Source organism: Primorskyibacter sedentarius (genome assembly GCF_004342065.1).
Lineage (GTDB): Bacteria > Pseudomonadota > Alphaproteobacteria > Rhodobacterales > Rhodobacteraceae > Primorskyibacter > Primorskyibacter sedentarius.
Genome location: NZ_SLZU01000002.1, coordinates 113,921 through 171,591 on the forward strand (window position 1 = coordinate 113,921; position 57,671 = coordinate 171,591).

The 57,671-nt window shown below is 61.7% G+C and carries 48 protein-coding genes (2 of these 48 running past the window's edge); 21 read left to right on the top strand and 27 right to left on the bottom strand.

Annotated features, from left to right (window positions below; genetic code table 11):
* The 3 genes from EDD52_RS04390 to hemN form a co-directional block, all read left to right on the top strand.
* A protein-coding gene (locus EDD52_RS04390; RefSeq protein WP_132242247.1) for a methyltransferase domain-containing protein crosses the window boundary here: on the top strand, window positions 1-419 show its 3' portion. Its footprint begins 271 nt before the window's first position; 419 of the gene's 690 nt are visible here — the last part of the coding sequence; the start codon falls outside the window, past its left edge; it ends in the stop codon at window positions 417-419.
* Between the two features lie 165 nt (window positions 420-584).
* The gene (locus EDD52_RS04395; RefSeq protein WP_132242249.1) at window positions 585-1,754 is read left to right on the top strand and encodes a WD40/YVTN/BNR-like repeat-containing protein; all 1,170 of its coding nucleotides are present in this window, start codon (window positions 585-587) and stop codon (window positions 1,752-1,754) included.
* Between the two features lie 91 nt (window positions 1,755-1,845).
* Window positions 1,846-3,201 (top strand): oxygen-independent coproporphyrinogen III oxidase, encoded by a 1,356-nt coding sequence (gene hemN / locus EDD52_RS04400; RefSeq protein ID WP_132242251.1) that lies wholly within the window; start codon window positions 1,846-1,848, stop codon window positions 3,199-3,201.
* 49 nt (window positions 3,202-3,250) lie between these two features.
* Here hemN and cls read toward each other — a convergent pair whose 3' ends face one another.
* The 7 genes from cls to urtA form a co-directional block, all read right to left on the bottom strand.
* Window positions 3,251-4,681 (bottom strand): cardiolipin synthase, encoded by a 1,431-nt coding sequence (gene cls / locus EDD52_RS04405; RefSeq protein WP_132242253.1) that lies wholly within the window; start codon window positions 4,679-4,681, stop codon window positions 3,251-3,253.
* Window positions 4,678-5,442 (bottom strand): endonuclease/exonuclease/phosphatase family protein, encoded by a 765-nt coding sequence (locus EDD52_RS04410; protein WP_132242255.1) that lies wholly within the window; start codon window positions 5,440-5,442, stop codon window positions 4,678-4,680. The genes cls and EDD52_RS04410 overlap by 4 nt, the downstream gene beginning before the upstream one ends.
* Before the next feature lie 75 nt (window positions 5,443-5,517).
* Window positions 5,518-6,213 carry an urea ABC transporter ATP-binding subunit UrtE gene (gene urtE / locus EDD52_RS04415; protein ID WP_132242257.1) on the bottom strand — a complete coding sequence of 232 codons (696 nt, stop codon included), beginning with the start codon at window positions 6,211-6,213 and terminating at the stop codon, window positions 5,518-5,520.
* Between the two features lie 3 nt (window positions 6,214-6,216).
* Window positions 6,217-6,957: an urea ABC transporter ATP-binding protein UrtD gene (gene urtD / locus EDD52_RS04420; RefSeq protein WP_132242259.1), complete on the bottom strand. Its 741-nt coding sequence runs from the start codon at window positions 6,955-6,957 to the stop codon at window positions 6,217-6,219.
* A complete protein-coding gene (urtC, locus tag EDD52_RS04425; RefSeq protein WP_132242261.1) occupies window positions 6,954-8,183 on the bottom strand; it encodes an urea ABC transporter permease subunit UrtC in 1,230 nt (409 codons plus the stop codon). The genes urtD and urtC overlap by 4 nt, the downstream gene beginning before the upstream one ends.
* A gap of 3 nt (window positions 8,184-8,186) precedes the next feature.
* Entirely contained in the window at window positions 8,187-10,142 is a 1,956-nt protein-coding gene (gene urtB / locus EDD52_RS04430) for an urea ABC transporter permease subunit UrtB (protein ID WP_132242263.1), read from the bottom strand.
* Window positions 10,143-10,205: 63 nt separating this feature from the next.
* Window positions 10,206-11,486 carry an urea ABC transporter substrate-binding protein gene (urtA, locus tag EDD52_RS04435; RefSeq protein WP_132242265.1) on the bottom strand — a complete coding sequence of 427 codons (1,281 nt, stop codon included), beginning with the start codon at window positions 11,484-11,486 and terminating at the stop codon, window positions 10,206-10,208.
* 428 nt (window positions 11,487-11,914) lie between these two features.
* Between urtA and EDD52_RS04440 the strand changes: the two genes are divergently transcribed.
* The 9 genes from EDD52_RS04440 to ureG are packed head-to-tail and all read left to right on the top strand — an operon-like array spanning window position 11,915 to window position 17,638.
* On the top strand, window positions 11,915-12,712 hold the full coding sequence (locus EDD52_RS04440; RefSeq protein ID WP_341539832.1) for an urease accessory protein UreD: 798 nt from the start codon (window positions 11,915-11,917) through the stop codon (window positions 12,710-12,712).
* A gap of 1 nt (window position 12,713) precedes the next feature.
* Window positions 12,714-13,016 carry an urease subunit gamma gene (locus EDD52_RS04445; protein WP_132242267.1) on the top strand — a complete coding sequence of 101 codons (303 nt, stop codon included), beginning with the start codon at window positions 12,714-12,716 and terminating at the stop codon, window positions 13,014-13,016.
* Between the two features lie 10 nt (window positions 13,017-13,026).
* Window positions 13,027-13,332, top strand: coding sequence for an urease subunit beta (locus tag EDD52_RS04450; RefSeq protein ID WP_132242269.1), 306 nt, complete (start codon window positions 13,027-13,029; stop codon window positions 13,330-13,332).
* Window positions 13,332-13,646: an antifreeze protein gene (locus EDD52_RS04455; protein ID WP_165907456.1), complete on the top strand. Its 315-nt coding sequence runs from the start codon at window positions 13,332-13,334 to the stop codon at window positions 13,644-13,646. Before EDD52_RS04450 ends, EDD52_RS04455 begins: the two co-directional genes overlap by 1 nt.
* A complete protein-coding gene (locus EDD52_RS04460; protein WP_243651835.1) occupies window positions 13,639-14,115 on the top strand; it encodes a lysozyme inhibitor LprI family protein in 477 nt (158 codons plus the stop codon). Before EDD52_RS04455 ends, EDD52_RS04460 begins: the two co-directional genes overlap by 8 nt.
* Window positions 14,116-14,130: 15 nt before the next feature.
* Window positions 14,131-15,876, top strand: a complete 1,746-nt coding sequence (gene ureC, locus EDD52_RS04465) for an urease subunit alpha (protein ID WP_132242271.1) — start codon at window positions 14,131-14,133, stop codon at window positions 15,874-15,876.
* Window positions 15,877-15,916: 40 nt separating this feature from the next.
* Complete coding sequence (ureE, locus tag EDD52_RS04470) at window positions 15,917-16,357, top strand: urease accessory protein UreE (RefSeq protein ID WP_132242948.1); 441 nt, start codon at window positions 15,917-15,919, stop codon at window positions 16,355-16,357.
* Entirely contained in the window at window positions 16,347-16,994 is a 648-nt protein-coding gene (locus EDD52_RS04475; protein WP_132242273.1) for an urease accessory protein UreF, read from the top strand. Before ureE ends, EDD52_RS04475 begins: the two co-directional genes overlap by 11 nt.
* Window positions 16,991-17,638, top strand: coding sequence for an urease accessory protein UreG (gene ureG, locus EDD52_RS04480; protein WP_132242275.1), 648 nt, complete (start codon window positions 16,991-16,993; stop codon window positions 17,636-17,638). Before EDD52_RS04475 ends, ureG begins: the two co-directional genes overlap by 4 nt.
* A 30-nt stretch (window positions 17,639-17,668) precedes the next feature.
* On the opposite strand, the gene arsH is transcribed toward ureG, so the two are convergent.
* From arsH to amrB, 4 genes are all read right to left on the bottom strand, one after another.
* Window positions 17,669-18,379 (bottom strand): arsenical resistance protein ArsH, encoded by a 711-nt coding sequence (gene arsH, locus EDD52_RS04485; RefSeq protein ID WP_132242277.1) that lies wholly within the window; start codon window positions 18,377-18,379, stop codon window positions 17,669-17,671.
* A 56-nt stretch (window positions 18,380-18,435) separates the two neighbouring features.
* Window positions 18,436-19,503, bottom strand: coding sequence for an ACR3 family arsenite efflux transporter (gene arsB / locus EDD52_RS04490; protein ID WP_132242279.1), 1,068 nt, complete (start codon window positions 19,501-19,503; stop codon window positions 18,436-18,438).
* A 63-nt stretch (window positions 19,504-19,566) separates the two neighbouring features.
* Window positions 19,567-19,920 carry an ArsR/SmtB family transcription factor gene (locus EDD52_RS04495; protein ID WP_132242281.1) on the bottom strand — a complete coding sequence of 118 codons (354 nt, stop codon included), beginning with the start codon at window positions 19,918-19,920 and terminating at the stop codon, window positions 19,567-19,569.
* A 102-nt stretch (window positions 19,921-20,022) separates the two neighbouring features.
* A complete protein-coding gene (gene amrB / locus EDD52_RS04500; RefSeq protein WP_132242283.1) occupies window positions 20,023-21,681 on the bottom strand; it encodes an AmmeMemoRadiSam system protein B in 1,659 nt (552 codons plus the stop codon).
* 49 nt (window positions 21,682-21,730) lie between these two features.
* On the opposite strand from amrB, the gene EDD52_RS04505 reads away from it, so the two are divergent.
* From EDD52_RS04505 to EDD52_RS04530, 6 genes are all read left to right on the top strand, one after another.
* On the top strand, window positions 21,731-23,467 hold the full coding sequence (locus tag EDD52_RS04505; RefSeq protein ID WP_132242285.1) for an MORN repeat-containing protein: 1,737 nt from the start codon (window positions 21,731-21,733) through the stop codon (window positions 23,465-23,467).
* Window positions 23,468-23,484: 17 nt separating this feature from the next.
* The gene (locus tag EDD52_RS04510; RefSeq protein WP_165907457.1) at window positions 23,485-24,597 is read left to right on the top strand and encodes a WG repeat-containing protein; all 1,113 of its coding nucleotides are present in this window, start codon (window positions 23,485-23,487) and stop codon (window positions 24,595-24,597) included.
* A gap of 3 nt (window positions 24,598-24,600) precedes the next feature.
* Complete coding sequence (locus tag EDD52_RS04515; RefSeq protein ID WP_132242289.1) at window positions 24,601-28,809, top strand: nSTAND1 domain-containing NTPase; 4,209 nt, start codon at window positions 24,601-24,603, stop codon at window positions 28,807-28,809.
* Window positions 28,810-28,998: 189 nt separating this feature from the next.
* Window positions 28,999-30,519: a trimethylamine methyltransferase family protein gene (locus EDD52_RS04520; protein WP_132242291.1), complete on the top strand. Its 1,521-nt coding sequence runs from the start codon at window positions 28,999-29,001 to the stop codon at window positions 30,517-30,519.
* A gap of 161 nt (window positions 30,520-30,680) precedes the next feature.
* Window positions 30,681-31,487: an HAD-IIB family hydrolase gene (locus EDD52_RS04525; protein ID WP_132242293.1), complete on the top strand. Its 807-nt coding sequence runs from the start codon at window positions 30,681-30,683 to the stop codon at window positions 31,485-31,487.
* Window positions 31,480-32,700: a glycosyltransferase family protein gene (locus tag EDD52_RS04530; RefSeq protein ID WP_132242295.1), complete on the top strand. Its 1,221-nt coding sequence runs from the start codon at window positions 31,480-31,482 to the stop codon at window positions 32,698-32,700. Before EDD52_RS04525 ends, EDD52_RS04530 begins: the two co-directional genes overlap by 8 nt.
* On the opposite strand, the gene EDD52_RS04535 is transcribed toward EDD52_RS04530, so the two are convergent.
* The 11 genes from EDD52_RS04535 to EDD52_RS04585 form a co-directional block, all read right to left on the bottom strand.
* Window positions 32,697-34,439, bottom strand: coding sequence for an alpha-amylase family glycosyl hydrolase (locus tag EDD52_RS04535; RefSeq protein ID WP_132242297.1), 1,743 nt, complete (start codon window positions 34,437-34,439; stop codon window positions 32,697-32,699). The genes EDD52_RS04530 and EDD52_RS04535 overlap by 4 nt on opposite strands.
* Window positions 34,440-34,621: 182 nt before the next feature.
* The gene (gene cobA / locus EDD52_RS04540) at window positions 34,622-35,671 is read right to left on the bottom strand and encodes a uroporphyrinogen-III C-methyltransferase (protein ID WP_132242299.1); all 1,050 of its coding nucleotides are present in this window, start codon (window positions 35,669-35,671) and stop codon (window positions 34,622-34,624) included.
* Entirely contained in the window at window positions 35,668-38,250 is a 2,583-nt protein-coding gene (locus EDD52_RS04545; protein WP_132242301.1) for a nitrate reductase, read from the bottom strand. Before EDD52_RS04545 ends, cobA begins: the two co-directional genes overlap by 4 nt.
* Complete coding sequence (gene nirD / locus EDD52_RS04550; RefSeq protein WP_132242303.1) at window positions 38,247-38,582, bottom strand: nitrite reductase small subunit NirD; 336 nt, start codon at window positions 38,580-38,582, stop codon at window positions 38,247-38,249. Before nirD ends, EDD52_RS04545 begins: the two co-directional genes overlap by 4 nt.
* Window positions 38,579-41,014 carry a nitrite reductase large subunit NirB gene (gene nirB / locus EDD52_RS04555; RefSeq protein ID WP_132242305.1) on the bottom strand — a complete coding sequence of 812 codons (2,436 nt, stop codon included), beginning with the start codon at window positions 41,012-41,014 and terminating at the stop codon, window positions 38,579-38,581. Before nirB ends, nirD begins: the two co-directional genes overlap by 4 nt.
* 11 nt (window positions 41,015-41,025) lie before the next feature.
* The gene (locus tag EDD52_RS04560; RefSeq protein ID WP_243651836.1) at window positions 41,026-41,961 is read right to left on the bottom strand and encodes a GAF domain-containing protein; all 936 of its coding nucleotides are present in this window, start codon (window positions 41,959-41,961) and stop codon (window positions 41,026-41,028) included.
* Window positions 41,958-43,652, bottom strand: a complete 1,695-nt coding sequence (locus EDD52_RS04565) for an ABC transporter ATP-binding protein (protein ID WP_132242307.1) — start codon at window positions 43,650-43,652, stop codon at window positions 41,958-41,960. The genes EDD52_RS04560 and EDD52_RS04565 overlap by 4 nt, the downstream gene beginning before the upstream one ends.
* 5 nt (window positions 43,653-43,657) lie before the next feature.
* Window positions 43,658-44,731, bottom strand: a complete 1,074-nt coding sequence (locus EDD52_RS04570; protein WP_132242309.1) for an ABC transporter permease — start codon at window positions 44,729-44,731, stop codon at window positions 43,658-43,660.
* Between the two features lie 70 nt (window positions 44,732-44,801).
* Window positions 44,802-46,172 carry a CmpA/NrtA family ABC transporter substrate-binding protein gene (locus tag EDD52_RS04575; protein ID WP_424449796.1) on the bottom strand — a complete coding sequence of 457 codons (1,371 nt, stop codon included), beginning with the start codon at window positions 46,170-46,172 and terminating at the stop codon, window positions 44,802-44,804.
* Between the two features lie 236 nt (window positions 46,173-46,408).
* Window positions 46,409-47,599, bottom strand: a complete 1,191-nt coding sequence (locus EDD52_RS04580; RefSeq protein ID WP_132242311.1) for a CmpA/NrtA family ABC transporter substrate-binding protein — start codon at window positions 47,597-47,599, stop codon at window positions 46,409-46,411.
* Window positions 47,596-48,180 (bottom strand): ANTAR domain-containing response regulator, encoded by a 585-nt coding sequence (locus tag EDD52_RS04585; protein ID WP_132242313.1) that lies wholly within the window; start codon window positions 48,178-48,180, stop codon window positions 47,596-47,598. The genes EDD52_RS04580 and EDD52_RS04585 overlap by 4 nt, the downstream gene beginning before the upstream one ends.
* A 320-nt stretch (window positions 48,181-48,500) precedes the next feature.
* On the opposite strand from EDD52_RS04585, the gene EDD52_RS04590 reads away from it, so the two are divergent.
* The gene (locus EDD52_RS04590; RefSeq protein WP_132242315.1) at window positions 48,501-50,627 is read left to right on the top strand and encodes a DEAD/DEAH box helicase; all 2,127 of its coding nucleotides are present in this window, start codon (window positions 48,501-48,503) and stop codon (window positions 50,625-50,627) included.
* A gap of 45 nt (window positions 50,628-50,672) precedes the next feature.
* Here the strand turns inward: EDD52_RS04590 and EDD52_RS04595 are convergent, their stop codons facing one another.
* From EDD52_RS04595 to EDD52_RS04610, 4 genes are all read right to left on the bottom strand, one after another.
* Window positions 50,673-51,353, bottom strand: coding sequence for a GntR family transcriptional regulator (locus EDD52_RS04595; RefSeq protein ID WP_132242317.1), 681 nt, complete (start codon window positions 51,351-51,353; stop codon window positions 50,673-50,675).
* 85 nt (window positions 51,354-51,438) lie between these two features.
* A complete protein-coding gene (locus EDD52_RS04600) occupies window positions 51,439-52,719 on the bottom strand; it encodes a TRAP transporter large permease (protein ID WP_132242319.1) in 1,281 nt (426 codons plus the stop codon).
* Between the two features lie 2 nt (window positions 52,720-52,721).
* A complete protein-coding gene (locus EDD52_RS04605) occupies window positions 52,722-53,249 on the bottom strand; it encodes a TRAP transporter small permease (RefSeq protein ID WP_132242321.1) in 528 nt (175 codons plus the stop codon).
* An 84-nt stretch (window positions 53,250-53,333) separates the two neighbouring features.
* Window positions 53,334-54,329, bottom strand: coding sequence for a TRAP transporter substrate-binding protein (locus EDD52_RS04610; protein WP_132242323.1), 996 nt, complete (start codon window positions 54,327-54,329; stop codon window positions 53,334-53,336).
* 276 nt (window positions 54,330-54,605) lie between these two features.
* On the opposite strand from EDD52_RS04610, the gene EDD52_RS04615 reads away from it, so the two are divergent.
* Entirely contained in the window at window positions 54,606-55,820 is a 1,215-nt protein-coding gene (locus EDD52_RS04615; RefSeq protein WP_132242325.1) for a multidrug effflux MFS transporter, read from the top strand.
* Window positions 55,821-56,161: 341 nt separating this feature from the next.
* Entirely contained in the window at window positions 56,162-57,343 is a 1,182-nt protein-coding gene (locus tag EDD52_RS04620; protein ID WP_132242327.1) for a GAK system CofD-like protein, read from the top strand.
* Between the two features lie 39 nt (window positions 57,344-57,382).
* Here EDD52_RS04620 and EDD52_RS04625 read toward each other — a convergent pair whose 3' ends face one another.
* On the bottom strand, window positions 57,383-57,671 hold the 3' portion of the coding sequence (locus tag EDD52_RS04625) for a MarR family winged helix-turn-helix transcriptional regulator (RefSeq protein ID WP_132242329.1). 155 nt of this gene lie beyond the right edge of the window; the window shows 289 of its 444 coding nt (coding positions 156-444); its start codon lies beyond the right edge, outside the window; the stop codon is at window positions 57,383-57,385.

Sequence of the window (57,671 nt, forward strand, 5' to 3'; positions counted from 1 at the left end):
TCTGGCTGACCTTCATGGAGATGTCCCGCGTTCTGCGTATGGGGGGCATCATGGTGCATATTGCACCGTCACGGGGACCCGAGCACCGCGCGCCGCAGGATTGCTGGCGGTTTTACCGCGACGGAATGCACGCGCTGGCGGAGTGGTGCGGCATGGAGATCCTACAAGCCTCGACCGACTGGTCACGCGCGGATTTAGACCGCAAGTCGCAACACCGCCCCCGCACGGCGCGGAGGATGGAAAGGGACGCGCGTTTTCTGGATTCCGACTGGGGCGATACAATCGGCGTGTTCCGCAAGACTGTGGAGACGAAGCAAAGCAAGGGTGCGGACTATATCCGCCAGTTCGCCGCGCTTTACGAAGAAAAGCCAGCACCCCGCAAGCGCACGACGAAGGCCAAGGCGAAAACATCCGCCTGAGCACGCCTGCAAAACCCGGTTGCCAGGTCCTTCGGCAAGCAAAGCTGCCGTCGCGGTTCGGGGTCGCACAGCTTTTGAAAGGGCCGCGCGAAGCATAGAGCATTTCCATATCCGTTTGGGCGGGGCCTGTGTTATCCAAGGGCTGTTCTTGCTGTGGAGAGCGTTATGTCCAGCCAGGTCACTTTGCTCGTCGGCACCACCAAAGGCGCCTTTCTTCTGACATCAGCTCACGACCGTGAAAGCTGGTCTCTTACCGGCCCGCATTGCGAGGGCTGGCCCATCAACCATGCGATCGGCTGCCCCGATACCGGGTCCATCTGGGCGGCCGGTGGCGGCGAATGGAACGGTGCCGGGGTCTGGCACACGCAGGATCGAAAGACCTGGAGCTTGTCAAAGCTCGCGAACGGCCAGGTTGACGGGTTCATCGAGGAAAACCCCGAGATCGCGGACCATCTGGGCATCACACCGACGGCCTCCGGCCCCTTTTCCGGCCAGATCGATGCGCTTTGGTCACTCGCCCTGTCCGGCGACGCGCTCTATGCCGGGGCAAGGCCCGCGTCGCTGTTCAAGAGTGTCGACCGAGGCACAACTTGGGAAAAGGTGGACGCGCTGACCAGTCACCCCTCCGCGAAGGAGTGGAACCCCGGGGCGGCCGGATTGACACTGCACACGATCGTGCCGCATCCCACGCAGCCCCAGAAGCTGTGGGTCGGGATCTCTGCCGCTGGGGTATTCGCCACGGAGGATGGCGGCGCCAGTTGGGACCGCCGCAATCGCCGGTCAAACGCCGCTGCGCCCGAAACCTTGGGCCACCCGGCGGCTGGCGACGGTCAGGAAATCGGCCAATGCGTCCACAACATGGTGCGTGCGCGGGATACCGACACTGGCGGCACGGATGTTCTTTACCAGCAGAACCACCATGGCGTTTATCGCAGCAGTGATGGCGGGCGCAGCTGGCACGACATCACCGGCGGCCTTCCGTCGACTTTTGGATTTCCTGTCGCCGTCCATCCCCACGATCCGCTGACCATCTGGACGTTTCCGCTCAACGGTGATTCCGCCGGGCGTTATCCGCCGGATGCCTCTGCGGCTGTCTGGAAATCGGACGATGGCGGCGAAAGCTGGTCTGCCAAGCAAGACGGCCTTCCAACCAGCAACTGCTTTTTCACCGTCCTACGGCAGGCGATGGCCACGGATCGCTGTGGCCCTGCTGGTGTGTATTTCGGCACCAACAGCGGGTCGGTTTTCGCCAGCGATGATGAAGGCGAAAGCTGGTCCGAGATCGCCCGCCATCTTCCGACGGTTCTATGCGTCGAAACCGTGCAAACCACCTGAACCGCCGCAACTGCCGTCCGGCCCGGCATTTTGTCCGGCCGATTTGATCCTGCTCAAAGTCTGGGCGCCGGAATTCGGGCAAATCGGCCGCATGACACAGCTCGACCGCCTCAGATCCCTTGGCCTGTTCAACTCCAGGGTGCCCCGCTACACGTCCTATCCGACCGCTCCGGTCTTTTCCCGCGATGTCGGGGCGGCCCAGCAGGCCGACGCGCTTGCGGCACTTGATCCGGCCGTTCCGGTTTCGCTCTATCTGCATATTCCGTTCTGCGAACGGCTTTGCTGGTTCTGCGCTTGCCGCACGCAGGGCACGAGCACGCTCAGCCCTGTAGAGAGCTACGTGGGCACGTTGGAGCAGGAACTGGCGCTTCTGCAAGACCTGCTGCCCAAAGGGTTGCGGATGGGCCGGATGCATTGGGGAGGAGGGACGCCCACGATTCTGCCCCCCGCCCTGATCCACCGCCTTGCACAGGCCGTGCGCGCGGTCATTCCGCCAACAGATGATTGCGAATTCTCGGTCGAGATTGACCCGACGATGGTGGACCGCGCGAAGATCGCAGCATTGGCAGAGGAAGGCATGAACCGCGCCAGCATCGGCATTCAGGATTTCGATCCGCAGGTCCAGAACGCCATCGGCCGCCTGCAACCCTTCGATGTGACCCGCTCCTGTGTGGAGGGTTTGCGGGCGGCGGGGATCACCTCGCTCAACGCTGACCTTGTCTATGGGTTGCCGCATCAGGATAGCGCGCGGATTGACGACACGGTATCGAAGGTGCTGGATTTGGCGCCCGACCGCGTGGCGCTGTTTGGCTATGCGCATGTCCCCTGGGTATCCAAACGCCAGCAACTGATCGACGAAATCGCCCTGCCGGGCGAGACCGCGCGGCATCATCTGGCAGAACTGGCAGCAAAGCGGTTCCGCGAGGCCGGGTTCGCACCAATCGGGATCGACCATTTCGCACGTCAGGAGGACGGGCTGGCAAGGGCCGCGAAAACCGGCCACCTGCGGCGGAATTTCCAGGGCTATACCGATGACACATGCGCGACGCTGATCGGGCTGGGTGCGTCTTCCATTTCTCGCCTGCCCACGGGCTACGTGCAGAATGCCGCGATGACACCCGCCTATGTGCAGAAGATCGAAGCAGGCGAACTGGCCGGGGTGAGGGGGCATGTGATGACCCCAGACGATCTGCTTCGCGCACGCACAATCGAAATGCTGATGTGTGATTTCGCGCTGGATCGCGCAGCCCTGCGGGCAGAGTTCGGATCGCTGGCTGACACGTTGGACGGGCCGGTCGCGCTGGTGGCTTCGCGGTTCAAAGACTTGGTGGACGTCGACACAGATGCGCTTGTGATCCATCCGCAAGGCCGGGCGCTGACCCGCATCATCGCCAATGTCTTTGACGCCCACGAACCGGAAGGGGTGCGCTACAGCCAGGCATCGTGACCCGGTCCGCCCTGCGCGGGTTAGGGGGCATTGGGCTGATCCCCGCCGATCACAGGATCGGACCCGCCGTCGCAACAACATTGTGCCAGATCCGCTTGTAGAAAGGCCATGCCAGGACGTCGGACAAAAGAACCGTATCGGATTGCGTCATGTATTCAGCCTGCCTGCGGGCGATATTGCAGGTAAGCTCCTGATCCTGAACAAGGATGTTGTTTTCGTAATTCAGCGCGAAACTGCGCAGGTCAAGGTTGGAAGACCCGATCAGGCAAAGCCCATCATCGATTGTCAGCGTCTTGGCATGCAGCAAGCCGCCGGTGAATTCGTAGATGATGCACCCGGCCTCAAGAAGCCTGCGATAATAGCTGCGGCTCGCAGCGGCGACGAAAGAGCTGTCATTCATCTTGGGAAAGATCAGCGTGACCGACACACCCCTGTGGCCGGCCGAGATGAGCGCATCCAGAACGGTGGTATCCGGCACGAAATAGGGCGTCGACAGCGTCAGCTTCTGGTGGGCGCAGGCAATGGCGGTTGCAAAGAATTGCGACGTCGCGCCATGCCGCTCTGTCGGGCCATCGCCAAAGACCTGCGCGGCAAATCCAGGCCTGTCAGGGCCATGCAGGGGCTGAAAAGGCCCCAGGACTTCACCGGTCGCGCGGCGCCAGTCCGACGCAAAGAGCAGTTGGTTCTGCGCAACCACCGGGCCTTCGAACCGCACCATGATATCGACCCAAGGGGCGAATTTCGCCTTTGGTCGAAACTCCGGGTCGGCCACATTGCGGCTTCCGCAATAGGTCACCCGCCCGTCGATGACTGTGATCTTGCGATGATTGCGCACGTCGATCCGGCTGGTCAGGATCGTGCGCAACGGCCGGTTCAGCGGCAGTGCTACGGCCAGTCTGACGCCCGCCTCCTGCATGCGCCGCCACAGGGCAGAGCCGATAAGCGCGCGTGAACCCAGCCCATCCGCGATGGCGCGACAGACCACGCCGCGCTGCGTGGCGCGGATCAACGCCTCTGCAATGGCGGTGCCGGTGCGATCCTCCAGCCAGATATAGTTGAGAACATGCACATGATCGGTGGCTTCATCTATGTCGGCGACCATGCTCTCGCAGGTGGCCTCCCCGTCCGGCAACAGGGTCGCACGGTTGCCCTGTGTTGGCGGGAACCCGTTGATCGATGCTGCATACGAAAACGCGGGCAGCCATAGCGCATCGATCATGCTGCGGATCGGGGCGGTCTCGCGAAAGACAAACTCCGCGCGTTGTCGCAGGCTTTCGTGGATTTCGGCGCTGGCCTGCCGGGCTTTGCGACCCAGATCAGCTTCGCCGAACAGAAAATACCCCACGGCCCCGACATAGGGGACAGCGATCAGGACAATGAACCATGCAAGCCGCGCGGGCGGCGACAGGTATTCGCGCAGAAGGATCCGCAGACTGAACCCCGTGACGATCAAGACGTGCAGGACGAGGGCCCAACTCATTGCGGATCGCCGGACAGGTCAAGATCTATGACGATCGGCAGATGATCAGAGGCCCGAGAGGCCAGCGCAGAGACATGCACATGGCTTGCCGCATGCATGACCGCGCCCTTAAGCACGAACCGGTCCAGCGCCGCGACGGGGCGGGAGGCGTGAAAGCTGTTGCCGGGCAGGATCATCTCGCATCCCTTGCCCAAGGCGGCACGATGACCCTCTTTCGCCCAGGCGTTGAAGTCGCCTGCGACAATGATCGGATGGCTGGCCGTTGCGAGGTATTGCCCCAATCGCTGCATCTGCCTGGCCCTTACGCTGCGCATCAGCGCAAGATGCACGCCGATCACCTCCAACCCCGGCGCCGCGAAAACGGCCGCCACGGCGCCACGCGGTTCCACCGTCGGCAGATCGATGCGTTTTGCCTTGTCGAGGCTCAGACGGTTGGGGCGGTAGAGGATCGCATTGCCGTGCCAGCCGTGGCTGTGGGGCCGCGTTGAAACGTCCACCAGACGGTAACCAAGTTCGTGCTGCAAACGCTCTTCCGGCAGGACGCCTGATCGTTTTCCGACCCGCTTGTCGGATTCCTGCAAAACCACAACGTCGGCGTCAATCTCTGCCAGAACATCGACGATGCGGCCGCTGTCGCGCCGCCAATCCAACCCCACCGCCTTGCGGATGTTGTAGCTGGTAACGCGTACGAGGCTTTGCCCGCAAAGGATCGGCCCCTGCGTTTCTGTGCGCCCGTTCGTTCTGAGGTCTGCCTGTACCATACCCCTAATGTAGGGGCGCATGGCCCAAGGCGCAAAGTGCCCGACGCACAAACATCGCGGTCAGGGGGTGTGCCCTCAGACAGAAACGCCCTTCAGCAGCTCTGCTTTCGACACGTCCTGTTTTCCACCGGCCAGGGTGACCGCACCACGTCGCAGGACAACGAACTGGTCAGCAAGATCATAGGCGAATTCAAAATACTGCTCGACCAGCACGATGGCCATCTCGCCCTGATCGCGCAGCAGTTTTATGACCTCGCCAATCTGCTGGATGATGTTGGGCTGAATGCCTTCGGTGGGTTCGTCCAGCAGCAAGAGCTTCGGCTTGGTGATCAATGCGCGCGCGATCGCAAGTTGCTGTTGCTGCCCCCCCGACAGATCGCCGCCGCGCCGGGCCTGCATTTCCTTGAGCACCGGGAACAGCTCGAAAATCTGATCGGGAATGAAATGCGCATCCGGGGGCAGGCAGGCAAACCCCGTCTCCAGATTTTCGCGCACGGTCATCAGCGGGAAAACCTCTCGGCCTTGCGGGACGTATCCCACGCCCAGATGTGCCAGCTTATGCGCAGGCAGCACGCCAATCTCTGTCCCGTCCAGCCGCACCGTCCCGGCAGAGCGCGGATGCGTGCCCGAGATCGCCTTTATCAGGCTTGTCTTGCCCACGCCATTGGTGCCCATGACGCAAGTGACTTCGCCTTGCGCGGCCTCCATCGAGATCCCGTTGAGGATTTGCGAATGCCCATAATGCAGGGTCAGATCTTCGAGTTGCAGCATCTGTCAGCGCCCCAGATAGACGTCGATCACGTCTTGGTTGGATGTCACATGGTCCAGGCTGCCCTCGGCAAGCACCGCTCCCTCGTGCAGGACGGTAACCCGGCAATTCAGGCGACGAACGAATTCCATATCATGTTCGACGACCACCACCGCGCGGGTCTTGGCGGCCTCAAGCAGAATGTCCGTGGTGTGTTCACGCTCTTCCGGGGTCATGCCGGCGGCAGGTTCATCCACCAGCAACAGGCGGGGTTCCTGCGCCAGAAGCATGCCGATCTCCAGCCATTGCTTCTGACCGTGGCTCAACTCGCCCGATTTGCGCTCCAGCGCGTCGGTCAGACCAATCTGCTTTGCAAGATCGACAACCTTGGCCCGGTCCGAAGCGGTGGGTTTATAGGTCAGCACCGCCATCCACCCCCGCGGCTTTTTCAACGCCATGGTCAGGTTTTCCTCTACGGTCTGATCCTCGAACACCGTGGGTTTCTGGAACTTGCGCCCCACCCCGGCCTGGGCAATCTTTGCCTCGCTCAGTTTCAGAAGAGAGATTGATTTCTCACCCCAGATGACGCGGCCCTCGTCTGGTTTGGTCTTGCCGGTGACGATGTCCATGAAGGTGGTCTTGCCCGCACCGTTCGGGCCAATGACGGCGCGCAGCTCTGCATCGCCGATGCTGAAGGACAGGTTGTTGATCGCGCGGAACCCGTCAAACGTGACCGATACGCCCGATACTTCCAGAAGTGTGCTCATTGCTCTGCCTCCTGTTCACGCAGCGCCCCGGCATCGGGCCCAAGGTCCGCGCCATGCCGGTCAGGGGATCGCCGATCTGTCCAGAGATCGATCAGCCCGCCCATGCCCTTGGGCGCGAACAGCGTCACAAGGACGAAGGACAGCCCCAGCAGGACAAGCCACCAGTCGACCCATTTGATGGTGTAGACGCCCAGTGGAATATCAGGTGCCTGCCCGCCGGTGAACCAGCTGGACAGCAAGCTGACAAGCGCCGCACCGATCACCGCGCCATATAGACGCCCGCGCCCGCCGATGGCGACCCAGACAGCAAGGTAGATTGACGCGATGGGCGCAATCTCTGCCGGGTTGATGATACCTGCCTGAGGGTAATACAGCGCCCCGGCAATGGCCGCGATGCAGGCCGTCAGGGTGAAGACCGTCAGCTTGTAAGCCTCGACCGAATAACCAAGGAAGCGAACGCGTGCTTCGTTATCGCGAATGCCCTTGATGACCGACCCGAACTTGCCCGACACGACCCATGCCGCCAGCAGGTAACCCGCCCCCAGGGCAAAGGCAGACGCCCAGAGAAACCACATCGACACGGCATCCTGCGACGCGGTGACACCGGGCAGGTTCTGCAAGCCAGACAAGCCATTGTTGCCGCGCAACCCGCTGTCGTTCTGGAAGAGGTAAAGCGCAAGCGCAAGCGTCATGGCTTGCGTCAGGATCGACAGGTACACACCCGTGACCCGGCTGCGGAATGCCAGCCAGCCAAAGACAAGCGCCAGCAAGCCGGGCACCAGAACGACCATCAGCAATTGCAGAAACAGGCTGTCGGCGAAGATCCAGATCAGGGGAAACTCGCTGGACCCGACCACGCCGAAGATCTGGTTGCCAATCGCATCGACAATCTCGGACTGGGTTGCGGGGATCTCTGACTGGGACAGGGAATCCACCACGATCATGCGGGTGCGTTCATACATCAGCCACATGCCGATCATGTAGCCGCCAAGGCCGAAAAAGGCGAAATGGCCAAGGCTCAGGATACCTGTGAAGCCCCAGATCAGGTCCATCGCGACGGCGATCAGGCACAGACACAGCGTCTTGCCCAATGTCTTGACGAAACTGGTGGAGATCACGCCGATGCCGAACCCCTCTGACAGGACGGTGACGCCCAGCGTGAAGAGGGCAAGAAGCGCCAGAAAGATCAGGATGGAGGGGTTTTTCGCGATGAAGCTGCGTTGCATGGCTCAGTCCCCCGCGGCCCGGCCCTTGAGGGCAATGATGCCCCTTGGCCGGAACTGGATGAAAATGATGATGAAGACGATCATGTAGGTCTGCGCGGCGAGCGTATTCGACGGGTTCAGCCACTCGATGCCCTTTTGCAGGAAGCCGATCATCGTGGCACCCAGAAGCGTGCCCCAGATATTGCCGACACCGCCGACGACCACGGTCATGAAGCTTTGAACGATATAGTCGGATCCAAGCTCTGACGTGACCTTTGCGTAAAGCCCGATGGCGACACCCGCGACCCCGGCGATACCGGAGCCCAGCCCGAAGGTCAGCATGTTCACCCGGCCCGGATTGATGCCCATAGAGGCCGCCATGCGCGGGTTTTGCGTGACGGCGCGGGTTTCCAGACCCAGCCGGGTACGCTTCATGATGAAGAGGAACACGCCCAGGAAAATCAGTGCCAGAACGAAGATCGCGATGCGGATATAGCTGATCGATACCACGTCATTCATCACCAGCGCACCGTCCAGCCAACCGGGCGAGGTCAGCGGGCGCGCCTGCGTGCCAAAGATGTTTTTCGCCAGCTGCTGCAACGCGATAGAAATCCCGAAGGTCGCCAGAAGCGTCTCCAGCGGGCGGGAGTAAAGCCAGCGAATGACCAGACGTTCCATCGCCACACCGGCGGCAAAGGTGACCGCAAAGGCCAGCGGGATCGCCACGATGATTGAAATCGTGTGATCCGGGATGATCTGCTGCACGACATATCCGGTATAGGCGCCCATCATGATGAATTCGCCATGCGCCATGTTGATCACGCCCATGACGCCGAACGTGATGGCCAACCCGATCGCCGCAAGAAAATAGATCGACGCGAGCGACAGGGCATCGAGTACCAAATCAAGGCTCTGGTTCAGGCCGACCTTGGTGTCGATCTTCCGCAGCGCCGCCACGGCCGCTTCGGTCACTTCGGGTGAACGATCCGCATAGCTGTCGAAAAAGACGTGCTGGCCAAGCGATGCCTGGATCTGCTCTTCGGTAACGAAGGGCGGTGCCAGACCCTCTTCGGCCAGCCGGATATAGGCCGCACGCCGGTTTTCGTCATTGTCGAGGATCGCCAGCGGAAATCCCGCAACCCGTCCGCCACTGATATTGTCGGCAAGCGCGTTGCGGATGGCATCGTCGGGGATGCGCGGCGGGGCCAGACCTTTGGCGACAAGCATGTCATAGGCCTGCGCCTCGGTGAAATCATCCTCCCCCGGAGACAGGATTTTGGCGACGTTGATCCCTTCGGGCACGGCCTCTGGCGCAACTGCGCGCGTCGTTGCCACCAGCGGGTTGAGCGTGGCGCGCAGATCCACGCCCAGATCACCGGACATATCGTCAATTGCGGTGATCCGTGCGCTCGTGTCGGTGTCGTAGCCGATGGTCAGCAACCGCTCCAACCGCTGCTTTTGCGCAAGAAGCACCGGGTCCGTCTCGCTTTCGAAAGAGGCGCGAAGTGGCTCGAGCAAAGACGCTTCGGGATCACGCTGGATCGAGGTCAGCGCATCCTGACGCTTGGCGGGGTCCGGGTCCATCAATTGAAACCGGACAAGTGCCGTACTGATCATCGCGCGAATGCCGCTATTGGGTTTTAGCTGTTTGAGGTCGGATTTCGCGATGGCGCCAACCACGTCGCCCGTATCAAAATCGATCAGACGGACCTGTTTGTCCTCTGCCTCTTCGCCCTTGAAAAACTGCCCATCGGACTCGCGCGACCACATTTCCTTGTTCGCCCAGGCCTCCAGCACGGCTTGCGCCTGGGGCAGCCCGCTCGCGGCGATGGCATCAATGGCCGGACCAATAGTCTTGCGAGAGCTTTTCAGGATCGTCTCCTGATGTTCCTGCAGAACCGGCTGTATGGACGTTTCCTGAGCAGTGGCTGAAAAGCACACCAAAAGAACTGCGAGAGCCGCAAGCAAAAGCTGTTTCATGTCAGGAAAATCCGTGCGCCGTGGGGAGAGGGCCAAAGGCGGCCCCCTCCGATTGATTTGAGATCAGTAGTTCGACAGTGTCTGAACGCAGGTCTCTGTCTCGGTGTTGTACATGCCGCAGCCAAGCTCTTTCCAGTCAGACTTCAGAACCGCAGATTCCGGCAGGAAGTCGGTCCAGGCGTCGCCCGGCACTTCTACGGTCTGGCTGATGATGTCGAACTGGCCATCTTCCTGAATCTCGCCGATCAGAACCGGCTTTGCCAGATGGTGGTTCGGCAGCATCACGGCCGTGCCACCCGTCAGGTTGGCGTATTCCTGACCGTACATCGCGTCGCGCACGGCATCCACATCGGTGGTGCCCGCTTCGGTCGCCGCGTTCACCCACATGTTGAAGCCGATGAAATGCGCCTCCATCGGGTCATTCGTGACGCGGTCTTCACCCATCTTGGCTTTCCACGTCTCGATGAATTCGTCGTTCAGATCGGATTCAGCGGATTGGAAGTAGTTCCAAGCGGCGAGGTGGCCGACAAGGTTCGCGGTGTCCAGGCCGGACAGCTCTTCTTCGCCCACCGAGAAGGCCACGACAGGGATGTCATCGGCGGAGACGCCAGCAGCGGCCAGTTCCTTGTAGAAACCGATATTGGCGTCACCGTTGATGGTCGAAATCACGCCGACTTTCTTGCCGTCCGCGCCCAATGCGACAACATCCGCCACGATCTTGGACCAGTCGGAATGTCCAAAGGGGGTGTAGTTGACGAAGATATCCTCGTCCGCGATGCCCTTACCCTTGAGGTAGCTTTCCAGGATATTGTTCGTGGTCCGCGGGTAGACATAATCGGTGCCCAGCAGCGCGAATTTTTCGACGCCCAGTTCATCAAGGAAGTAATCGGTGGCCGGGATCGCCTGCTGGTTCGGCGCAGCACCGGTGTAAAAGACGTTTTTCGACGATTCTTCGCCCTCATACTGGACCGGGTAGAACAGCAGGCCGTTCAGCTCTTCGATGACCGGCAGAACCGATTTGCGGCTGACGCTGGTCCAGTTGCCGAAAATCACGTCGACATCATGCACGGTCAGCAGTTCGCGCGCCTTTTCGGCGAAAAGCGGCCAGTCCGACGCAGGGTCTACGACGACAGCCTCAAGCTGCTTGCCCAGCAAACCACCCTTGGCGTTCTGCTGCTCGATCAGCATCAGCATCGTGTCTTTCAGGGTCGTTTCGGAAATGGCCATCGTACCCGACAAGGAATGCAGGACGCCGACCTTGATTGTGTCTTCTGCGGATAGTGCGGATGTGGCCAAGCTGGCAAAGACCATCGATCCGGCAAGTGTGGATTTCAGAAAGTTCATACTGTTCTCCTGGCGGGGTTGTCGGGGGTACAGCTTGCGTGCAAGCGCGCCCATTCATCGACTGTCCCTGCATCTTCATGTTGCGCTCCGCGTGGCTGCTGCGTTTGTAGACTCTGACGCGTTGCTGCCACCCACCCCCGATCCCAGACATCGTGTCCCCCGGCGGATGGCCTTTACGAATTTGCAAAGGGGGGTAGTTTGGCAAACGCAAGCGCAGTGCATTTCCTCGCACCGGCTTTGATTGCCCGCTTTTTAATCACATTTCGCGGGCGTTGACTAATTTATTGGCAATACTGCGGAAGCGAAACCCAAACCCGCCCTATTCGGTGGCGTTTGATTAGCAAAAAGGCAAAAACGTAAACGAATCTGGCTCCGAGGACATTCTGATCACACAGCAGGCCGCCATAATTCCCAACCGGGCCAGAGCGTTGCAGCCCCGTGCAAACGGGAAGCTGCATCTAAGCACCAAGCGTGCGGGCAACCGGAGCGTTCTTGACGCGCTGCACCAATCGGGATCTTCGAAATGTCTGTTTCCGCGGTCGGCGAGGCAAGGCCTTGAGGCCGTCATTCTGAATACGGCGGGTGGGGTGACAGGGGGCGATGCCTTTTCGTTTTCCGCCCATGCGGCCGCAGACACTGAACTGACGATGACAACGCAGGCCTGTGAACGCGCCTACAAGGCGCAGCCCGGCCAGACGGGACGCATCAGGAACCGCTTGCAGATCGCGGCAGGGGCCCGTGTCAACTGGCTGCCGCAGGAAACCATCCTGTTTGATGGCTGCGCGCTGGAACGGCGCCTGTCGGTCGACATGGACAAGGACGCCAGCCTGCTGATGGTAGAGCCGATGGTCTTTGGCCGCCATGCGATGGGCGAAACCCTGACGGATGTACATCTGTCTGACCGGATCGAAATCAGGCGCGCCGACCAGATGCTCTATCTTGATGCTGTGCGGCTTAATGGGAATGCTCAGGCGCATCTTGCACAAGCTTTCATCGCTGGCGGTGCCGGGGCGATGGCATCCGTTGTCTATATTGCCGACGACGCCGAGGCGCGCTTAGATGGGATCCGCACGGCCCTGCCCGAAACGGCCGGTGCAAGCCTGATCAAGAAGGATGTGCTGGTGCTTCGTATCCTTGCGCAAGATAGCTTTGTCCTGCGGCTTTCGCTGCTTCCAATTCTTCGCCGCCTCAATGGCAGCGATCTACCCCGATGCTGGATGACCTGACATGAACCTGACCCCCAGAGAAAAAGACAAGCTGTTGGTGGCCCTTGCCGCCGAAGTGGCACGCAAGAGACTGGCGCGCGGCGTCAAGCTGAACCACCCCGAGGCGATCGCCCTGATCACCGATGCCGTGGTCGAAGGCGCGCGCGACGGGCGGTCCGTGGCCGAGATGATGGAGGCAGGTGCAAAAGTTTTAACACGCGATCAGTGCATGGAAGGGATCCCGGAGATGATCCATGACGTTCAGGTAGAGGCCACCTTTCCAGATGGCACCAAACTCGTCACTGTCCACAACCCCATTCGCTGAAGGAATACCCATGATCCCCGGAGAGCTTTTCCCCGCAAGCGGAGACCTGACCCTGAACGCAGGTCGCCCCGTCACAGTCCTTATGGTGGCCAATACCGGCGACCGGCCCGTACAGGTGGGCAGCCATTTTCATTTCGCCGAAACAAACCCGGCGCTTGATTTCGACAGGGCCGCCGCACGCGGTCAACGGCTCGACATCGCCTCTGGCACCGCGGTGCGTTTCGAACCCGGACAGCGCCGGGAGGTCGCGCTTATCCCGCTATCGGGTGATCGGCGCGTCTATGGGTTCAACCAGCAAGTCATGGGGGATCTGTGATGTTTCGCGCACCCTCACCTTTTGATCTGTTGTCGAATGTCTACGAAGTCGGCATGCTGCTGGCCGAAGCCAATGCCGTCATCACCATGCGGATGTTGGGCATGGCCGGGCTGTGGTCTGTCACACCGGGTGAAAACAACCGGATGGTTTCCGAAAAGATCGAAGCGCTCAATCGTTCTGTCACAGCGGCGAACCGAGCTGCCATGACGGGCCAGAGGCCCGACCAGATTGCAGCGGCCGCCCTGAAGCCCATGCGCCAGAAAACCCGCGCCAACAGCAAGCGACTGGCCAAGCGGGGTCCGAAAATTGGCTGAGCAGAGCCTGTTTTCCCACCGGCTGTCTGACCCTGCCTGCCCGTCGCGCCGGATGCGCGGGCGGCGGGCAGGTGCGTTTTGGCTGATTTGCGCAGGGTTGGCCCTGTGTTTTGGCGTCGCTGCGGAGGCGCAGACGCTGGACTGCCAGAACCCGACCACGCAAATCGAGATGACCGGCTGTGCGGCGAAAGCGTACGAGGCTGCCGATGGTGACTTGAACCTTGCCTATAAGATTGCCGTCGAACGGGCCAAGCAGATGGACACCTATCTGCCCGAAGGCGACGTGCCTGCCCGGATCATCCTGCGCGATGCTCAACGCGCGTGGCTGCCGTTCCGCGACAAAGCCTGCGAGGCCGAGAGCCTGCTTGCGCGTGGCGGGTCGATGCAAAACCAGATCTTCTACATTTGCCTCGAGCGTCTGACCCGTCAGCGCACCGAGGATTTGCGTCTTTTCGGCGAAGTATACTGAACGAGGGAGCCTACGATGCCAGCCAGAATTTCCCGCGCGGATTATGCCGCGATGTTTGGCCCGACCACCGGCGACAAGCTGCGACTGGCCGATACCGACCTGATTATCGAGGTCGAGCGTGACCTGACCGCCGAAGCCGCAGGCGGCGCTGGTGCGAATGCCGCGGTCTACGGCGAGGAGGTCAAGTTCGGCGGCGGCAAGGTGATCCGCGACGGCATGGGCCAAAGCCAAATCACACGGGCCGATGGCGCTGTCGATACCGTCATCACCAATGCGCTGATCGTGGATCATTCTGGCATCTTCAAGGCCGATGTGGGGCTGAAAGACGGGCGCATCGCCAAGATCGGCAAGGCCGGCAACCCCGACACGCAGCCGGGCGTCGACATCATCGTCGGCCCCGGGACCGAGGTCATCGCGGGCGAGGGCCGCATCCTGACCGCAGGCGGGTTCGACAGCCACATCCATTTCATCTGTCCGCAGCAGATCGAGGATGCGCTGCATTCCGGGCTGACCACCATGCTGGGCGGCGGCACCGGCCCCGCGCATGGCACGCTCGCCACAACCTGCACCCCCGGCCCTTGGCATATCGGGCGGATGTTGCAGGCGGCGGACGCGTTTCCGATGAACCTTGCATTTGCGGGCAAGGGCAATGCCTCGCTTCCCGCAGCGCTGGAGGAACAGGTGCTGGGAGGCGCCTGCGCGTTGAAACTGCACGAAGACTGGGGCACCACCCCTGCAGCGATTGACTGCTGCCTGTCGGTCGCCGATGCGCTGGACGTGCAGGTCATGATCCACACCGATACGCTGAACGAAAGCGGTTTTGTCGAGAATACTGTGGCGGCCATGAAAGGTCGCACGATCCATGCCTTCCACACCGAAGGTGCGGGCGGCGGGCACGCCCCCGACATCATCAAGATCTGCGGCGAAGAGCATGTCCTGCCATCTTCGACCAACCCGACACGGCCCTTCACCGTCAACACGCTGGAAGAGCATCTCGACATGCTGATGGTGTGTCACCACCTTGATAAGTCGATCCCCGAGGACGTGGCCTTTGCCGAAAGCCGCATCCGGCGAGAGACCATCGCCGCCGAGGATATCCTGCACGACATGGGCGCCTTCAGCATCATCGCCTCGGACAGTCAGGCGATGGGCCGTGTGGGCGAGGTTCTGATCCGCACTTGGCAGACCGCCGACAAGATGAAGAAACAGCGCGGGCGCCTTTCCGAAGAAACCGGCGACAACGACAATTTCCGCGTCCGCCGCTATATCGCGAAATACACGATCAACCCGGCCATCGCCCACGGGATCAGCCATGAGATCGGATCAATCGCCGAAGGCAAACGCGCTGACCTTGTTCTGTGGAACCCCGCCTTCTTTGGCGTGAAGCCCGAAATGGTGCTGATGAGCGGCACGATCGTCATGGCCCAGATGGGCGATCCGAATGCGTCGATCCCGACGCCGCAGCCGGTCTATTCCCGGCCGATGTTCGGGGCATTCGGGCGGTCTGTTGAAAACTCTGCCGTCACCTTTGTCAGTGCCGCCGCACAGGATGCCGGGATCGGCGCACGGCTCGGCCTTGCCAAGCAGACGGTCGCTGTCAACAACACCCGCAATGTCGGCAAGTCCGACCTTCTGCTGAACGTTGCAACGCCAGAGATCGAGGTGAACCCCGAAACCTACGAGGTGCGTGCGAATGGCGAGTTGCTGACCTGCGAACCGGCCGAGGTTCTGCCGATGGCGCAGCGCTATTTTATGTTCTGATCGAAACAGCCTACCGGAAAGACCCTTCATGACCACTTTGATGCTGACTGCGCGCACTTATCACGACCACGCCCACGGGCCTGAATTCGCGCAGGTGTCGCTCGATTACGAAGGCCGGTTCCTGCGCCGCAAGGTTCTGGCCACTGATGATGGCCAGCAATTCCTCGTCGATCTGCCCAGCACCACCTCGCTGGACCATGGCGGCGTCCTTTTGCTGGAAGACGGCCGCGAAATCCGCATCGTTGCCGCGCCCGAAGAATTGCTGGAAGTCACCGGCGACGACATGCCCCGCATCGCCTGGCATATCGGCAACCGCCACACGCCATGCCAGATCGAAGCCGGGCGCCTGCTGATCCAGCGTGACCACGTGATCCGCGACATGCTGGGCAAGATCGGCGCGACGGTGCGCGAGGTTGTCGAACCTTTCAAGCCAGAGGGCGGCGCCTATGGTCACGGACGCACCCATAGCCATGCCCACTGACAAGCACATACTGACGTTGGCGCAGATGTTCTCTCCGGCGTTTCCGGTGGGGGCGTTTGCCTATTCGCACGGGCTTGAATGGGCCATTGACTGCGGCGATGTCACCGACACGACGACCACAAAGCATTGGATTGAAAGCGTTCTTCAACATGGCTCGGGCCGCAATGACTGCATCTTTCTGGGGGCGGCATTACGGGCGGATACGCCCGAAGAGGTCGCAGAGCTCGACGCGCTGTGCCGTGCCTTTGCCCCCTCTCGCGAGCGTTTGTCAGAGACGGAGCTGCAAGGCGCCGCGTTCTGCGATACAACCAAGGCCGTGTGGCAGGCTGAATTCGGCTCGCTGTGCTATCCCGTCGCCGTTGGCCGCGCTGCGCGCGCATTGGACTTGCCGCTGGAGCTGACCGGGCAGATGTATCTTCAGGCCTTCATGAGCAACCTTGCCGCCGCCGCCATGCGGCTTGTCCCCCTCGGCCAGACCGATGGGCAACGCCTGATACAAGAGCTGACACAGCTGACCTCCGCCATAGCACCCGAAGCCGTGCAGGCCGATCTTGATGCCATCGGCTCCACCGCATTTCTGTCCGACATCGCGTCGATGAAGCACGAAACCCAGTATTCAAGGATATTCCGCACATGACCCAGATGAACGGCCCGCTTCGCGTTGGTATCGGCGGCCCTGTCGGCGCTGGCAAGACCACCCTGACAGCCGCCCTGTGCGAGGCTTTGCGTGACACCCATTCCGTGGGCGTCGTTACCAATGACATCTACACGCAAGAGGACGCCGAAGCGCTGATGCGGTTGCAGGTTCTTCCGCAGGACCGCATCATCGGGGTAGAGACCGGCGGCTGTCCGCATACCGCGATCCGCGAGGATGCCTCGATCAACCTGGCCGCCGTCGCTGAGATGACAAAGCGCCATCCGGAGGTCGAGATCGTGCTGATCGAAAGCGGTGGCGACAACCTGTCGGCGACCTTCAGCCCGGAACTGGCGGATGTGACGCTCTACGTGATCGACGTGGCCGCAGGCGAGGAAATCCCGCGCAAGGGTGGCCCCGCGATTACGAAGTCGGACATTCTGGTAATCAACAAGACCGACCTTGCCCCGCATGTGGGCGCATCGCTGGAGGTCATGGACCGTGACGCCACGCGGATGCGGGCCGGGCGGCCATTCGTCTTTGCCTCGCTGCGCCACCGCAAAGGCGTGTCGCAGATCGTTTCGCTTCTGGGCGAAATCGGCGGGTTCTCGACCGCCAAGGCCGACGCCATGGCCACCGGGGGCTAGACCCGGTCTACGGCGCCGTGGCCCGCGGGATCAGATGGCCCGTTGGTTCACCCGCCGGGACAGCTCGGCCGCGCTCTCCTTGCGTTCGCTATAGCGGTCCAGAAGGTAGCCGGTCTGATCGCGGGTCAGCAGGGTGAATTTCATCAACTCCTCCATCACATCGACCACCCGGTCGTAAAACGGCGATGGCTTCATCCGGCCTGCATCATCGAACTCCAGATACGCCTTGGGCGTGGAGGATTGGTTGGGGATCGTCAGCAGGCGCATCCAGCGGCCCAGGATGCGCAACTGGTTCACCGCGTTAAAGCTTTGCGACCCGCCACTGACCTGCATGACCGCAAGCGTCTTGCCTTGCGTGGGCCGCACGGCGCCTACCGACAGGGGGATCCAGTCGATCTGGGTTTTCATGATGCCGGTCATTGCCCCGTGCCGTTCGGGCGAACACCAGACCATCCCCTCGGACCAGGTCACAAGCTCGCGCAGCTCCTGCACCTTGGGGTGAGAATCGTCGGCATCATCCGGCAGCGGCAGGCCTGCGGGGTTGAATGTCCGCGTCTCGGCGCCCAGCCGTGTCAGGATACGCGCCGCCTCTTCCGTCATCAGGCGGCTATAGGACCGATCCCGCAAAGACCCGTAGAGCAACAGGATGCGGGCAGGATGAGCAGAGCGGGCAGGGCTTAGCAGCGCGTCCGTATCAATCTCGTGAAAGAGGTCGTCATCAATGTTGGGGGTATCGGTCATGTCTGTGTCCAGTTACGCCAGTTTCTTGTTGCGCCACACTTGGGGGCGCGCGTCCGTCATGTCCGGGTCTTCTCAGCCGGAAACCAGTGCTTTGTGCGGTTGGCGAAGGCGACAAGCGACAGCATTACGGGCACCTCCACCAGCACTCCGACGACCGTTGCCAGTGCCGCGCCAGAGCCCAGCCCGAACAGGCTGATCGCGACGGCAACGGCAAGTTCAAAGAAGTTCGACGTGCCGATCAGCGCGCAGGGTGCAGCCACATTGAAAGGGATGCCCCAGGCCCGCGCGGCGCCATAAGCGATCATGAAAATCCCGTAGGACTGGATCAGCAGCGGCACGGCGATCAGGGCGATCACCAGCGGACGGTCGAGGATGACCTCTCCCTGAAAGCCGAACAGCAGAACGACGGTCACAAGAAGCCCGATGATCGAGAAGGGCTGCACCCGTGTCTTGAAGGCGTCAACCGCAGCCTCCCCCCCTTGTCGGACCAGCCTCTTGCGGGTGAAGAAACCCGCTGTCAGGGGCAGCAGCACGTAGAGGCACACCGACAGCAGAAGCGTGTCCCACGGCACAACAATGTCGGTGACCCCCAGCAGGAAGGCCACGATAGGCGCGAAGGCGAAGATCATGACGACGTCATTCACGCTGACCTGCACCAGCGTATATGTGGGGTCGCCGCGCGTGAGGTTCGACCAGACGAAAACCATCGCGGTGCAGGGCGCGGCCCCCAGCAGAATGACCCCCGCCAGATAGGCCTGCGCATCCTCGGGCGGGATCAGGCCCGCAAAGACGTAGTTGAAAAACACAACGCCCAGCGCGGCCATGGTGAAGGGTTTGATCAGCCAGTTGACCACCAGCGTCACAACGAGGCCCTTGGGCTTGTCCCCGACATGGGACAACGCCCCGAAATCCACGCCCACCATCATCGGGTAGACCATCGCCCAGATCAGCACGGCAACCGGCAGGTTGACCGAAGCGACCTCCAACGAGGCCAGAAGCGCAAAGACGCCCGGAAACAGGTTGCCAAGCAACAGACCGGCGCCAATGGCCAGCGCCACCCAGACCGAGAGCCAGCGTTCAAACGTACCAAGGCCGGCCGTTGCGGGATGAAGTGTATCGGACATGTGAGGAATCTCTGGGTTGGGGAACGGTGCGGTAGGGCTTCGGTCGGGGGGCGCCGCCCGTAATCAGGGGCCGTGGGCCTTGCCCATGCAGCTGCAGGCAATGTCGTCAAGGAAGGGGCGACACATCTCAGGGTTGCCGCCGCAGCAATCCTCCAGCAGGAACGACAAGAGCCCGCCCATTCCCCGCATATCGGCAAAATAGCGGATACCCCGGCCCTGTCTTTCGTTCCGGACAAGGCCCGCGCGCGCAAGGATTGACAGGTTTGCGGACATGGTGTTCTGGCGCACGTCGAGCTGCGCGCTGATTTCGCCGGCCATCATGCCTGCATCACCAACCTTGATCAGCAGGCGGATAACGTCCAGCCGGGTGGGTTGACTGAGCGCGGCAAAGGCTTCGAGGGCGTCTTTCTTTTCCATATATCATGATTTATTGAATTGATTGAGCCGAGTCAATCTGCGACTTGCTCTTCCGGTACAAGTATTCGGCGCCTCTTTGGCTGTGCGTAACCGGACCGGTTACTACTGCCCTGCCCGCAGCATTTCGAAGTAGTTCGACACCGGGATAAGCCGCAGCGCAACCGTGCCCTTGGCGAAACGTCGCAGTTCGACCAGCGCGCCCGAGACTTCTCCGGTCTGATCGAAGAACAGGTTCCCCATCGAAAACGCCGCCTGAAGCCGCCCCCCGCCATGCACCGTCACCGTGGCAGAGGCTTGATGCGTATGCGCCCCGATCACCGCCATCACCCCGCAATCTGCAAGCCTTTCCATTGCGGCGCTCTCGTCCGGGCCGGGACTGTTCGTGTAATCGGCGCCCCAGTGGGTCAGGATGACAATCGGAAGCTCCGTTTGCAGGTCGCAGACCAGATCGAGTTGGTCAGGGTGGCGAATGACCGGGTGATCGTAAAAGAACCCTCGCTTGAAGCTGAGAGGCAGCAGTGCCAGGTCTGCGATCTCTTGCAGCTCTCCATGCATCAGCGGTTTGATACCGGCGGCTGACAGAAGCTCTCCGCTGATCTCCAGCCCCTCCAGACCGAAGTCATGGCCATGGTTGTTGGCGGTATTGGCGGCCGTTGCCCCGATCCTGCGCAGAATAGGCACTGCCAGCCGCTCCAGCATCAGATGCTGAACGGAATTCGCCCCGGCGGGATGTTCCGGCAATATCACCCCTTCAAGGTTAATGATGAAAGCGCCGTCCCCGCGCCGCAAAGCCAGATCCCTGATCGCCGGGCCAAGTCGATCCTCGTGCAGCGTGCCCGTCCAGCCACGCCCAAGAAACACGTCGCCACCAAAAACCACGCGGGTCTGATCCGGCCAGTCCAGCCGCGAAAGCGCGCCCGGATCGGGCGCATAGAGCGTGACGATATAGCTGGTCGTTGGCCCATTCGAACTGCCGGGCACATAGTCATGCGCGTGGCGATGCGCCACCACCATCGGCTTGCCGCCCAGAAGGCCCTGCAACCGCATTTGAAGATATTGCGACGCCTTGCTGTCCATATGCGCGGGTTGAGCAAGCGAAAGCACCGCCTGCGGATCGTTTGCCGCGATCACGCCAAGCGTTTCGATATCGCGCTGCACGGCGATGTCGCGCGGCAGGAAATGAGAGTAGTCCGTCGATTGCACGACCAGCACATTGTCCGTCAGCTGGGGGGCGATCAGCGCGATTGCCGCCTCCCATTCCTTTGGGCGGCTTGCTGTTGCTGTGGTAATGGCCGTCACGGGCACACCGGGAAACAGTGCGGCGATGAAGGGTGCAACCGCATGGATGGCGTGCTCGCGCGTCGCAGCACCCACGTCAGAAAAGAGGGAGGGTCGCGAGGCCAGCTGTGCTGACAAAGAGCCTGCGGGGACCCGTCCCATCACCGTGTCCAGAGGGGCGCTCAGCACACCGAACGGCGTCTCAAGGCTGCGGAAATGGTCAGGGCCGATCAGGATGATATGATCAACCTGCTGCCCGCTTGCCACCCGCAATCCCCGCACGATCAGATCGGCAGCAAGGATGTGATGTGGCACCGTCACGCCGGTGATGCGCGCGTCAGACACAACCTGCTCTGCCTCCAGCGCGGCAGTAATGAGCCGGGCATCCCGCGCCGCCGTGATGAAGCGCGACGAGGTCTGCGCCGCCACTGACTGTGACCAGACCAGCAGCAAGACAAGGAAACAAATGCGTGACCGAAACATCAAAACCCACTAGCGTCGTGCGAGAACTTTGCATGAATACCTATCGCCCATGAAATTTCCTGTCTTCCTCTTTCTCTGGCTTGCCCTTGCGCTGCCCGCTTCGGCAGAGACCCCTTCGCCCGTTCTGTCGTTGCGCGAAGTCACCGTGCCACAGGATGCCGGCAGGGTCCCGGTGGCCGGTCAGGGTGCCTGGCGCGATCACGTGCAACTCGTGTGGTCCCCGTCGGCCAAGACACTGTCGCGCCGCAGCTACCGGATCTTCGATCCTTTCGCCGAGGACGGCTTTGACCTTTTCTGGCAACCCCGTGATCCCGCTACGGACAAGGCCGGGCCATTGACGGGCGAAGGCATCCTGACATGGCGCCGGAAAGGCAGCTTTCGGCAGTCCGAAGACGGGATCGCCGCCCAGTTCATCGGGCATATGCAGGATGGCCGCGCCACGGGGTTTGGCCGTTTCTCCGATGCGTCTGGCCTGCGTTACACGGGCCTGTGGCGGGGCGGGCTGATGCATGGGGCGGGACAGCTTCAGACGGCACTTGGTGACGCGCTTGTCGGCACGTTTCAGGACGGGCTTCCCGCCGGGCAGGGTCGGCTTGTCGATGTCACGGGCGCGACCTATGCGGGCCCCTTTGAAAACGGTGCGCCGCTTCTGGCACAATCAGGGCCGGCCGGGTTGGCCATCGCGTTGAGTGTCGGTGGGGACAGGGATTTCTGCTGCGGTTTTCGCGGGCCGGACCTTGGCTATGCCAGCCTGTCGGAGCCCGGCAAACTGTCGATCTTTCCGGACGATCCGAGGCTGATGGATGCGTGGCGCGGCCGCGCGAACGTGGTCGTTCAGGACCCCGTGGAATTTGACTGGGCCCGCGCGTTGGAGTGGCAATACAGTTTTCTGAACTACCACAAGGATCTTCGCACGACTTTGCCGCTGCGCTTTGGCCTTCGCAACACGACGACACAGGGCGCGCAGATTATCGGCGCCTATCTTGATATCGACAGGTCGCGCATCGATGCCCAACCGATGATGCAGGCCGTAGTGCTGAAGCCGCTCAGCCCGTCCAACACCGATTTCAGCCTGGAGAATTACGGCTGGTCCAGTGCTACTGACGTAACCCTGACGGCGCGTTTCGTACGTGGCGACGCCGAAACCCCGTCATTCACGATGTCCCTGCCGGATATTGAGGATATCAATGCGTTTTCCTTCATCCCCGTCCTGCGCGACTTTGGCGTTGCAACAGACCGCCTGCCAGAGGTCGCGACCGCCTGCGCGGGCCAGTTCGGCCAAGACAGCAACCCGGCGGGCTGCACGGATCGCATTCGTCAAAGCGGCATTTTCGGCAACCTTGCGCCCTTGCTCACTGAAAATGAAGGTGCCAGCAGCTTTGGCGTGAATTTCAAGGGCACGCTGGGCTATGGCTGGCTGGACGCAGATGGCGGCAGGCGGCGGACAGAGGCGCCGTTCGAGGGTCATATCCCACTTGCCGCACTGACCAGCCGGGCCGAATGCGAGGGTGGCGATTTCGAACCGGTGAACCTTGGCCAGCCTTTCGACATGGAGCTTGCCGCCGATGGCTACCGGATCAACATGCCCGTCTTTGGCGGCGTGCAAGCGGGCGAGGAGCGCCGCTGGGAAGTGCTTCTGGATGCCGCGAAATCCTCCAACCATGACATGCGGGTGGTGATCCTGCTGGCGGATGGGCGCGAGGTCGTCTCGCGCGACATCGCCGCCCTGATTTTCAACGCCCGGCGCTACAGCGCCGACATCAGACCGTTTCAGCCAAGATGTTGAGGGTTTTGGTCCTCCTGATGGCGCTGGCCACCGCTAGCCAAGCGCAAGAGATGGTGATTGCGCCACACTATGACGGCGCGGGAACATTCCATGCGGGCATGGCGCCGGTAAAGGTTGGTGAGCTTTGGGGTTTCGTCGACCGCACCGGCAAGATGATCGTCGCGCCGCAATATGCGAATGTCCGCCCCGGTCAGGACGGCGTGCATCTTGTGCAGGACGAATTCCAGTCTTGGCGCGCATTGGGGCCGAATGTGGAGGATGCCAATTGGGTCTCCTACCGCGATATGATGAGCTACAAGAACGGCTGGGCGAGCGTTTGGCAGCGTTCGGGGAGCGAGGAGAAATGGTTCCTGATCGACCTGGAAGGCGACCGCACCTCCAGCACGGGTTTTGACCAGATGATCGACTGGGACCCGCCCTTCGCGCTCGTTCGCGAGGCGGGGTCACTCTACGTGATCCATGTCGGAGAGTTTGGATATGTCAACGCGGTTGAGGTGCCCGAGTTTTCGGCCTTTCGGAATGCGACCGGCCTGTCTGGCCTGACGGGCAGGCACTTCATCGCCACGTCACCGCAAGGCCACGCATTGCTGGAGATTCGCTTTGACGATTATCGTCCTGAACCGATGATAGCGGGCAGCATCTGGGACCAATCAACGCGTCAGGAAGCCCGTTTCAGCCGCCTCTCACCGCCCAGCGAAGGCTACGTCGCCTTGCAGCGGCAAGACGGCGCGTGGGGGTTCTACCACCTTGCGACCGCGAATTTCGTCTGGATGGGCCGTTTCGAACAGCTGCGCAGCTTCTCCGAAGGCTATGCGGCGGTGAAATCAAACGGCAAATGGGGGTATATCAACCGCCGCGGCGAAGTGGTGGTGCAGCCGGTCTATGACCGCGCATATGACTTCCATGACGGGTTTGCGGTCATCCGGCAGGGCGAATTGCGCGGCTTCATGTCAATCGACCCGGATCGCGGCATCACGGAATTCATCGCTCCGCAATATCAGGACGTCTTTCGCTTTCGCGAAGGGCTGGCACCGGCGAAGGCGGATGGCAAATGGGGCTTTGTCAGCAACGGACAGGCCCCCGCGCCCGAACTGATCCAGTCGGGCGTCCAGAAACTGGTTCCAAACTGATCCATGTCCCGCCGGTATCGCCTGTTCCTGTCCTCCCCCGGTGATGTCGCCACCGAACGCGGGATCGTGGAAGAGGTCGTCCGGCGGATCAATGACCGGCTGGGCGACGACGGGTTCGACCTCTATCGCTGGGAGGCGGAGCATTACACCGCCGCGTCCACCTTTCAGGACCAGATCCCGCATGCCAACGAATCCGATCTGGTCATCTGCATCTTCTGGAAACGGCTGGGCAGCGAGTTGCCAGAGGAATTCGCACGGCCGGACGGGTCGATCCCCACCGGGTCTGAATACGAATTCGAACAGGCAATCCAGCAAGCCACCTCGTCGGACGATCAACTGCCCGACATCTATGTCTATCGCTCCGAAGAAGAGGTCACCTTCTCGCAAAAGACGCTGGAGCTGGAAAAGCTGCAATTCGACAAGCTCGAAACGTTCTGGAAGCGCTGGTTCCGCAATGAGCGCGGGCATTTCACCGCCGCCTTCGACACCTATACAGACGACGCCCAGTTCGAGGCCAAGATAGAGGCCGCGCTGAACGATTGGCTGTCCAAGCGACAGGGAACGGCCGTCTGGACCGAAGGATCGCCCTTCCGGGGTCTGCAACCCTTCGAGGCAAAGCATGCCCCGATCTTCTTTGGCCGCCGCCGCGAAACGGCTCGTGCACGCGCCCGGCTGATGGTGCTGGCACTGGCAGGCCAGCGCTTCTTGCTGATCTCCGGGCCTTCGGGATCTGGCAAATCCTCGCTTGTGCGCGCAGGGCTGATCCCGGCGCTGGCACGCCCCGGCGCGGGCGATGTGCTGCCAGATCAGCGCCTTCACATTGCAACCTCGCCCGCGCTTCTTTGCCCAGATCCGGACCATGCGCCCGACTGGGCCCTGCCGCTTGCACGGGTCGTTTTTTCCCATCCCGATTTGGCCAAGGCGCTCAGCGCGGGCGATTTCGCTTCACCAGAGGCGCTGGCCCCCCTTCTGGCGACGGGCGCGCCCGCTGCGACGCCCCTTGTCGGCGCGCTGAAGAGGATTGGCGACGGTTTGATCCCAGCGCGCCCTGTGGGGCTGGTTCTATTGATCGATCAGCTGGAAGAGGTCTTTGCCTGGCCCGACCCGGACCCGTTCTTCGCCCTGTTAGATGCCTTGGCACGTTCAGCGCCCGGTGCGGCTGGCATTACCGTCATTGCCACCATGCGATCGGAATTCCGGCACCGGCTTCCAGAGATCCCAGCGCTTGCGAAACTTGTGCAGTTCGATGCCGTGCCCGGCCCGGACGATCCCGACCCGGTGCTGGACATCACTCTGCCTGCCCATGCGGATATTCGCGACATGGTCGAAGGGCCAGCCGCCGCTGCGGGGCTGACCTATGAAGGCCCGGTTGGCGACGTGCCAGCGCTTGTTTCCCGCATTGAGGCCGAAGCCACCCCCGCCGCCCTGCCTGCCCTGCAATACCTGCTGACCCAGCTGGAACTGCGCAGCACGGACAGTCTGATGACGCATGCCGATTTTGACGAGCTGGGCGGCGTGGCGGGCGTGATGGCCCATCAGGGCGAAGAGATCATCGCCCGCGAGGGTGCCGATCACCTGCCCGCCATCATTCGTGCGCTGGTAAAAAGCGGCACACCGCCCACGGCGCGGCGGGTTGAGACGCAGGTGCTGACCGCAGACCGCGCGATAGCCCGGACCGTGGCGGCCTTCGTTGACGCGGGCCTGATCGTTTCGGACGGCACGACGCTGCGATTGGCCCATGAAAGCCTGATCACTTCTTGGGATCGCCTGACCCAGATTGTGGAACGCGAACGCCGCCTGTTCGACGCCCGCGACCGTCTGGCCGCACTGACCCCGCGCTTTGTAGCGGGCGAAATCGGCCCGCTCGAAGGGTTTCTTCTTAGCGAAGCGCAGGAACTGTCCGACGCCTGGGGGCCCTCCTTGGTCGCAGAGGCGCATCCGAAGCTGCCGGAATTCATCGCAACCTCGATCAAGGCGGCCCGTAACAAACGCCGACGCAAGGTGGCGGGCTTCGCCTCGCTTGGCTTTGCTGTCGTCGCGGCGGCCATCGGTTTCGGGCTTTATCAGGCGAGCGTGGCGGCCGAACGCGCACGTATCGTCGCCGCCACCGAACGCCAATATGGGATCGCGCAATCGGAAAGCGCCACGCGCGAAGGCAACCGCGCAGAGGCGCTGGATTTTGCGCTCTTCGCGCATGAGCGCGGGCCGAATGCAGATACGGCCTCGCTCATCATCGAGAAATCATTACTCCTGTCCTCGCCCGGTCATTTATGGACCCGCACGGGCGAGTTCGAGGCCGTCACCTGGGACAGCTCTGGCCGTCTGATCGCGGCAACCACGGCGGCAGAGATCGTGACGCTGGGCGAAGATGGTCAATCGACACTGGCCCGCATCCCGCAGCTTGACCCGTCCCTTCATCCCGGCACCCAACCCATCAAAAAGATGGCCGCGCTGCCGGACGGTAGCCTCGTCTTCCTGACACGGGACAGCAAGGCGGCCGTTCTGGACCCAGCGATGCTGACGGGCGATGCGGCGCAGCCTGGCTGGATCAGCCCCGACAATGACGGCACACCGACCGCTCTTGGCGAGCTGCTTTTCGACACCAGTGCCTCTGCCATTGCGCCCCTTGGGGCGGGGCTGGCTGTCGCTATCAGGAACGACCGCACGAACGCGATCAACCTCACCCGCTGCCCCGCGCTGCCACCCGTAGACTGCACGACGATGCGCGCGCCCTTGGGTGGGAACAGAACCCCGATCACCATATCCGGCGAGCTGCTTGTTTCCGCCACACTTCCCGCCATGCGCTACCTCAATATCGCGGGTCAGGCGCTCGCCGTGGAGCCATCGCAGGTTGATATCTTCGTGGAAATTGATGCTGAAGAACCTCTTCCGCGCGCATCAGGCATTGCCGCCAACGACGATCTGGTGACGGTTTTCATGACGCAAGGGCCGCAGGATGCGCTTTCCAGAACGGTGCGGCTGTCTACCGGTGAATACTTGCCTGGCCTCGCCGCTGACCGTGGGTTGTTGGGAACAGACACATTCGTGACGGGTTCGGCGCTTTCTTCGACCCCGCAAAACCGGCTTGTCGTCGGATTGGCGCAGAACCTTCTTGCGCTCAAACGCGTCACGGACCCAGAGCTGTCAGAGGTCATCACCTTCTTTCGCCATCCTGCGGCCACCGTGGCCGACATTTCCTTTCACCCTGACGGGGACCTTTTGGCGCTGCGTCACCACGACCGGTCAGTCTCTGTCTTTTCGCTACGCCGGATGCGCGAGGCCGGGCCGCTGACCCGATTGCCCACGGCGTCTGACGCGATGCCCGCAATCCATGTGCGCCAGAATGGCGAGGTGCTCTACGCTGGCCAGACATTGCCCAATGGCGCCCGCCTTGAAGGGCCGGACAGAGGTCCGCTCGTCTTCATGGCCAGTGGTCCGGGTGGAGAGGTCGCAGGCGTGGACGGCGCCAGTGAGGCGTATCTTTGGTCCCCCCAAGACCCCACAGAACCGCGACAGATCGGAACGGCCGAAAGGCTCGCCTATACTGTTGACGGGCAACTTGTACTTGCCGCGCCCAGTGAACTGCGGGCGGGCGACGCACGCACCCTGCCGGAAACGGGGACTGTGATTGGCGGAGTGGTCGCAGACCCTCTCACACCGGGGCGCGTCTTCTACAGCGACAGCGCTGGTCGTCTGTGGCGGTGGGATATCGGCCCTGACGCGCCCGTCCTGGCGGTTCCCGAGGCGGATAGTGGCGACGACACTGCGGGCCTTTCGCTTGCGGTCGACCCAAGCGGGCGGTGGCTGACCTCAACACGCTCGGACACACAGATCAGGATCTACGACCTGACCGGCGAAATTCGCCCGCCAAGACTGGAACTGGACAGCGCCAACAGCAAGGTCGTCGATTTCAGCCCCGATGGGCGGCATGTTGCGGCGTTGACTGCCGCCGGGCGCGTCCATGTCTGGGCCTTCGATCCGACCAGCGGGACCGCAGAGCGCATCTTTTCGGCAGATCCGATGCCCCTGCCCGTCCCCTATCTTCCTGACAGCACGAGGGCGGCCCAATGGATCGACTGGCAGGACGATAGCCACATCGCCATCGCCACATCGCACGGGGAGGTGCTGTCGATGTCCATTGATGTCGATCTTTGGGAGGCACATGCAAGGCGAATCCTGCCGCGTAGCGTTCCTGTGCAGGCTGCGAATTGATCCTGCCGCGATACGGCCTGATAGCCTGCGCAAGCACAGATCAGACACGAATTTGGCCAAAACCGGTCAAATGATGTCGCCACAGAGCTTGCCCGGCCCGGCCTTGCGACCGCAGACTTGCAGCGAAGTCACATGCCGAATGGCGACCTGCACCCCCGCAGGGGGCAGAACAATTTGGGAGTTTTCGCGATGACCGCAGCGCGCAGCAAAAGAGCCGGACGTGAACAGCGGCTTGCGAAACGGGCCGCGAAACCGGTCTTTGATCCCTGCCCGCCCGGACAGCGCGGCGGCGCTTACAAGCCCCTGACCGAAAGCGAAATCCAAACCATCTTTGACACGGCCCTGCGCCTTCTGGAACAGCTTGGCATGGGCGAAGTTCCTGCCCGGCTGCAGGCGGACCTGCTGGCCGCAGGCGCGACCGAGGACGGTCGGGGCCGACTGCTCTTTCCCTGGGCGATGGTCGAAGCCACGCTGAAAATGGCGGCAAAAACCTTTTTTCTGCACGGCAAGGATGCCAGCCGTTCGATCGAGGTGGGCGGCGACCGTGTCTATTTCGGCACTGGCGGGGCGGCGGTGCAGACCCTTGATATGGAGAGCGGTGTCTACCGGCCCTCCACCCTCGCGGATCTGCATGACTTCACGCGATTGCAGGACACACTCGCCAATGTCAGCTGGTTCACGCGTTGCTGCGTTGCGACGGATGTTCCCGATAACCTCGATCTGGATGTGAACACGGTCTACGCGCTGATCCGCAACACGACAAAACCTGTGGCCACGTCTTTCACGCTTGCCGCGCATGTCGCCCCGATTATCGAGATGCTGGACATCGCAGCCGGTGGCCCCGGCGAATTTGCGAAACGGCCGTTTCTTGCGGCGCATATCAGCCCGGTGATCTCTCCGATGCGGTTCGGCGAAGATGCGGTCGACGTGGTGTACGAATGCGTCCGTCACAACATCCCGATGAGCTGCATCACCGCGGCGCAGGCGGGCGCGACGGCCCCCGCCACGCTGGCCGGGTTTCTTGCGCAATCGCTGGCTGAAACACTGGCAAGCCTCGTGATGGTCAACGCCATCAGCCCGGGCTTTCCGATGATCTTTTCCAACTGGCCCTTTGTCATCGACCTGCGCACGGGTGCCTTTTCCGGCGGCAGCGGCGAGACGGCGGTTCTTAACGCCGCATCAGCGCAGATTTCCAACTGGCTGGGCCTGCCTTCGGGCGTCGCCTGCTCCATGTCGGATGCCAAGGCGATCGACGCGCAATACGGCATGGAAAAGGGCATCACCTCACTGGCGGCGGCGCTTGCGGGCGGCAATATGATCTATGAAAGCTCCGGCATGACAGCCTCGCTTCTGGGCGTCAGCTTCGAGGGCTTCGTGCTGGATGACGAGATGCATTCCAACACATATCGCGCTTTGCGGGGGATCGAGGTGACCGAAGAGAACCTTGGCTTTGATGCCATATGCGACGCGGTGCTGGGCGATGGTCATTTCCTTGGCGGCGCGCACACTTTCGCCGCGATGGAGCGGGACTATTTCTACCCCACGCTGGCGGACCGGAACGAGCCGCGCACATGGGCACAGTCCGGTGCGCGGGATGCCTGGGACCTCGCGCGCGACCTTGCAAAGCAGATCCTTGACAGCCATCACCCCACCTACCTGACAGAGGCTCAGGACAAAGCCATTCGCGAGAAGCTCAACATCCTTCTGTGAAAACTGCGAAATTGACCCACCGGGCGCATGTCAGGTGACACTGGTGGGTCAGGGCAACGGGCTGCGGGCGTGCGCCTAAACTTTGGGCGCCTGTAAAAATTCGCCTGCGAATGAGGCGATCCACGTTGCAGCCAGTGCCGGATCGCAGCAATGTGGCGGCCATGACACAAGCGCCTCCTCTCATGGTCTTTACCGATCTCGACGGTACTTTGCTTGATCATGACAGTTATCGCTGGGATGCCGCGACACACGCGCTGGATGCGTTGCGCGCGGTCGGCGCCGCCGTTGTTCTGGCCAGCAGCAAGACCGCGGCAGAGATCATACCCCTTCGCGAAGAGCTGGGCTTTTCCCACTGGCCTGCAATCGTGGAAAACGGGGCCGGCCTGCTGGCGGCTAGCGAAACCCATGTTGGCCCTACTGCGGATTATGAGCGACTGCGGACGCTCTTGAACAAGGTGCCAATGGGGGTCCGAACGGGCTTTCGCGGTTTTGGTGATATGACAGTGGCGGAGGTGGCACAGATCACCGGCCTTGCCACCGATGCCGCCACCCTGGCCAAACAGCGCGCCTTTTCAGAGCCGGGGCTTTGGGCAGGCAGTGACGAAGGTCGCCGGCATTTCATCGCCACGCTTGCAGAGATGGGCGTGTCGGCGCGCGAAGGCGGCCGGTTCCTGACGCTTTCTTTCGGTCAGACAAAAGCCGACCAGATGGCGACAATCATCGATGAATTCCGGCCGGGGCAGACAATGGCCCTTGGCGATGCCCCGAATGACGTGGAAATGCTGCAAACCGCAGGGCTCGGCGTCATCGTGGCCAATCCTCACCGCCCGCCGCTGCCGCCGTTGCCCGGCGAAGGGACCGGGCGCATCATCCGAACCGACCGACCCGGCCCGATTGGCTGGAACTCTGCGGTGCTCAGCGTCGTTGAACGGCTGGGAAAAGACAGGAAAGACAATATTCATGGCTGATTTTCACCAGAACGGCAACGTCGCGACGATGCACAACCTGCGCACGCGCTCCAGCGAGGACCTGACCTACCAGCTGGAAACCTTCGCCCAGACCCGCAAGATCACCCTGATCCTGCCCAGCCTCTATTCCGAACTGGAAGGCGAGGCCCTGCCCCATATCCTGTCAGAGCTTTCGAAAGCCAAATACCTGCACAGGATCATCATCGGGCTCGACCGCGCGGATGAGGCGCAATATCGCGAGGCCAAGCAGTTCTTCGGCTGTCTGCCGCAAAACCACATCGTGATCTGGAACGACAGCCCGCGGATGCTGGAGCTGGGCGCGCGTCTGGAAACGATGGGTCTGGCCCCGGCAGAGCAAGGCAAGGGCAAGAATGTCTGGTCCTGTCTGGGCTATCTTCTGGCCTGCGCCGACAGCGACGTGATGGCCATTCACGACTGCGATATTCTGACCTATGACAGCGACATGCTGGCACGGCTGGTCTTTCCTGTGGTGAACCCGAACTTCTCTTATCAGGTGTCCAAGGGCTATTATCCGCGCATCGGTGGCGGCAAGCTGAACGGGCGGGTCACGCGGCTTCTGGTCAGCCCGCTGTTGATTGCGCTCAAGCGCGTCGTGGGCGACCGCGATTACCTCGATTACCTGCGCAGCTTTCGCTACCCGCTATCGGGTGAATTTGCCATGCGCACGGCGATCCTGCCGGATCTGCGTATCCCGTCGGACTGGGGGCTGGAAATTGGCGTTCTGTCAGAGGCATGGCGCAACCTTGGCCCGAAATCCGTCTGCCAGGTCGAGATTTCGGATGCCTATGACCACAAGCACCAGTCGCTGAGCGAAGAGGACGCCGCCGCCGGGCTGAACCGCATGTCGACGGATATCTGCAAGGCGATCTTCCGCAAGCTTGCCGCCGACGGGACGATCTTCACGTCCAATATCTTCCGCACGCTGAAGGCCACCTATTACCGTACGGCTCTTGACCTGCTGGAGGCCTATTACAACGACGCGAAGATGAACGGCCTGTCCATCGACCGCCACAGTGAGGAACGCTCGATCGAGCTTTTCGCCGAGAACATCATGCGCGCGGGTGCCTCGTTCATCGAAAACCCCTATGAGACGCCGTTCATCCCGTCATGGAACCGCGTGCATTCGGCGGACCCGGACTTCTTGAAGGACATGCGAACCGCTGTCGCCGCCGATGACGCCGAATTCACCTAGTTGCTGATCCAGCGGCACTGATAGGGCGCAAGGGTGATTTCCTCGGTGTTGGAATCGAACGCATCGCCGCTGAGCAGATCTGTCCAATGGGTGTCGTCGATCATGTTGATATCGGCGGTGGAAATCGATACCTCCTCGTCGCTGATATTGTGCAGCGCGAAGATGGACTGATGGCGCTTAAGGCTCTGCCGCCACAGCCCGAAAACCCGGTCGTCACCGACATTCAGCGTGAACTGTGTCGCATTGGGGTGGAACGCCACTTGCTTCTTCCGTATGTCCAAGCGCCGGGAAAACGCCGCCATGACCTTTGACTGGTTCGATTGCGGATCTTCCAGCAGGCCGCGCAGGGTCGGGTAATCCCAGTTATGCCGGTTGATTGCGCGGTTCATGCCGCGCTTTTCGACCTGCGCGTGATCATTGGGCGTGGCCAGCATGGAGTGGATGTAGAAGGCGGGGATACCCTCCAGCGACATCACGATGGTCTGGGAACACAGGAACCGTTCAAGGTGATAGGCGTCCTCCCCCTTGAACGTGCGGCTCATCGCGTCCCAGAAGGTGGTGTTCAACTCGTAGGGGGACTGCCCCCCGTCCGGCAGCGTGCGCATCGACACGAGCCCGCCCAGATCCTTCACCGTGTCGATCACCCGGCCGATTTCCTCGGGCGGCAGCACACCCTCGGCCGGACGCATACCGATGCCATCGTGGCTTGCGGTGAAGTTGAGGTAAGTGCAGCCCAGCGGCGCGGGCGGCATTCCGCGCTGCCAGCGCCTGAGATGCTTCGACGATCCCGACATCATCGCGTGCAGGATCAGCGGCGGCAGTGGGAAATTGTAGATCGCATGCGCCTCGTCATGGTTGCCGAAATAGCTGAGGTTTTCGGCCTTGGGCACGTTGGTTTCGGTCAGCAGGACGACCGGCTCTGTCGCGTAATCGCACAGCGTGCGCAGCAGTTTGATCACCGCATGGGTCTGGGGCAGGTGGATCGACTTGGTCCCCGCCTCTTTCCAAAGGAACGCCACCGCGTCCAGCCGGATGATCCCGACACCATTGTCGATATGCAGGCGTATAATCCGCAGGAATTCCAGCAGCACTTCGGGGTTGCGGAAATCCACGTCAATCTGGTCATGGCTGAACGTGCACCACACGTGGCGCGGCCCGTTCACCGTCTCGACCTCCTGCAAAAGCGGGGTAGTCCGGGGGCGCACCACCTCTGACAGGTCATCCTCGGGCGAGGCTTCGAAGAAGAACCTGTCATAAGGCGCCTGGCCCTGACGATAGGCGTTGAACCAGTTGCTTTGGCTGGAGACATGGTTCAGCACCAGGTCCGACATCAGCTTGAAGCTACCGGCGATCCGGTTGATATCCGACCATTCGCCAAGCTGCGGATTGACCGATCGGAAATCCGACACTGCGAACCCATCATCCGACGTGAAGGGAAAGAACGGCAGGATGTGGACGCTGTTCACGGTCCCTTTGAGATAGCGCAGCAGGAAGTCGTACAGCAGATCAAGCGGCTTGTGCGCCCCGTCAATCAGCGAGTTCCCATACGTGATAAGAAGCGCGTCTTTTTCAGACCAGCGCGTGTTGCTGGGATGCTGTCCCCGTTTGCGCCGGGCTTTCCCTTCGGGCCAGAACGCCTCGACGATCTGACTCGACAGGATATCGGCATCGAGGTCCGGATAGATTTTCCGCACATGCGTCAGCAGCGTGCGGTTGAAGGAGGATGTTAGCTCGGTCATGGTCTGCTGGGCCCCGGAATGGTCTCGAACCTGAAAACTGCCGGAATTTTGACCATCTCACAACCACGACCCCTGAAAATAGTCGCGGATCGGGCCGCGTTGAGACCGCAATCGCCCTCGGAATGGGCAGATGCGCCCGTGGCGGTTGGCGCGTTTCCCGCATGCCCCGGCACCGGGTTGTGTCAGACGCAGGCCTGTCCAGCCTCTCCCCCGATCCGGAGGGAGCTTTCGCCGGACGCCAAGGCACAATCCTTGGGCAGGCTTAGGAAAATGATCGTTCGGTTCTTGATCCCGTTGCCTCGCAACGTGTCCGCAATCGCTGTCGGCCCGCAGCGCAAGGCACGCTGGCCCGGCATCTGCGCATCTGCGACGATCTCCACCTGAATGTGATCGCGCCACGCATGATCCGAAAGGGTGGCCTCGATCCGTCCAGCCTCTGCCACGCCCATGTAGATGGCGACCTTGCACCCCGGGCGCAAAGCCGGGAGCCAGTCAGCATCCGCCCCGGCAACCTCTGTTCGGCCGGTCGTCAGGACCAGCGTGTCGATGGTCCCGCGCTCTGTCAGAAAGCCACCGGTTGCTGCGGCAGCCGCGCTGGCTGCGGTCACGCCCGGCACGATTTCATAGTCGATGCCTGCCATGCGGAGCGCGTCTGCTTCCTCGGCGCCGCGCGCGAATACGCCGGGATCGCCGCATTTCAGCCGGACAACGCGCTTGCCCTGCTGCGCCGCCACGACCAGCGCCTCACTGATGCGAGCTTGTGACCAGGAATGGCGGCCCGGCGCTTTACCGACATAGACAAGCTCTGCCTCGGGTCGCGTCAGGTCCAGCAGCTCCGGATCAACCAGACGGTCAAAGAAGACGATATCCGCAGCCTCAAGCCGCCGGACACCACGCAAGGTGATCAGATCCTTTGCCCCCGGTCCCGCCCCGACAAGCGCAACGGCATGATTGCCGCCGCGGTGGTCTGCCGCCCGACCCGTCGCCAAGCGGTCGCCTTGCAGATCGTTGGTGCCCCCCAGAAAGGCCGAGCGCCACAGCCCGCCCAAGCCCTGCGGTGCTGAACCGGACCGGGGCTGCGCTGCACCGCGAAACGAGGCGAGGGCACCAGCCCGCGCACCCACGCCCGGTATCGACGGCCCCAACGCCTCTGTCCGGGCGCACTCACCGCCTGGTGCGAATGCCCGCGTCACAGCGCGCGCCAACATGTTGGGGATCTGAAACAGGGTCATTCGGCTGCCACCTTCATCTGTGCTGCTGCGATAAGCCCCGCCAATTCGGACCGGCAAGAGCCGCAATTCGTACCCGCGCAGGTTTGTTCGCCCAGCGCCGCAACCGTTGTCGCCCCCGAGGCGATGGCGCTGCGCAGCGTGTTCACACCCACATCGTGACAGGCGCAGACGATGGCGCCGGGATCGGGTTGAGACTGGCCCGCCCGCCCGGACAGTGCCAGCAACACCTCGGCCTCGGTGCCGATCTGGGACACGGCATGCCTGCGCGAAAGCGCCACCGGTTCAGGCCCCGCAAACAAGAGCGCGACAAGCCTGCCTTCGCGGCGGATCGCCACGCGGGTCAGATGTCTGCGCGGATCATGCATGGAAGCGACCTCGCCATCGGCAATGCCGGTCAGTTGCCGGATCATGGCTTCCCAATCGTCCGGGGCGGTCTCGCCCGCAAGCTCTGCCTGCCAGCCCGTCGGCGTCTTGGCGATGGCGGCATAACCCGTCTGCGGCGTCAAAGGCTCGGCACTGGCTAGAAATCCGTACCAGGCTGCGTCATATCGTTCGACCCTGACAGGCGCGTGCTTGAAGGATGGCTGCCCGGAAACCGGGTCCACGTCAGCGCGGGTCGCGACGTTCACCCTGCCTGCCGATGTCAGCTGCCCGGTCCAGTGCATAGGTGCGAAAGGTGCGCCTTTTGGCGCGGTCGCGCTGATCCAGACGCGCAGGATCGCGTCGCCACCCGACGCCCCGCGCACCCTTGCCAGATCGGCCGGGCGAAGGCCGCACGCTTCGGCATCGGCCGGGTTGATCTCTAGATAGGGTTCAGCCAGATGCGCGCTAAGCCGGGCGGATTTACCGGTGCGTGTCATCGTGTGCCATTGGTCACGATTTCGCCCGTTATTGAGCATCAGCCCGGTCGGCACCGCAGCAGTTGCGGCCGGGGTCGCAATCATCCTTGCGCGCCCATCGGGATGAAAGAACGCCCCGTCGCCGAAGAACCGCGTGTCATCCTGCGGCCACTGGCGCGGCGCCATGGTTGCATAGTCAATCGCAGCCCATGCGGAAAGGTCCAGATCCTTGCCAAAGCCCTTCGCCGCTTTGGAAAGGGCCACGTATTCCGCAAAGATTTCGGACGGATCGGCATAGTTGAACGCCTCGCCCCACCCCATTGCCGAGGCCACATCGCAGATGATCCGCCAATCGGGGCGGGCCTGCCCCGGCGCGGGCAGAAACGCCCGCTGGCGCGAGATGCGCCGTTCGGAATTTGTGACGGTGCCGTCCTTTTCGCCCCATCCGGTTGCAGGCAGCATGACGTCTGCCAGATCGCCCGTATCCGTCCCCGCCATGATATCGCTGACCGCCACGAACGGGACGTTTTCGATGGCTCTCGCCACATGATCTGCATTCGGCATACTGACGGCGGGGTTGGTCGAGATCACCCATAGCGCCTTGATCCGCCCGTCCGCACAGGCATCGAACAGATCAACCGCCTTCAACCCCGGCCTGGTGCAGATCGTGGGGCTTTGCCAGAAAGCCTGCACCGCTGCGCGATGATCTTCGTTCTCGATGTCCAGGTGGTTCGCCAGCATATTTGCCAGCCCACCGACCTCTCTACCGCCCATCGCATTGGGCTGGCCGGTCACGGAAAACGGGCCCATGCCCGGCTTGCCGATGCGACCCGTCGCCAGATGACAATTGAGGATCGCGTTCACCTTATCGGTGCCGATGGAGGATTGGTTCACGCCTTGCGAATAGACCGTGACAACCTTCTCTGTTCCGGCCCAAAGGCTGTAGAATTCTTCAAGCTGCTGCGTGTCCAGCCCCGTCACCGACAGATCAGTTCGGCGCGCTTCTGTCACGGCATCAAGGCACCCGTTCACATGGTCCTGGACAAATCCCAGATCAATCGCGTCCGTCGCCGCCAAATGCGCAAGAAGGCCGTTGAACAGGGCCACATCCCCATCCGGAGCGACGCCCAGATGCAGATCGGCCAGATCGCTGGTGGCAGTGCGGCGCGGGTCGATATTGACCACCCGCATCTCTGGCCGGGCTTGCTTGGCAGCGACGATGCGCTGGTACAGAACCGGGTGGCACCACGCCAGATTGGACCCGACCAGCACGATCAGATCGGCCTCTTCCAGATCCTCGTATGTGCCGGGGACGGTGTCGGTGCCAAAGGCGCGCTTGTGGCCGGCAACCGAGGAGGCCATGCATAGCCGCGAGTTGGTGTCGATATTCGCCGCGCCGATGAAACCCTTCATCAGCTTGTTGGCGACATAGTAATCTTCGGTCAGGGATTGGCCGGAGACATAAAGCGCCACCGAATCCGGGCCGTGGTCCCGAATGGCCGCGCGGAACGCATCAGCCACGCGGTTGATGGCCGTATCCCAATCGGCAGGTTTGCCGTCGACCCGAGGTGCCAGTAAGCGACCCTCCAGATCAAGGGTATCGCCCAGCGCCGCCCCTTTGGAACACAGACGCCCCAGATTGGCGGGATGCGCGGGGTCGCCCTTGATGGTGCCATCCGCGGCCGCCAGAACGCCGCAACCAACGCCGCAATAGGGGCAGGTTGTGCGCGTCAGCGTCATGCGACGGCCCGGGCGCGCAGGAATGTGCCGTCCAACAGGATGCGACCGTCCTGAACCCGCGCCGGATAGGTTGAAACCTGCCCCTCATCCACACCCATGACGCTGCCTGTCTCAAGCGAGATGGCCCAATTGTGCAAGGGGCATGTCACCGCCTTGCCATGCACGATGCCCTCGGACAGTGGCCCCTTCTTGTGCGGGCAGGCGTTATCAAGGGCAAAGACCTCGTCCTCGGCGGTGCGGAACACGGCGACACAGCCATGCGCCGTCTTGACCACGCGGGCACCGCGCCGCGGCACATCGTTCAACTCGGCAATATCGATCCAGTCGGTCATTCCGCAGCCTCCAGGGTAAGATTTGCAAGCGGTTGATAGGACTCCGCACGTTCCTTGACATGTTCGGCCCAGGGATCTGTCCGATAGATGGATTGCGACAGCTCGAACCGTTCGACCAAAGCCTTGCGGCTTTCGAGATCATCGACGACGCGCTCTTTCACCCAATCGAGCCCGACCTTCGCGATCCACTTGTAGGGACGGTCAAGGTATTTGCCGTTCTCGCGGTAGAGCTGCATGAAGGCGGTCGCCAGTTCGATGGCATCCTCTTCGGTCGCCGCGTCGGCAAGACGCTCTGTCTCTTTCACATCCATACCGGCCGCGCCGCCCACGCCGATCTGATAGCCGCTGTCCACACAGACGACACCGATATCCTTGCAGGTCGCCTCGGCACAGTTGCGCGGACATCCCGACACGGCCAGCTTTACCTTGTGCGGCGTCCACGATCCCCACAGCTTTTTCTCAAGCTTGATGCCAAGGCCGGTGCTGTCCTGCGTGCCAAAGCGGCAATGATCCGTGCCAACGCATGTCTTTACCGTGCGCAGACCCTTGGAATAGGCATGGCCCGACACAAGCCCGGCCTTGTTCAGATCCGCCCAGATCGCAGGAAGATCCTCGCCCTTCACGCCCAGAAGGTCGATCCGCTGGCCCCCCGTCACGTGGACGGTCGGCACGTTGTATTTCTCGGCCGCGTCGGCAATGGCGCGCAGTTCGGCCGGGTTGGTCATCCCTCCCCACATGCGCGGCACAACGCTGAACGTGCCATCCTTCTGGATGTTGGCGTGCTTGCGCTCGTTGATGAACCGGCTTTGCGGGTCGTCCTTGTAGTCCAGCGGCCAGTCGGCCAGCAGATAATAGTTCAGCGCCGGACGGCAGATGTGACAGCCGCAAGAGGTTTTCCAGCCGCATTCCTGCCAGACGGCGGGCATGGATTTCAGCTCTTGCGACTTGATCATCCGCCGCACGTCTTCATGCGTCATGTCGGTGCAGCCGCAGATGCTTTGCGCGGCGGGCATCTTGAAATCATCGCCCAGCGTGACAGACAGAACCTGCTCGACAAGCCCGGTGCATGTCCCGCAAGACCCCGAGGCCTTGGTGATGGCACGAACCGCGCCAAGGTCGGTCGCCCCGCCCGCAATCGCGTCTTCGATCTGACCTTTGCAAACGCCGTTGCAGCCGCAAATTTCCGCGTCACGCGGCAATGCTGCAACGGCTGAGAGAGGGTCCACGGGGGAGCCTCCCTGATAGGCGGGCCCGAAGATCAGTGTCTCTCGCATGTCCGAGATGTCTTCACCGTCGCGGATCAGACCGAAGAACCAATTGCTGTCCGACGTATCGCCATAGAAGACGGCGCCTTTCAGCTGATCGTCTTCGATAACGAGACGCTTGTAGACCCCGCGCGACGGATCGCGGAACACGATGTCTTCGCGCCCTTCGCCATCGGCGAAATCACCGGCACTGAAAAGATCGCAGCCGGTGACTTTCAACTTGGTCGACAGCTCTTTCGGGGTAAACGCGGCAGGCTGGTCCAGCAGTGTCGCCGCCACGACCTTGGCCTGATCGTAAAGCGGGGCGACAAGGCCAAAGAGCTGCCCGTCGAATTCCACGCATTCCCCGACCGCCAGAATATCCGGGTCAGAGGTCACCATCTGCGCATCGACGCTGATGCCGCGGCCAACGTCCAGACCTGCATCAGTCGCCGCGCGTGTCTCGGGGCGGATGCCTACGGCCATCACCACCAAATCGGCGTCATAGACGGTGCCGTCTTCCAGCAGGACGGCCTCGGCGCGGTCCTCGCCAAGGATCGCCTTGGTCGCGCCCTGGCAATGCACCTTGATGCCGCGCTTTTCGAGATCCTTTTGCAGCAGATAGCCCGCCGCCGGATCAAGCTGCCGCTCCAACAGGTGTCCCATAAGGTGAATGACCGTCACCGACATGCCGCGCAGCGCCAGCCCGGCTGCCGCTTCCAGACCCAACAGCCCGCCACCGATCACCACGGCGGATTTGCCCGGTGCATCTGCGGCATTGATCATCGCGTTGGTATCGTCCAGATCGCGGTAGGCAATCACACCGGGCTTGTCATGACCGGGCACCGGAATGATGAACGGCGCAGACCCCGTGGCGATCAGCAGCTTGTCGTAAGGGACTTCGCCCTTCGTGCCAATGACGACCTTGCGGTCCCGGTCGATCCCGGTCACCGGCTCTCCGAAACGGCAAGTCACGTTGTTCTGCGCATACCAGTCGTCGTCATGGGTGACGATTTCGGCATAGCTCTTCTCGCCCGACAGGACGGGGGACAGCATGATGCGGTTGTAGTTTCCGCGCGGCTCTGCGTTGAACAGGGTCACGTCATACGCTTCGGGGTCGGCGTCGATCAGACGTTCCAGCGCGCGGCCAGAGGCCATGCCAGCGCCAATGATAACCAGTTTTTTCATGTTACGGCTCCTTAGCGGTACCAGGCAACGATGTGCGAAAGCGCACCGCCAACGTGAATGGGAAGGGCAACGATGGAGGCATAGCCCGCAGGCAGCCCCGCACCGTCGCTTTCAACAACGGGCTGACCGCTGCCCAGAACGCGACCGATACGGCCCTGCCACGCGGTCGCACGGCGGGGGTTTTCGTCGTCCCACAGCTTGCCCTCGCGTTCGCAAATTCCGTCGATCAGCACCGCTTCGTTGGAGTGACCCATCGTCGCGGCGCGGGCGTCCCAAATCTCGAAACGACGGGCGATGGGAGTCCCAAGCGCGGACAGAAGCGTCAGGATGAAGACGTCGCCGCCCGGCACGGGGACCGGCAGGCCAAGCCCTGTTGTCAGACCTGCCTTCCCGGCGCTTTCGGCACGGATGAATTTATATCCCGACCCCAGATCGCGCATCAGCATCGGGGTGCTGGCGGCCCAGACGCCCCCGGGCAGGCCTTGCCCACGTGGGAACTGTGTGTGCTGCGAAACCCATTCGAACTGCTTGGCGGCGCCGTAATAGCCATCGTCGAGCTTCAGAACGCCGTCGGCTTCGGTCCAGACCTCGATCGCGCCGATGCGTTCGTCATCATCCCCGCACAGGACGGTCAGAACCGCCTTCAGCTCGTCACCTGCAAAGACGGGGATCGCAACGCCGCTGGTCAGCCCGGCCTCTTTGGCGGCCTCGGCACGTTTGAAGTAGGAATTTTCAAACCCCTTCAGCACCACAGGGCGCGCATCGGCCCAGGCCTTGCCGGGCAAACCTTCGCCTTTGGCGAAGCTCTCTTTGCCCGAAGCCGCCTTGAAAGCGTCAAGGTCACCATAGTTGCCGCTTGCCAGAACAAGCTTGCCGTCTTGCGGAACCCAAACCTCGGTTACCTGAATGAAAGTGCGTGCAGCGGCGTCGAGGACAGTGTCCATCATGCGGCCTCCTGATTGGCTGGTTTCGCGGATTTGGCAGCATCTTTCTTGCTGGTGGCCCCATGCTCATACTCTTCGAGAAAGCTGAGAACCTGCTCGCGGTAGAGGTAGTAATCGGGGTGTTCCAACAGCGCTTTGCGGCTGCGCGGGCGCGGCAGATCCACATCCACGATCCGCCCGATTGTTGCCTGCGGCCCGTTGGTCATCATCACCACGCGGTCGGCCAGAAGGATCGCTTCGTCAACATCATGGGTGACGCAAACGGCGGTGACCTTCGTGCGGCTCCAGACCTCCATCAGCACCTCTTGCAACTCCCACCGGGTGAGGCTGTCAAGCATGCCGAAAGGTTCGTCCAGCAGCAGCAATTTCGGCGACAGGGCAAAGGCCCGTGCAATGCCAACACGCTGCTTCATGCCGTTGGACATGGAGGCCGCGCCCTTGTCCATCGCGTCCGCCAGACCAACGCGCTCAAGGTAGTATTCCACCACGTCCTGACGTTCAGCCTGCGAGGCACGGGGGTAGACCTTGTCCACACCGATCGCCACGTTCTCCTTGGCGGTCAGCCACGGGAACAGGTTGGGCGACTGAAAAACCACCGCGCGTTCCGGATCGGCGCCTTCGACGTGCCGACCGTCAAGTTTGATCGCGCCTTTCGAGATTTCGTTCAGGCCAGCAGCCATCGTCAGAACCGTGGATTTACCGCAGCCCGAATGGCCGATCAGACTGATGAATTCGCCCTTGTTGACCTTCAGATTGAAATCCTCGACCACGGTCAGCGGGCCTTTTGGCGTGGGATAGACTTTGTGCAACTGGCTGAAATCCAGAAACCGCTCTTCGATCATCCCGGCCTGAGCATCGACAACAGCCGACGGCACGCCGTGAATGGGTGTCACATCCGGCAGCGAGCGGCTGTCTTCGACCTTGGCCTCGATCCCGACATCCATCAGATATTTGGTGACCTCGGCGCGCAGCTTTTTGAAGCCTTCGTCGTGGTTCATCTCCATCCGGTCACGCGGGCGCGGCAGTGTTACGTCGAACGCCGCACCCAGGGTGCCATCGGGGTTAAGCGGGATGATCCGGTCAGCAAGGATGATCGCCTCATCCACATCATTGGTGATAAGAATGCAGGTCTTTTTGTCCTGCTCCCAGATATCCAGGATCTCATCGGCAAGATTTGCCCGCGTCAGCGCATCCAGCGCGGACAGGGGTTCGTCCAGCAGCAGAACTTCGGGATTCATTGCCAGCGCCCGCGCCACCGAAACCCGCTGGCGCATCCCGCCAGACAGTTCCGCCGGCCGGCGCCCGGTCGCGTGGCCCAGACCAACCATATTCACGTAGTGATCGATCTTGGCCTGTCGGTCCGCCTTGGCAAGCTTTGGGAAAACCGCGTCGACTGCCAGCCCGACATTGCCCCCCACCGTAAGCCACGGCATCAGCGAATAGCTTTGGAAGACCAGACCACGCTCCGGGCCCGGTCCGGTGATCGGCTTGCCCTTGAACTCCACGCTGCCCCGGTCGGGCGACTCGAGCCCGGCCATCAGGTTCATCAGGGTGGATTTCCCGGTGCCGGAAAACCCGAGGATCGCGACGAACTCGCCTTCTTTGACATCGAGATTGATGTTTCTCAGGACTTCGGTGCGGTGCGTGCCCTGACCAAAACCCTTCTGGACGTTCTTGAAATTGATGATCCCCATGTCGATCACCGCGTGCCCGAATAGGTGAACATGGATTGCAGCGCGTACATCACCCGGTCGAGCAGGAAGCCGATGATCCCGATGGTCAGAACCGCCACCATGATCTTGGCAAGGCTTTGCGAGCTGCCGTTCTGGAACTCATCCCAGACGAATTTGCCCAAGCCGGGGTTCTGCGCCAGCATTTCCGCAGCGATCAGCACCATCCAGCCCACACCCAGCGACAGGCGAAGCCCGGTAAAGATCAAGGGCAGCGCGGAGGGCAGGACCAGCTTGGTGATCTTGGTCCAGGTGTTCATCTTGAGAACCTTGGAAACGCTGACCAGATCCTTGTCGATACTGGCCACACCAAGCGCGGTGTTGATCAGCGTCGGCCACAAGGAACACAGCGTCACCGTGATGGCCGAAACCAGAAAGGATTTGGAGAACATCCCGTCATTGGTCGCATAGACGGCAGAGACGATCATCGTGACGATCGGCAGCCATGCCAGCGGCGAGACAGGCTTGAAAATCTGGATCATCGGGTTGATCGCGGCATTGGCCGTCGGGGACAGCCCCGCCATGATCCCCAGCGGAATCGCAACAACAGACGCGATCAGAAAGCCGAAGAAGACCGTTTTGATAGAGGTCCAGATCTGCTGGTAATAGGTCGGCTGGCCGGTAAAGGTGCGGATCTTGACGTCTTCGGCGCGGCCATCTGCAACCAGCTTGGCATTGCGCTCTTCCTGACGTTCGTAAAAGGCCGCTTCCTTTTCCCGGGTGCGGACCGCATCGGCATTGAGGTTGACCGCTTGCTCCCAAACCTGTGCCGGGCCGGGAATGGCGCCCAGCGACGTCTGCACCGTGGGGGCCAGCGTGGCCCAGCCCACCAGAAACACAAGGATCGCCAAGACCGGTACGCCCAAAAGGCGCCAAATTTCCGAGAATTGCGCGCGCGGGTTGTCGCCCGCAGCTGCTTTCAGGATCGGCGTGACCCAGGCTAGGCCCAGAACCTGGAACCAGGCATCAGCCTTGTTGATCCGTGTGAACAAGCGGGCACGGCGTGCTTCGCTATCCAGACTGGAGGGATCGATTGCGGTCATGTCACTGTCCTGTTTTCAAATGTTTGCGGGCGACCCGCCCTGACCGCTCGGATCAGGGCGGGAAACTGGCTTAGCCTTGCACTTCGTTGCCAACGACGATCTGCTCGCCTTTCAGGCCGATCGGCAGGCTTTCGAGATAGGCGTTGGGCGCGCGGCCGTCATAGGCGATGCCGTCGATGACATCCTCTGCCGGGGTGGGTGCTTTGAACCCGTCGCTGTCCCATGGGAAATCCGCCTCGTTGGCCAGACCTTCATCGACCAGCATCCGCGCGGCGCTGAGATAGATTGCGGGCTTGTAGACGTTCTTGGCCGTCTCGACGTACCACTCGTCGGATTTCGCCTCGGGGATCTGGCCCCAGCGGCGCATCTGCGTCAGGTACCAGATCGCGTCCGAGTAGAAGGGATAGGTCGCGTTGTAGCGGAAGAACACGTTGAAATCGGGAACTTCACGCTTGTCGCCCTTTTCGTATTCGAACGTGCCGGTCATCGAGTTGGCGATCACTTCGGCATCCGCGCCCACATATTCGGACCGCGCCAGGATCTCGACCGCTTCTTCGCGGTTGGCGTTGTCATTCTCGTCCAGCCAGATGGCCGCGCGGATCAGCGCCTTGGTGATGGCGAGCGTGGTGTTGGGGTTCTCTTCGGCAAATCCGGCGCTGAGGCCAAACACTTTTTCCGGGTTGTTTTTCCACAGCTCATAGTCGGTGATGACCGGAACGCCGATCCCCTTGAACACCGCCTGCTGGTTCCAGGGCTCGCCCACGCAATAGCCATAGATCGTGCCCGCTTCCATCGTCGAGGGCATCTGCGGCGGCGGTGTCACGGACAAAAGAACATCCGCACCGATCTGGCCGGAAATGTCGTCTGTCGAATAGAAACCGGGCTGCAAACCGCCTGCGGCCAGCCAGTAACGCAGTTCGTAATTATGGGTGGAGACCGGGAAAACCATGCCCATGTTGAACGGCTTGCCTTCGTCGCGATAGCTCTCGACCACTGGCTTGAGTGCGGAGGCAGAGATCGGGTGCTGCGGACGGCCGTCATCCATCACGGGGATATTCGGCTTCATCTGTTCCCAGATTTCGTTCGACACGGTGATGCCGTTGCCGTTCAGGTCCATGGAAAACGGGGTGATGATATGCGCCTCTGTGCCATAGCCGATGGTGGCGGCCAGTGGCTGACCTGCCAGCATGTGCGCCCCGTCAAGCTGACCGTCGATCACACCGTCCAGAAGAACCTTCCAGTTCGCTTGCGCTTCCAGCGTGACGAACAGGCCCTCGTCCTCGAAGTAGCCGTTTTCATAGGCAACGGCGAGTGGCGCCATATCCGTCAGCTTGATGAACCCGAAGGTCAGCTCGTCCTTTTCAAGGTCAAGCAGCTCTGCCATGGCAGGCGTGGTGGCAAGCATTGTCAGACCTACGGCCCATGTCGTGAGTGTTTTCATTCCCTGTACCCTCTTTTTACTGATGTTCGCGGCCATAAAAAAAACCGCCCGATCCGACCGCGCGGGAGGAGGGCGCGGTGTGAATCGAGCGGCTTTGCTCTTGGTATTCCCTGCCGCCCACATTGGCGGCTATCGGGCTGCGATGCCCGTATACCTAACGGTAATATACTGCGGTGCCTGACGTCCAAGGAATCGCGCTGCAATTGCACGGTAAATCGCTGCGATGCAGAAATCGCCTAAGTTATAGGCGCTTTGCTGGGGGCCGCGCCGAAAATCGCGCCGTCGAAAAATGCGTCCGGGCCTAGAATCATGTGCCCCCGGGTCGAGGCGACGGCCGTCCGATGCACCATCGCACCTTCCAGTTTCTCCGATGCTCCGGGCAGATCGACACTCATCGGCCCAAGTGCCCGCCGGTAAAGATCGCTGCGGAAACTGTCTTTGGCGGTCTGCTGGGCCGGTCCGGGGTCCAATCCATGCAGCTGCGCCAATTGCTCGCCGATCCACGCCGCTTGGCTGCGCCATGGAAAATTGGCCGCCTGCCGGTGGAACATCAGGAAATTCTCACTGTCGACGGCTGGCGTGCCCAACCGGGTCACAATGCGCCCGGTGATTGCAGGTTCCAGCGTTTGCTCGGCCACGTCCAGATGCCGGCTTCGGGTCAGAATCTCGATGGCCAGCGGCTTGTTGTCGGGGACGTCAAGCCAGCGCGCGGCATTGTAGACGGCGCGCATCAGCGCCTCGCAGGTCCGTGGGTTGGTCTGAGTGAATTCGTGACGGACCCCCAGCACCTTTTCAGGTGAGAACTGCCAGATCGCAGAGCTTGGCAGCAACAGCGTCGCATCTGCCCTCTGCACCGCGATGGACCCCCAGGGCTCTCCCACGCAGAAGACATCCAGCGCGCCTTCGGCCAATGCTTCGGCCATACGGGGCGGCGGAATGGTAACGATTTCCAGACGACCATCCGAACACGCCGGATGCGATTGCAGCCAATAGTTCAACAGCAGGCGGTGCATGGAGAACGGAAATGGCACCCCGATGCGGAGTGGCGTTGGGGAGGCCGCAAGCAATGCATTTGCCGTGCCGACCGGATCGCCGAACCCGCCGGCCCAGCCGACCTCCCGCATACGGTCCGCCAGCGCATTGGATGCACCGATCACGGTGCCATTGACCGACATCACCATCAGTGCGTCGATCTTTGCCGACAGACCGCCAAGGCCAAGCGACATGACCACGGGCATGGGCGAGAGCATATGCGCCGCGTCCAGATGGCCAAGCGCAAGCATGTCGCGCAGCGCCGACCAGGACGGTTGCCGAACGAGGTTCAGATCCAGCCCTTCTTGCGCTGCGAATTTCAGGGTCTGAGCGACGATCAGCGGCGCACTATCCACCAGCGGAAGAAAACCGCAATTTACCGGTGTCAGTCTCATCGCAGCAAATCCGCCGAAGTCACCAGCGCCTGCGCCACGTCGATGACCTTGCGCCCTTGATCCATCGCCGCCTTGCGAAGCAGCGAATAGGCTTCTTCCTCTGTCACGCCACGCGCCTGCATCAGCAGCCCCTTGGCGCGGTCAATGGTCTTGCGGTCCACCAGGGCGCGCTTTGCGGCGTCCAGTTCGGACTGCATCTTGACCATCATGTTGAACCGCGCGATCGCGGTCTGAAGCACCGGTTTGATGCGGTTCTTCTGCAACCCGTCGACGACATAGGCGCTAAGACCCGCGCCAATTGCGGCCTGCGACAGGTCGGCATCCGTGCGATCCACGAACATCGCCACCGGGCGGGACCGCGCATCGCTGGCGATGCTCAACTGTTCCAGCGTGTCACGGTCGGGATGAGAGATGTCGATGAGCACAATATCAGGATCGGCATCCACGATGGCGCGGGCGAGCCCGACAGAGCTTTCCATCACAGTCACGTTTGCCCAGCCGCCATCAACCAGCGCTTCGGTGATATCCCGCGCGCGCTCACGTTCTGCTTCCACAACCAGGATCTTGAGCGTTGTCTCCATGTGCAATCGCTAGCAAACCCAACCGGAAAGACGAGGCGTGGCGGCGCGGCACCCTTTGACAACTCAAAGTTCGCCCATTTACCGGGCAGTTTCGGGGTGGCTGCCTATTTTGTCGGCGACTTCAGTCCGGATGGCTGCGCGACGGCGCGAATTCCCTCTGTGTCTGGGTCCGAACGATCAGACCCTATGCGCTTTTGTCCGCGCCAAGGCGATTTCGCCATGTACTTTCCACACGAACTTCGTTATTGGGGCTGATCCCGCGCGGCATCGGCCTGGCGCATTCGGGCGGCGCACGCCCCAGACCTACGGAACTCCTTGCAATGATCCCAACCCTTTCCGCAGCGCTCGCCGAGCGTGGCTACGACACTCTTACTCCTGTACAGGAGGCCGTGACCGACCCCGAGCTTGAAAGCTCTGACCTGCTGGTTTCGGCGCAAACGGGCTCTGGCAAGACGGTGGGATTCGGGCTTGCCATCGCAACGACCCTTCTGGGCACCTCTGACCATTTCGGACCCGCTGCCGCCCCCTTGGCGCTTGTTATCGCCCCGACGCGCGAACTGGCCTTTCAGGTCATGCGCGAGCTCAGCTGGCTTTACGCCCGTGCGGGTGCACGGGTGGCGTCTTGCGTTGGCGGGATGGACATGCGCGACGAACGCCGGACGCTTGAGCGCGGCGCACATATCGTCGTGGGGACGCCCGGCCGTTTGCGCGACCACATCCAGCGCGGATCGCTCGATATGTCGGCACTGCGAGCCGTCGTTCTGGACGAAGCGGATGAGATGCTGGATCTCGGTTTCCGCGAGGATCTTGAATTCATGCTTGGCGAGGCGCCCGAAGACCGGCGTACCTTGATGTTTTCGGCCACTGTCCCGCCGATGATCGCAACGCTTGCAAAGCAATACCAGCGCGATGCCCGCCGCGTCAGCACGCTTGGCGGCGCGCAACAGCATGCCGACATCGCCTATCAGGCCGTGCGCGTCGCACAGTCCGACAGCGAGCATGCGATCTTCAATATCTTGCGCTATCACGAATCCGAAAGTGCCATCGTCTTTGCCAATACCCGCGCCGCTGTCAGCCACCTGACCGCGCGCCTTGCCAACCGGGGCTTTGCCGTCGTCAGCCTGTCCGGAGAGCTGAGCCAGACAGAGCGGACCCATGCCTTGCAAGCCATGCGGGACGGGCGCGCGCGGATCTGTGTCGCAACCGATGTGGCCGCACGTGGTATCGACCTTCCCAACCTGAACCTCGTGATCCATGCCGATCTGCCGACGAATACCGAAAGCCTGCTGCACCGGTCCGGGCGTACGGGCCGCGCCGGCCGCAAGGGGATCTCTGCCCTGATCGTGCCGCCAAAGGCCGTCAAGAAGGCCGAGCGGACCCTGAAATGGGCCAAGATCAACGCCGAATGGGTCACTGCCCCCTCTGCCGAAGAGATCCTGCAACGCGATGAGGAACGTCTGCTGAACGACCCAGCTTGGACCGAACCGCTCAGCGACGACCAGACCGCCTTTGCCGCCAAACTGCTGGCGCAGCATTCGCCCGAAGCGGTCGCAGCGGCCTTTTTACGGCTTTACCGCGCCAAGCGGTCGGCCCCCGAAGAACTCTTGCCCCCCGATACCAAGGCCCCCGCCCGAGAGCACAAGGCCTTTGGCCCCAGCCAGTGGTTCGCGCTGTCAGTGGGCCAGAAGGACCGTGCCGAGGCGCGCTGGCTGCTGCCGCTTCTGTGTCGCGCGGGCAACCTCGACAAATCTTCGATCGGCGCGATCCGCGTGCAGGATTCCGAAACTTTCGTAGAGCTGACAAAGGCCAGTGCTGACGGGTTTCAGTCCGCTCTGGGCCCCGATGGAACGCTCGAAGAAGGCATCACGGCACGCAAGCTCGACAGCGCGCCGAACATTGCGCCGCAAAAAGGCGGCCAAGGTCGCGGACCCAAGGGCGGGCGCGGCGGTGATCGGTCCGATGACCGGCGCCACGACCGGAAGCCGCGTGCCGATGCCAGCGCGCCAACTGCCCCGCGCGCACGCGATGACCACGCAAAGCCAGCCCCCGCGCCCAAGCCTGCGGCCGCTCCCGCAGAGGCTGCCGCAAAGCTGCCCTATGAGGAAGCGCACGGCCCCGCGAAGGCAAAACATGCCCCAGCCCGCGCGGAAAAGACCGACGCACGTGGCGGCAAGCCCGGTGGGTCGAAATTCGGCGGGTCCAAGCCGGGCGGCGCGAAACCGGCTGGCGGCAAACCGGCTGGCAAACCCAAAGGCGGCAAGCCTCCATTTGGGAAATCCGCAGGTGCCAAACCGAAGGGTAAGCCTGCACGCTCTGGAAGTGACGCGCGCGACAGTTCCAAAAGGTTCACACCACCGGGCAAACCCGCCGCAGGGCCGCGCAAGTCGGTGTCAGCATCCCGACCAAGCAAGGGCGGGAACGAGCCGCCGCGCCGTAGCAAACGCTAAGCAGTCTGCACCGGCGGGGCCTGTAAGGGGCCCTGCCGGATAACTTCACTCGAAATATCCGCCATGCTCGCGCTGGATTTTGTCGACAACGGAATCCAATCGCGACAGATGCTTGCGAATTGCTGCTTCGACGGGTGCGAAATCTGCCCCGCCCAGCGCCGCGATGATGGTCTTGTGATCGTCAAGCAGCACATCCATTTCGGCGTTCTCTTCAAGCGACAGAAGACACAGGCGATCCACCTTTGTCTTCATCTCCGCGATGGTCTCGAAGGCCAGTTCCAAACCTGACGCGGCGCACAGCATCTTGTGGAACTCATAGTCCAGCTCGTGAAAAAGGTCCGAATCCTTCGCCTCAATCGCGGCTGCCTGCTGCTCGATATTGTCCTGAAACCCGGTGGTGTCGATCTTTGGCCAATTCGCCTGGGCGGCCCTCAGGACCTCTACCTCGATCGCGGTTCTGACAAAGCGGGCATTGGCAATTTCCGGCGCCGAGAATTTGCGCACAACCGTCGCCTTCTGCGGCCGGATAAGCAGAAGCCCAAGATTTCCCAGACGCGAGAACGCATCCCGGACGGGCTGGCGCGACACGGAAAACTGGCTGGCGACTTCGGCTTCAGAGATCTTTCGCCCCGGCATCAGCTTCAGCGTGACGATGTCGTGATACAACGCCTCAAAGACCTCGTCGGCGCTGGTGCGGCCTTCTGGTACAGGTCTCGCTTGTGCCATGTCAGTCCTCCGCTCCCTGATCCTTGATCGCTCCGATGCGAATTCTGGCAGATACTCCGTTTGAATATTTAATCCAAGGACGCGCTCACTCGAAATGCGATGGCAGCCAGAGCGAGATCTGCGGCACGAAAGTGACCAGCAGAAGCGCGCCCAGGATCGCGATATAGAAGGGCCAGATTGATTTCAGCGCCTGTTCGATCTTGATCTTGCCAACGGCGCAGCCGACGAAAAGGCAGGTCCCTACCGGCGGCGTGCAAAGCCCCAGACCAAGGTTTATCAGCATCATGATCCCGAATTGGATCGGATCCATGCCCAGCCCCTTGGCGATGGGCAGAAAGATCGGCGTACAGATCAGGATCAGCGCGGCCATATCCATGATCATTCCGAGGATCAGCAGGATCACGTTGATCATCAGCAGGATGATGATCGGGTTTTCGGAGATCGAGACCAGCAAGTTGCTCAGCTGCGTGGGCACCTGATAGAGCGCCAGCAGATAGGCAAAGGAACTCGCGAAGGCGATCAGGATCATCACCATTGCCGTGGTGCGAACTGCGCCCGTAACCGACCGTACGAACGCTTCGAAGCTGAGGCTGCGATAGTAGAATGTCGTGAGCAGCACCGCGTAGATCGCGCCAAACGCGCCGGATTCGGTCACCGTGAAGACGCCTGACAATGTGCCGCCAACGATGATCACCGCGGTCATGAAGCCGGGAATGGCATCTGCCGCACTGCGCCCGACCTCGCCCCAGCCCGGAAACGGATCTGACGGATAGTTGTGCTTTACCGAAAGGATATAGGCGGCAATGGCAAGACACACGCACATCAGGATGCCCGGCAGCACCCCCGCAAGGAACAGCTTTGAGACCGAGATTCCGCCGCCTGCTGCGACGGCGAAGATGATCATGTTGTGGCTGGGCGGGATGACGATCCCGGCGATGGATGACGTGACCGTGACGTTGACCGCGAAATCCGGCCGGTAGCCGCGCTGCTTCATCACCGGCACGAGCAGCGAGCCAAGGGCAGAGATGTCTGCCACGGCAGAGCCCGATATGCCCCCGAAGAGCATGCTGGAGAAGATGTTGACCATCGCCAGCCCGCCCCGCAGATGGCCAACTAGGGCCGAGGCCAGCTTGACCAGTCGTTTGGCGATACCGCCATGCAGCATGATCTCTCCGGCGAAGACGAAAAACGGGATCGCCAGCAGGGAAAAGACCGATACACCCGCCGTCGCCCGCTGAAAGGTGATCAGCATGGGAAAGCCTTCGTACCAGAAGGCCGCCGCCGCAGCGATGCCCATGGCAAAGGCCACAGGCGCACCAATCACGACGCCCGCACCGAAGACGCATAGCAGAATGGCCAGACCCATGCTCAGAACTCCTCGGCTTCGGCTTCAGGCTCCCAGGCCTGGAATGTCAGGATGCGGAAAAGGCCGCGCGTGCCCGCAAATGCAAAGATCAAAGCGCCACAAGAGGTGATGGCCAGCGTTCTGAAACTCTCGGGGATGTTCAGCATCGGCAGCAAAGTGTCCCAGCCGAATTGCATCAGGGTCACGCCGGCGATCAGCATGATCGCGCCAAACGCCGCCAGAATAAGGTCGATGCCAATCATCAGGATCTTTTGCACGGCGTTGGGCATCATGTCGCGAAAAAGCGTGACGCCGATATGGGTGTTTTCGCTGATGCCTGCGGCCGCGCCCAGAAACGAGATGTAGCAGATCAGCAAAAGCGCCAGCTGTTCGACCCAGGTCGGCGTGACGTTCAGCACGTAGCGGCCGAAAACGAGCCACCCGAACGTCACGACCAGAACGACAAGCGCGCAGGCTGCGACGAGGATGCAAAGGGCGCGGACCCGGTCGAGGGCCGATTCCACCAGCCGGATGAACGAAGGCTTTGACATCGGGCGCTCCGCTGACGATGTGAGGGGTTGGTATTGAAAGGCCCGCCACCAAAATGCGGCGGGCCTTTGCGTATCAGGCCGTGATCAGTCCGCGTTGCGGATCATGTTGACCAGATCGGTCAGATCAGGGTTGTCGGCCAGGAACTTGTCGTAAACCGGGGCCATTGCCGCCTGGAACGGGGCCTTGTCCTCGATCGTGTTCACCACTGTGCCGCCAGCCTGAACTTTTTCCATGCTCGCCGCTTCACGCGCCTGCCACAGCTCACGCTGTTTCACGGCGCTCTTGTGGCCAGCGTCCAGCAGGATTTCCTGCTGCTCGGGCGTCATCTTTTCCCAGGTCTTGAGGCTCATGCACAGGCATTCCGGGATGATCAGGTGTTCGGTCAGCGAGTAGTATTTCGCGACTTCGAAATGGTTTGTCGATTCGTAGGAGGGCGGGTTGTTCTCTGCCCCGTCCACGACGCCGGTCTTAATCGATTGGTAGACCTCGCCAAACGCCATCGGGGTGGCGTTGCCATCCATCGATTCAACCATGCTGACGAACAGGTCGTTGCTCATGACGCGAACCTTCAGACCGGTCACATCGGCAGGCGTGTTGATCGGCGTCTTGGAATTGTAGAACGACCGCGCACCGGCATCATACCAACCAAGCGGCACCATGCCCTTGGCCTTCATACCTTCGCCAATCGCGGCACCGACTTCGCCGTCCATCAGCTCGTACATCTGCGGGATGCTTTTGAAGATGAAGGGCAAGGACACCACGTTGGTTTCCGGAATGGACTGACCCATCGGCCCAAGGCTGAATTCACCAAAGTCGATCACGCCAAGGCGGATCTGCTCGATCGCGTCGGGCTGGTTGCCCAGAACGCCGTTGTGGAAAATCTTGCCGGTCACTTCGCCGTTGCTCCGCTCGGCCACTTCGGCCATGAACGACTCCATGGCGATGGAAACCGGGTAATCCTCGACATGGATGTTCCAGCCGCGCAGATCTGCGGCACTGGCTGTCGTGGCTGCCACGGCAAGGCATCCCCCCAGCATGGCGCCGGACACAGTTGTGGTAATGTTCGAAAAGAATTTCATGCGATCCTCCCTAATCACGCGCTTGCACGGTTGCCGTTTGAACCGTGCCCTGCCACCTTATCTTGGCGGTACGGGCGATCCCTCGGCTGGCCGCGTCAGGTATTCTAGTATACCAGATTACGCGACCTGTAAATTGTATTCTTCCGGGGCATGCGAATTACAGATCGATCCGTCCTTACAAGCGCGCCGGATTCCGGGCGCATTTGCTCCTTGACCAGCGGTGCCGGGGACGGTCTACCACCACCACACATACCGCATCGCAAAGGCCACGTGACCATGACCAAAGCTGCCGGGCATCGTGAGCGGATCGTTCTATATGCGCTGCTGACCTCGCTCACGGCTGTCAGCATCGACGCGCTTCTGCCCGCGCTTCCAGTAATCGCGGTCGAGCTTGACCCGGCGCCTTTCCTGTCCACGCAGCATGTCATCTCGCTCTTCATCTTCGGGATGGTTTTTGGCGAGCTTTGCCTCGGGCCGATTTCGGACGCGATAGGTCGCAAGAAGGCGCTTCTTGGCGGTCTGAGCGTTTTTGCCGCCGGGACAGCCATAGCGATGAGCGCCGGTTCGCTGGAAATGCTGGTGCTTGGCCGCATTCTGCAAGGTGTCGGGGTGTCCGGCCCCAAGATCGCGACCCGTGCGATGATCCGGGATCAATACGAAGGTGACGCCATGGCGCGGGTGATGTCCTTCATGTTCACCCTCATCATCCTTGTGCCGATGCTGGCACCATTTCTAGGGCAGGCGATCATGACAGCGGGCGGATGGAGGGCGGTTTTCCTGCTCTACCTCGCGATGGGGATGGTCTGTGCGATATGGCTGGCGCTTCGGCAGCCGGAAACGCTGGCCCGTGGGAAACGCAGGCGGATTTCGGTCTCGCTTCTGACACAAAATGCGAAACGAATCCTCGCCAATCGCCGCGTTTCGCTTCTTATCCTCGCGACGGGCTTTGTATTCGGCATACAGCTTTTATACCTCAGCACCGCTGTCGACCTCTTTGCTGATGCCTACGGGATCACCCGCAAGTTTCCCGCCTATTTCGCGGCCCTTGCCCTTGCGACCGGGCTTGCGACACTGCTCAACGGCACACTCGTCATGAAATTCGGCATGGACCGGATGGCACGCGCGGGCTTCGTTGGTCTGACCGCAGTTGGCGTTTTTCTGCTGCTTGGATCGGCGCTTTGGGACGGGCGCCCGCCGCTGGCCCTTTTCATGCTGCTCGGCTTCGCGGGCTTCTTTTCGGTCGGGATACTGTTCGGGAACATGAATGCCATGGCAATGCGATCGCTTGGCGAGGTTGCGGGGCTGGGGGCCTCGCTGATCGCATCGGGATCAAGCCTCGTGGCGACGGGTTTCGCGCTGGGGTTCGGCGCGCTTTACGAGGGGACAACCGACTACCTTGCGCTCGGCTTCCTTGTCGCCGGGGCCGCCTCCATGGTCCTGTCCGAGGTTTCCGCAAGCGGCGATCCTTCCCCGGTCAGACCCGCGCGCTGAACGTCAGCGGTCAGCTTTCGATGAAATTTCCGGGAAGAGCGCCGGAGGGGTCGGCCCACTACCTGATCTGCCCGGCCTTTCCTCGACTTTGCGGCCCGGTCACCAACTTCGGGATTCAATCGGCGAACGCCATTTCCCTCTTGGAAAACCTACGTAACACAAACGAATCGAGCAGCGTTGCGCAGAAGACTCCCTCTTCACCAGATCCGGCCCAACAGGCGCGCTATAGATGACAGAACGCCCAGACAGGCGTATGAATTATTCACAGGACACGGCGCCCTAAACGCCAATAAAGCGCGAAACAAAACCGGCTTCAAACGCCAGCATGGGACACATCCGCCATGACCACGATCCGGATCGAACGGGATTTGCGGCTGCCTGACGATCTTCGCGTGGCACGGGCCCAAAGCGCGCCGCATCTTGGCCCGCGCATCCTGTTTTTCAGCGGCGGCAGCGCCCTGAACGGCATTTCGCGCCAGCTCAAACGCTACAGCTTCAACTCCATGCACCTGATCACGCCCTTCGACAGCGGCGGAAGCTCGCAAATCCTGCGCGAAGCCTTTGACATGCCCGCGGTGGGTGATCTGCGCAGCCGGTTGATGGCGCTGGCCGACGAATCCGTTCTTGGCCAGCCGGATGTCTACGCGTTGTTCAGCCACCGTCTGCCAAAGACGGCCCCCCAGCAAGAGCTTCAGGCAGATGTGGCGCGGATCATCGCGGGAAAACACCCGCTGATTTCGGCCATATCGCAACCCATGCGCCAGCTGATCCAAACCTTGATGACCAGCTTTGCCGAACATGTGCCCTCGGGTTTCGACTATCGCAATGCCAGCATCGGCAACCTGATCCTTGCAGGCGGGTATCTCAGCAACGGTCGCGCGTTGGAGCCGGTGCTGTTCCTGATGTCCAAGATGGTAGACGTTCGGGGCACCGTCCGGGCCGTGGTGGATGAAAACCTCCATCTTGGCGTCGATCTGGCCGACGGGCGCAGGATCATCAGCCAGCGCCTGATCAGCGGCAAGGAAGCGCCCCCGATCGACAGCCCGATCGCACGCTGTTTCCTCAGCGACGGTGCGTCAGAGCTTTCGCCGGACGCGGTCGCGTTGCCAAAACGAAACCGCCGACTGATCGACCAGGCGGACGTGATCTGCTACCCGCCAGGCAGTCTCTATTCCAGCGTGATTGCCAATCTTCTGCCCGCCGGGGTTGGCAAAGCCATCGCAAAGCGCCCGGTCCCGAAAGTCTATCTTCCCAGCCTTGGCACCGATCCCGAGGCGCTGGGGCACCGGCTCGTGGATCAGGTAAACGCCATTCTGGCGCCATTGCGGTCAGATGCCGGGCCGGAGGCGAAAGCCACCGATCTGCTAACGCATGTCCTGTGCGACGAAGACCTGCCGGAGCATCAATGCACCGAGCTGACAGAGCGAACCGGGATTCAGTGTCATCGGATGCCGCTACGCCTTGCTGAAGAGATGAAATACGACCCCGACAAGATCGCCCGAATCCTCGTGTCGTTGGACTGACTGGCGCTTTTTCAGGCGGAGGTCGGCACGGACGCGCGCTTAGGGGTCTGATTCCAGCTTCAGCCGCAGCTCCCGCAACACTGGCAGGACGGCTTTGACGCGCGCGTCGCCAAGATCCGAGACGAGATCCGCGATCATCGGCGTGATCGCCGCGACGGCCGCATCCCGCGCAGCAAGGCCTGCGGGGCTGATCGCGACCAGTTTGCGGCGGGCGTCCTCCCAATCGGGCCGGATGTGAACATAGCCAGAGGTTTCGAGCCTCGTCAGCGTGTTCGTCATGGCGCCACGCGTCAGGTGGAACGCGCGGGCAAGCTGGGCCGGGGTCCGC

Excerpts from the sequence above, each read along its gene's own strand:
- EDD52_RS04575 (WP_424449796.1), bottom strand. The coding sequence starts at position 46,172 with ATGAAAACACTCACGACATGGGCCGTAGGTCTGACAATGCTTGCCACC.
- EDD52_RS04560 (WP_243651836.1), bottom strand. The coding sequence starts at position 41,961 with ATGATGGACACTGTCCTCGACGCCGCTGCACGCACTTTCATTCAGGTA.
- EDD52_RS04530 (WP_132242295.1), top strand. The coding sequence starts at position 31,480 with ATGGCTGATTTTCACCAGAACGGCAACGTCGCGACGATGCACAACCTG.
- urtD (WP_132242259.1), bottom strand. The coding sequence starts at position 6,957 with ATGAGCACACTTCTGGAAGTATCGGGCGTATCGGTCACGTTTGACGGG.
- cls (WP_132242253.1), bottom strand. The coding sequence starts at position 4,681 with ATGAGTTGGGCCCTCGTCCTGCACGTCTTGATCGTCACGGGGTTCAGT.
- hemN (WP_132242251.1), top strand. The coding sequence starts at position 1,846 with ATGACACAGCTCGACCGCCTCAGATCCCTTGGCCTGTTCAACTCCAGG.
- EDD52_RS04410 (WP_132242255.1), bottom strand. The coding sequence starts at position 5,442 with ATGGTACAGGCAGACCTCAGAACGAACGGGCGCACAGAAACGCAGGGG.
- arsB (WP_132242279.1), bottom strand. The coding sequence starts at position 19,503 with ATGTCCGATACACTTCATCCCGCAACGGCCGGCCTTGGTACGTTTGAA.
- EDD52_RS04565 (WP_132242307.1), bottom strand. The coding sequence starts at position 43,652 with ATGGGGATCATCAATTTCAAGAACGTCCAGAAGGGTTTTGGTCAGGGC.
- EDD52_RS04515 (WP_132242289.1), top strand. The coding sequence starts at position 24,601 with ATGTCCCGCCGGTATCGCCTGTTCCTGTCCTCCCCCGGTGATGTCGCC.
- EDD52_RS04545 (WP_132242301.1), bottom strand. The coding sequence starts at position 38,250 with ATGACGCTGACGCGCACAACCTGCCCCTATTGCGGCGTTGGTTGCGGC.
- EDD52_RS04585 (WP_132242313.1), bottom strand. The coding sequence starts at position 48,180 with ATGGAGACAACGCTCAAGATCCTGGTTGTGGAAGCAGAACGTGAGCGC.
- urtE (WP_132242257.1), bottom strand. The coding sequence starts at position 6,213 with ATGCTGCAACTCGAAGATCTGACCCTGCATTATGGGCATTCGCAAATC.
- EDD52_RS04595 (WP_132242317.1), bottom strand. The coding sequence starts at position 51,353 with ATGGCACAAGCGAGACCTGTACCAGAAGGCCGCACCAGCGCCGACGAG.
- EDD52_RS04445 (WP_132242267.1), top strand. The coding sequence starts at position 12,714 with ATGAACCTGACCCCCAGAGAAAAAGACAAGCTGTTGGTGGCCCTTGCC.
- EDD52_RS04495 (WP_132242281.1), bottom strand. The coding sequence starts at position 19,920 with ATGGAAAAGAAAGACGCCCTCGAAGCCTTTGCCGCGCTCAGTCAACCC.
- EDD52_RS04605 (WP_132242321.1), bottom strand. The coding sequence starts at position 53,249 with ATGTCAAAGCCTTCGTTCATCCGGCTGGTGGAATCGGCCCTCGACCGG.
- EDD52_RS04520 (WP_132242291.1), top strand. The coding sequence starts at position 28,999 with ATGACCGCAGCGCGCAGCAAAAGAGCCGGACGTGAACAGCGGCTTGCG.
- urtA (WP_132242265.1), bottom strand. The coding sequence starts at position 11,486 with ATGAACTTTCTGAAATCCACACTTGCCGGATCGATGGTCTTTGCCAGC.
- urtC (WP_132242261.1), bottom strand. The coding sequence starts at position 8,183 with ATGCAACGCAGCTTCATCGCGAAAAACCCCTCCATCCTGATCTTTCTG.
- EDD52_RS04580 (WP_132242311.1), bottom strand. The coding sequence starts at position 47,599 with ATGAGACTGACACCGGTAAATTGCGGTTTTCTTCCGCTGGTGGATAGT.
- EDD52_RS04620 (WP_132242327.1), top strand. The coding sequence starts at position 56,162 with ATGACCACGATCCGGATCGAACGGGATTTGCGGCTGCCTGACGATCTT.
- EDD52_RS04450 (WP_132242269.1), top strand. The coding sequence starts at position 13,027 with ATGATCCCCGGAGAGCTTTTCCCCGCAAGCGGAGACCTGACCCTGAAC.
- nirD (WP_132242303.1), bottom strand. The coding sequence starts at position 38,582 with ATGACCGACTGGATCGATATTGCCGAGTTGAACGATGTGCCGCGGCGC.
- EDD52_RS04395 (WP_132242249.1), top strand. The coding sequence starts at position 585 with ATGTCCAGCCAGGTCACTTTGCTCGTCGGCACCACCAAAGGCGCCTTT.
- arsH (WP_132242277.1), bottom strand. The coding sequence starts at position 18,379 with ATGACCGATACCCCCAACATTGATGACGACCTCTTTCACGAGATTGAT.
- urtB (WP_132242263.1), bottom strand. The coding sequence starts at position 10,142 with ATGAAACAGCTTTTGCTTGCGGCTCTCGCAGTTCTTTTGGTGTGCTTT.
- EDD52_RS04600 (WP_132242319.1), bottom strand. The coding sequence starts at position 52,719 with ATGGGTCTGGCCATTCTGCTATGCGTCTTCGGTGCGGGCGTCGTGATT.
- EDD52_RS04590 (WP_132242315.1), top strand. The coding sequence starts at position 48,501 with ATGATCCCAACCCTTTCCGCAGCGCTCGCCGAGCGTGGCTACGACACT.
- nirB (WP_132242305.1), bottom strand. The coding sequence starts at position 41,014 with ATGAAAAAACTGGTTATCATTGGCGCTGGCATGGCCTCTGGCCGCGCG.
- EDD52_RS04510 (WP_165907457.1), top strand. The coding sequence starts at position 23,485 with ATGGCGCTGGCCACCGCTAGCCAAGCGCAAGAGATGGTGATTGCGCCA.
- EDD52_RS04505 (WP_132242285.1), top strand. The coding sequence starts at position 21,731 with ATGAAATTTCCTGTCTTCCTCTTTCTCTGGCTTGCCCTTGCGCTGCCC.
- EDD52_RS04475 (WP_132242273.1), top strand. The coding sequence starts at position 16,347 with ATGCCCACTGACAAGCACATACTGACGTTGGCGCAGATGTTCTCTCCG.
- EDD52_RS04610 (WP_132242323.1), bottom strand. The coding sequence starts at position 54,329 with ATGAAATTCTTTTCGAACATTACCACAACTGTGTCCGGCGCCATGCTG.
- EDD52_RS04525 (WP_132242293.1), top strand. The coding sequence starts at position 30,681 with ATGACACAAGCGCCTCCTCTCATGGTCTTTACCGATCTCGACGGTACT.
- EDD52_RS04615 (WP_132242325.1), top strand. The coding sequence starts at position 54,606 with ATGACCAAAGCTGCCGGGCATCGTGAGCGGATCGTTCTATATGCGCTG.
- ureE (WP_132242948.1), top strand. The coding sequence starts at position 15,917 with ATGCTGACTGCGCGCACTTATCACGACCACGCCCACGGGCCTGAATTC.
- cobA (WP_132242299.1), bottom strand. The coding sequence starts at position 35,671 with ATGACCCTGTTTCAGATCCCCAACATGTTGGCGCGCGCTGTGACGCGG.
- ureC (WP_132242271.1), top strand. The coding sequence starts at position 14,131 with ATGCCAGCCAGAATTTCCCGCGCGGATTATGCCGCGATGTTTGGCCCG.
- EDD52_RS04570 (WP_132242309.1), bottom strand. The coding sequence starts at position 44,731 with ATGACCGCAATCGATCCCTCCAGTCTGGATAGCGAAGCACGCCGTGCC.
- EDD52_RS04535 (WP_132242297.1), bottom strand. The coding sequence starts at position 34,439 with ATGACCGAGCTAACATCCTCCTTCAACCGCACGCTGCTGACGCATGTG.
- amrB (WP_132242283.1), bottom strand. The coding sequence starts at position 21,681 with ATGTTTCGGTCACGCATTTGTTTCCTTGTCTTGCTGCTGGTCTGGTCA.
- EDD52_RS04455 (WP_165907456.1), top strand. The coding sequence starts at position 13,332 with ATGTTTCGCGCACCCTCACCTTTTGATCTGTTGTCGAATGTCTACGAA.
- ureG (WP_132242275.1), top strand. The coding sequence starts at position 16,991 with ATGACCCAGATGAACGGCCCGCTTCGCGTTGGTATCGGCGGCCCTGTC.